Source organism: Vibrio sp. FF266 (genome assembly GCF_041439695.1).
Classification (GTDB): domain Bacteria; phylum Pseudomonadota; class Gammaproteobacteria; order Enterobacterales; family Vibrionaceae; genus Vibrio; species Vibrio tasmaniensis_A.
This window is the reverse complement of sequence record NZ_JBGOOO010000002.1, coordinates 304857-355323: the sequence shown is the minus strand read 5'-3', so window position 1 is coordinate 355323 and position 50467 is coordinate 304857. Positions and strand designations below refer to the sequence as shown.

Genomic DNA, 50467 nt, shown 5'->3' with positions numbered 1-50467 from the left:
TATCTCGTATCTCGTATCTCGTATCTCGTATCTCGTATCTCGTATCTCGTATCTCGTAGAAGCATAAAAAAGCCCCAACACGAATGTCGAGGCTCAAAGTATCTTTATCTATGTTGTAACTGGACGTCCCTAGCTCACTGATCTTCGTTGTTTTCAGCAAACTTAGATGGCGACATACCAAAGTGATGTTTAAACCTTTGACTGAAATAGGAAGGGTCATTGAAACCAGAATCAAACGCGACGTCTGAAATCCTCTCTCCCGCAAGTAGCCGCTCGCACGCATGCTCCAAACGTACTTCATTCAAATGCTCTTTAAAGGTCTTGTTGTAAGCAGATTTAAAACGTCTCTGTAAGCTTCTCTCAGACATAAACAAATACTTAGCAGCAGTTGCAGTACTGAACTCGGCATCAGCGTAGTTTTCACTCACAAGCTGCGACACTCTGTTCTTCCACTCTTGTTCCGCTGTCAGTTTTTGCTGCTCTGGCGTTGAAGCGGCAAGCTTAATGGTTTCAATCTGTTCAATTGTGCTGGCTTCAAGATTATCGAGCACTTGGTACTCAATTGGCCACGAAAGCTGAACCTTATTTTGAGAGTCCGAGACAAAAGCATTCAGTTCACCACCGCTCTGGTTCATCAATAATGGCAACTTTTCGATGTTTAGGTCGGTCGACTTTCCAGTATTGTCATTAATGCTTGAAGTCAATTTTGGGAAAGGCATTCCATGGTCTCGAATCGTCACAACAAGGTGCTCTTTAACCTCTTCAACCAATACCACCATACTCTGTGACTTAAAATTTCTCTTAATGATGCTAGCGACTAGACTGTTGAAAATAATATCAAGATTAAAATACAGCAAGGATACATGTCGTTGTTTAGTTTCAACTTTAATATCCAGTTCAATACCGGCTTTGGCTAAATCGTCCTGCCAAGCTTTGAGTACAGCTTCTAAGATTAAAATTATATCGTAACAAACCTTTCCCTTCCCTTGTGGCGTGTTACTCAACTGAGCCAAGCCATTTTTCAATGTCAATATTGGCGACTTACCTTGTTCATCATTCCAATTTGGGATCATAGCTGCGATATGATTAACTTCAGAAGAGAGTTCATTAGCAGTATGTGTGACAAGAGCACTCTTAACTGACAGCTGTTTTTTAAGCTGTTGATTAGTCGTTAGTAGTATTCGGCTTTGATGCCTCAGTTGATCTGTCTTTAATGCAACTTGCGCCTTTAAGTGCCTGTTGGCGAAAGTGACGTAACGCGATCGCCAAAAAACCAAAGCAGTCACTACACAGATAAGTAATACAAGAGAGCTTGCTGCTGCCCAATTACTCAGATACCAAGGTTCCGCAATAGAGAAGCTTTGGTTCGTTGACGTAAAGCGATAATGGGAGTCCTTAACGGGTTTCACTTCCAACGTATAGTCCCCAGGAAGAAGGTGATCGAGTGTTAGTAACCCCCCTTCAAACTCACTCCAAGGTTCATTGTCGCTTAGTCGATACTCCATTGCAGGTGTGTATGTCGCTGGTAAAATTCCAATCTTAAAACCGATTGATGAGCCATAAGGAATTTCATCTAAATCAGCTGTCTTGCCACCAAGTGATACTATCTGATGGTCGACACTTATCTTGCTTAGCAATGCACGGCTATGAGGTGTTGTTGATACCAATAGCTCATTAGCTAATGCACTCACCACGCCATATCTTGAGCCAAAGATAAGCCTAGTAGACTGGCTACCTGAGCTGTAAAACAGAGCACACGCACCTGCAGCCAATTCATTGGTGATCAAGCCAAATGGTGAGCCGATATGTTTATGCAGTTGCCCATCCAATCCGTAATAGCTAATACCTTTCGAAGAGCCTAACCACATTCCATTATCATCGCTAATTAAACATTTAGGACTGATATTTTCCTCAACAAGAGTAACCTCTTGAATAATAGAACTGTTATTAGGGATTCGATACACACCATAGCTACTCGCAAACCACTGGGATCCATCTTTCGCTTTTTCAATATCGACCACTTTGCCAAGCCGCTCGCTTGAACGACTAAAGCTAATTCTCTCATCAAGAAAAGAGTAGAATCCGTGCTCAGTACCAACATAAATACGACCTTGCAAACCTATATTGAGAGCGGTGATCTTTGCTGGCAAAAATTTATCAACTAACCAGTCGGTGCCATAACTTGTCAACTTATTGGTTTCGATAGATAACGAATAAAGGTTTTGTCCCGAGGTCATCCAAAGCATGTTATCCGCTTCAAGTGCAAAGTTTTCAACGGGTACACCTTCAATCGCTCTTGGTAGATCGACCTTTTCAGCCTCTAACGTATCAGTGTTGAAACTAATAATACCTTCTGCAGTCGCCAACCAAATTGAAGAATCAAAGATCTCAAAGTCCTGTACCGGGTTAGAGTAAACACGAACGGGGTTATCTTCACTTTGAGAATCAACTAAATAGAGACCTCTGGAAGAAGCAACCCAAGACAGTTGATCGCGAACAAGTTGTACTTTGTTTATCACCACACTACTCGAGTGCATCCCCATTCCCGTTAATGGCGTTCTTGAGAATGTCCTGCTGAACAGTGAAAAGTATCGAATTCCATTATTGGTCGCGACCCACATTCCACCAGCATGGTCGTTGATTAACGAATATATCTTTTCACCCGGTAACGAAAAGTCTTGATTATCGGCTTGTTCAAATCGTGTAATTTTCCCCGTAATAAAGTTGTAGCTGATAAGACCATGCTCAGTCCCAATCCAGTATTGATCGGTTGTTTCAGCGAGAGAAAGAACATGCGAACCACGCACCCACCTTTCTTTCTCAGGATTTGCAAGATCTATGATCACTGCACCATTCAATGTGCCAATGACTAACTCACGTCTTGCCATAGAAAAATACAGCGTCTCTATATGATTTTTTTCTGATGCACCGATATGAGTAAATTCTTGGCTATCAGAAAGGTACACTCCGGAACTGGTCGCAAGCACCCATTTTGACAATACCCGCTCAGCATCGTTAATCGTAATATCGCTGCTATTGTTGTACCGATACAATTTTAGAAGCGAGTAAGTGCTAAATTCTAAAGATTGAGTATTGTACGTATAGAAATTACTGCCATCTGTAACCCAAATATAATCACCGGAAGCACCGATATTCGCGATCTCAGCCCCCGGGCTTAGACTAAATGCAAGTGCATTGCCGATTCCTGGGCTATGTCGGTACACCTCATTATCAAAGAAAGTCCAAAACTCATCGTTAAGAAACGCGACTTTCTCTGAAGAAAATTGCAAAAGGCTACCTTTTCGAGGGAATAGGGTTCTGCCATCATAAAAAAGTATTTTTCCATGCACATCATGAACCCAGAGTCCGCCACCTTCACCTAAGTACAGGTTTTTTGCCGCAAGGAAGTTCCCTTGTGCTTGAACGGGCAAAGGGTAGAAAACGGAGGGTGATGTATTTACCGCAAGAACGCTAAATGAAATGCTCATTAAGATGAACATTTTGAAAATAATTCGATACAACTTTTAATCCTGAACAGCAACAACACATGAAATATTGGTTCTCACAACGCTTGTTGCTGATTAACCAAAAAGTGAGTTTTTTTGTGCTTATTATTATCTTTCTATTTTAGCTGAAATTGACAAAGGAGAAAGGAGGTTTGATATTTGTTGGAAGGTTTTATCTTAGCGGTCACGAAAATGCCGCAAAAAGCGGCATGATTCATCAATTAACGAGAGCAAAGTGTCGTAAAGAATACTCAATATTGATTACATTCCACTCAAGCAACTTGTGTAACTATCTGTAAGCTGCTGAAGAAAATCAAAATAGCTTCCACTCTTCACTTCAACCTGCGAACCGACAGGATCAAGTTGTCCTTGTTTAGCGTTACTTCCACGAGTCACCGATTCAATCACCGCTGGTGTAAATTGAGGCTCTGAAAATACGCATTGAACATTTTCACGTACCAAAGTCTTCTTGATAGCAATCAGACTTTTTGCGCCAGGTTTACGCTCAGGGCTAACCGTAAAGTGACCTAGATTATTCAACTTAAATTCTTGTTCGAAGTAGCCATACGCGTCATGGAATACGTAGTAGCCTTTGTCTTTCACTGGCGCGAGTTGTTCATGAATCGCCTGCTGTTTCTCTTTCAAAGCAATCAAGAATGAATCTAGATTCTCTTGATACGCCATGGCGTTATCAGAGTCTGACTCAATTAGCTTAGCTGAGATATATTTTGCCGCGACCTCGACTTGATCGATACCCAACCAAAAATGCGGGTCATGGCTACCATGGTTGTGCCCTTCATGAGCATCGTGGTCTTCATGTCCAAACTCTCTCAAGTTAATCCCCGGAATCTCACTGATCTTGATAACGTTTTCTTTAGAACCAATCACCTTGGTCAAAAAAGCTTCTAGGTCAGGGCCAAACCAGATCACCATATCGGCACTATGAACTTTTTTGACATCCGATGGCTTAAGCGCATAATCGTGCGGCGAAGCATTGCTGTTCATCAACACATCCGGTTCACTAACGCCCTGCGTTAATTCTGTCACAATCATTTGAATTGGTTTGAAGCTTGTTAGAATAGTATTGGCACTTGCAACACTTGGCGCTAAAAGCAAAGTAGCAAGTATAAAAGATGAACGTGACATAATTCCTCGTTAATAGAAAAGTAGCTTAGGCTTGAGGTAAATGTTACATTATAACATTAGCGAATTGCAAATGAGTTCTATTCATGGATAATTTAATCCAACTAGATTCTGTGAGCGTCGAATTTGACGGTCGAAAAGTTCTAGATAACATCTCTCTAAATTTAGAGCGCGGCAGAATCACCACCCTGATTGGGCCAAACGGTGCAGGAAAGTCGACATTAGTAAAAGTGGTATTAGGTTTACAGACCAAATTTTCAGGCACAATAACAAAAGCTAAAAAACTGAAAATTGGCTATGTACCACAAAAATTAAAGCTCAATGATTCACTACCGCTCAATGTAGAACGTTTTCTAAAGCTCACTGGTAAGTTCAGTCAGCAAGAGATCCTTGAAGCATTGAAGCTCGTTGGTGCTGAACATCTACAAAAGAGTAACATGCACCAACTATCTGGCGGTGAAAACCAACGTGTGCTAATTGCTCGTTCATTGCTAAGAAGACCCGATCTACTGGTTCTTGATGAACCCGCACAAGGTGTTGATGTACAAGGCCAAATAGACCTGTACGACCTGATCGATACCATTCGCCACCGTTTTGGTTGCGCCGTATTTATGGTTTCACACGATCTGCATTTAGTGATGGCAAAAACAGACGATGTTATCTGTTTGCATCACCATATCTGCTGTTCAGGCGCACCTGCAGACATCAAACACCACCCCTCTTATATCGCACTTTTTGGCACCGTGACCCAAGAGACCTTAGCCTTTTATCACCACCAACACGAACATCACCATCATGATCTCGCAGGACAGCCTGTCGAAGGCGACGTGCATGAATGTTCAAACCATAAACACGGACACCACTAATGCTTGAGTTTCTTCTTCCCTCTATTTTAGCTGGCTTGGGCATTGCTCTAATCGCGGGGCCACTAGGTTCATTCGTGGTGTGGCGCAAGATGGCTTACTTTGGTGACACGCTTGCTCACGCTTCTTTGATGGGCTTAGCACTTGGCTTTCTGTTCAACATTAACTTGTATTTCGCGCTGCTGATTTGTTGTTTGATGCTGGCTGTGTTGCTAGTGACTTTACAAAAACAAAAGCTGGTCGCGACCGATACCCTACTCGGTATTTTGGCGCACAGCGCTCTGTCTTTGGGTCTTGTCGCCGTGAGTTTCTTAGATAACGTTCGTGTTGACCTAATGAGCTACCTATTTGGTGACTTGCTTGCAGTATCTCCGACAGATTTGGTATTCATCTATGCGGGTGCTGCCGTGATTGGAGTGGTACTTGCTATTTTTTGGCGACCACTATTGTCGACGACCGTTAACGAAGATCTCGCAGCGGTTGATGGCATCAACATTGATTTAATGCGTCTTATTTTGATGCTATTGGTTGGGATCGTGATTGCGGTAGGTATGAAATTTGTTGGTGCGTTAATCATGACCTCACTACTTATCATTCCGGCAGCAACGGCAAGAAAGTTCGCCAATACCCCCGAACAAATGGCATTCCTTGCATCGGTAATTGGTTCTATCGCTGTGTTCGGAGGATTGAGCTTGTCTTGGTTCTATGACACACCAGCTGGCCCGTCTGTTGTGATTAGTGCTGCGGCAATGTTTATGCTGTCTCAAATGGTTAGAAGCCGAGCTTAGCACTTATCAGTACGATCTCGTATCTCGTATCTCGTATCTCGTATCATTGAAAACATACAAAAAAGGCTTGGTCAGTGACCAAGCCTTTTTAATATCATTCAGTTAACTTCTATCTCGTTAGATAAAAGCCAGCTGATTACCAACCCGTGATTTCACGTAGGCCTTTACCGATGTCAGCAAGAGACTTAACAGTCTTAACGCCTGCTGCTTCTAGTGCTGCGAATTTATCTTCAGCAGTACCTTTACCGCCAGAGATGATTGCGCCAGCGTGGCCCATACGTTTACCCGGAGGAGCAGTAACACCAGCGATGTAAGATACAACTGGCTTAGTTACGTTTGCTTTGATGAACTCAGCTGCTTCTTCTTCCGCAGTACCACCGATCTCACCAATCATTACGATTGCTTCAGTCTCTGGGTCTTCTTGGAAAAGTTTTAGGATATCAATGAAGTTTGAACCTGGAATAGGGTCACCACCGATACCAACACATGTAGACTGACCAAAGCCTTCATCTGTTGTTTGCTTAACTGCTTCGTACGTCAAAGTTCCTGAACGAGATACGATACCTACTTTACCCTTCTTGTGGATATGGCCAGGCATGATACCAATCTTACACTCGTCTGGAGTGATAAGACCTGGACAGTTAGGACCGATCATGCGAACGCCAGTTTCTTCTAGCTTCACTTTAACGTCGATCATGTCTGTAGTAGGGATACCTTCAGTGATTGTTACGATCAGTTCGATACCTGCATCAATCGCTTCTAGGATTGCATCTTTACAGAAAGGTGCTGGTACGTAGATAACTGTTGCTGTTGCGCCAGTCGCTTCTACGGCTTCACGTACTGTGTTGAATACTGGAAGGCCTAGGTGAGTTTGACCACCTTTACCAGGTGAAACACCACCAACCATTTGCGTACCGTATGCGATAGCTTGGTCTGAGTGGAATGTACCTTGACCGCCAGTGAAACCCTGACAGATTACTTTAGTGTCTTTGTTAATTAATACAGACATTATTTAGCCTCCGCAGCAGCAACAACTTTCTGAGCAGCATCTGTTAGAGATACAGCAGCAATGATATCAACATCAGAATTAGCAAGTACTTCGCGACCTAGGTCTGCGTTTGTACCTTCTAGACGAACAACTACTGGAACTGTTACGCCTACTTCTTTAACTGCACCGATAATACCTTCAGCGATCATGTCACAACGAACGATGCCACCGAAAATGTTTACGAGTACTGCTTTAACATTGTCATCAGAAAGGATGATCTTGAATGCTTCAGCTACACGCTCTTTTGTCGCGCCGCCGCCTACATCAAGGAAGTTTGCTGGCTTGCCGCCGTGTAGGTTTACGATATCCATCGTACCCATCGCAAGGCCTGCACCGTTAACCATACAGCCAACGTTGCCATCAAGTGCTACGTAGTTCAGTTCCCACTGAGCAGCGTGCGCTTCACGCTCGTCTTCTTGTGAAGGATCGTGCATTTCACGAAGCTTTGGCTGACGGTACATTGCGTTTGAGTCAATGTTGATCTTGCCGTCTAGACAAAGCAGGTTGCCTTCGCCAGTAATTACAAGCGGGTTGATTTCTAGTAGAGCTAGGTCGTACTGAGAGAACATTTGGCCAAGACCCATGAAGATCTTAACGAACTGTTTAATTTGATCGCCAACTAGACCAAGTTTGAACGCAAGTTCACGGCCTTGGTAAGCTTGAGGGCCCACTAGAGGATCGATCGCTGATTGGTGAATCAACTCTGGAGTTTCTTCAGCGATTTTCTCAATGTCCACGCCGCCTTCAGTTGACGCCATGAATACAATTTTGCGCGTTGCACGGTCAACAACAGCACCTAGGTAAAGTTCGTTAGCAATGTTCGATGCTTCTTCAACTAGGATCTTTGTTACAGGTTGACCATTAGCGTCTGTTTGGTAAGTCACTAGGTTTTTACCTAGCCACTTTTGTGCAAACTCTTTAACGCCTTCTTTGGTGTCATGTAGCTCTACGCCGCCCGCTTTACCGCGACCACCAGCGTGTACTTGACACTTAACGACTTTCTTGGCTGTACTGATACGACCTGCAGCTTCGAAAGCTTCTTGTGCAGTATCACATGCGAAACCTTCTGGTACAGGCAAACCGAATTCTGCAAACAGCTGTTTGGCTTGGTATTCATGCAAATTCATTTTGATATTCCGTTTATTTTCCCTTAAGGGATTATTATTTCCATAACGACACAGTTTCCTGTGGTACGTCTGTAGGGTCTTCTCAAATCAACTGCTGTCCATTTTCTAATGGCTTTACAGTTCAAGTGAAGGCCAGACGTTGAGCAGCCTAGCCTTTGAAACTTTTTACGTCTAGCTAACCGGGTTAACTAGACGTTTTAGAGATACTAAACGTCTAATAGCAGACGTGCAGGATCTTCTAGAAGCTCTTTGATGGTCACTAGGAAGCCAACTGATTCACGGCCGTCGATTAGGCGGTGATCGTAAGAAAGCGCTAGGTACATCATTGGTAAGATCTCAACCTTGCCATCAACAGCCATTGGACGATCTTGGATTTTGTGCATACCCAAAATTGCCGCTTGAGGCGGGTTGATGATTGGCGTAGACATTAGAGAGCCAAATACACCACCGTTCGTGATAGTAAAGTTACCGCCCATCAACTCATCAACAGTTAGCTTGCCGTCACGGCCTTTGATTGCTAGCTCTTTGATGCCTTTTTCAATATCTGCGAAACCTAGTGTGTCACAGTCTTTCAGTACTGGAGTCACTAAACCACGTGGCGTAGATACCGCCATGCTGATGTCGAAGTAGTTGTGGTAAACGATATCTGTACCATCGATAGAAGCGTTAACTTCTGGGAAACGCTTCAGTGCTTCTGTTACTGCTTTCACGTAGAAAGACATGAAACCAAGACGCGTATCGTGACGCTTCTCGAATTGGTCTTTGTACTGCTTACGAAGGTCCATGATTGGCTTCATGTTCACTTCGTTGAAAGTAGTCAGCATTGCAGTGCTGTTCTTCGCTTCTAGAAGACGGTTTGCAACTGTCTTACGTAGGCGAGTCATAGGCACGCGTTTTTGGCTGCGAGCCGCTGCTGGCGCTTCAACTGCTGGTGCAGATGCTGCTGCCGAAGCCGCTTTCGCTGCTGCTAGGTGTGCGTCAATGTCTTCACGAGTAATACGACCACCAACACCAGTGCCTTTAACGTCAGCTGGTTGTAGGTTGTGCTCTGCAAGAAGACGACGAACAGCAGGGCTTAGTGCATCGTTGCTTTCTTCTGTTAGCGCCGCTTTGTGGCGTTTGTCAGGAGAAGCTTCTGTATCTTCAGTGGTGTCTTTCGTTGGTTCACCAGCGACAGCACCAGGCTTAATTTTAGCCAGAAGCTGCTTAGAAAGTACCGTAGCACCCTCTTCTTCGATGATAGCTTCCAGAACACCCGCTTCAGGAGCCGGTACTTCTAGAACTACTTTATCTGTTTCGATGTCTACAATGACTTCATCACGTGCAACGGCTTCGCCTGGTTTTTTGTGCCAAGTCGCTACTGTTGCGTCAGCCACAGATTCAGGTAAATCTGGAACCAGAATTTCAATTGTCATGTCTGTATTTTCCTTTTACTTCTAGTTCTTAAGTAGGGTCAAAGCGTCGTCTACTAACGCTTTTTGTTGTTTCAAGTGTACCGACATATAGCCAACAGCTGGTGACGCTGATGCAGGACGACCTGCGTATTGAATATCAGCACCTACTGGGATAGCAGCTCGGAAATTATGTTGGCTACTGTACCAAGCACCTTGGTTTTGTGGCTCTTCTTGACACCAAACGTAATCGACTACATTTGTGTATTGTGCGATTGCAGCTCTCACGTCCTCATAAGGGAACGGGTAAAGTTGCTCAATACGTACAATAGCGACATCGTCTTGCTCATTCTTACGTCTTTGGTCAAGCAGGTCAAAGTAAACCTTACCTGAACAGAACACGACGCGTTTTACGTTCTCAGGAGCCAGATCATCAATTTCTGCGATAGCTGGTTGGAACGTGCCTTCTGCCAAATCTTCAAGAGAAGATGTACACAAAGGGTGACGAAGCAATGACTTAGGTGACATTACAATCAGTGGACGACGCATTGGTCGAACAACCTGACGGCGAATCATGTGATAAACCTGAGCTGGCGTTGAAGGAACAACAACCTGCATGTTTTGTTCAGCACACAACTGAAGGTAACGCTCAAGACGCGCAGAAGAGTGCTCAGGGCCTTGGCCTTCATAACCGTGAGGAAGCAACATAGTTAGACCACATAGACGTGCCCACTTTTGCTCACCTGATGAAATGAATTGGTCGATAACAACTTGTGCACCGTTTGCGAAATCACCAAATTGTGCTTCCCAAAGGGTGAGACCGCTTGGCTCTGCTGTCGCATAGCCATACTCAAATGCGAGTACCGCTTCTTCAGATAACACAGAGTCAAACACTTGGAATGGCCCTTGTTTATCATGAATGTTCGCAAGAGGAACATACGTGCTTGCATCTGATTGATTGTGCAGTACTGAGTGACGGTGGAAGAACGTACCACGACCTGAATCTTGGCCAGAGATACGAATACGCTTACCGTCGTCAACAAGTGTTGCGTAAGCCAGTGTTTCAGCCATACCCCAATCGACTTGTTTCTCACCATTCACCATGGCAGTTCGATCGTTGTACAGTTTATTTACTCGGCTTTGCAGCTTGTGGCTGTCTGGGTATTGGCAAAGTTTAGTACCAAGCTCTTTCAGGCGCTCGATATCAATCTTATTGTCCCACTCAATGTTCCAGTCGTGACCTAGGTAAGGAGACCAATCCACAGAGTGAAGTGCCATTGGGCGCCACTCTTTAACCACAACTTCACCGTGATCAAGTGCATCACGATATTCGTTAACCAGTTGAGTTGCCGTATCAATACCAAACTCACCGCGCTCCATTAACACATCAGCATAAAGCTTACGTGGTGTTGGATGCTTCTTGATTTTTTGGTACATCAAAGGCTGTGTTGCATTCGGCTCATCGGCTTCATTGTGACCGTGGCGACGGTAACAAACCAAATCAATAACAACATCACGCTTAAAGGTATTACGGTAATCCAATGCAAGACGCGCTACGAACGCAACCGCTTCTGGATCATCAGAATTAACGTGGAAAATCGGAGCCTGAACCATCTTTGCGATATCTGTACAGTACATCGTAGAACGTGTATCGCGAGGGTTAGACGTCGTAAAACCAACTTGGTTGTTTACAACGATACGAACCGTACCACCGACACAGAAACCACGCGCTTGAGACATGTTAAACGTCTCTTGCACTACACCCTGACCAGCGATAGCTGAATCACCGTGGATAGTAATTGGAAGTACACGGCTGCCGTCTTTATCGTCTAGACGATCTTGTCGAGCACGTACTGAACCGATAACTACCGGGTTTACGATTTCTAAGTGAGATGGGTTAAATGCAAGTGCTAAGTGAACGTTGCCGCCTGGGGTTGCGAAATCCGCAGAGAAACCTTGGTGATATTTCACATCACCAGTACCCCATGAATCATCGCTGTGCTTGCCCGCAAATTCGTCAAACAGGTCTTGTGGCTTTTTACCAAGCACATTGACCAGCATGTTTAGACGACCACGGTGAGCCATACCAACAACAACTTCACGCATGCCTTGTCCACCGGCATGACGAATGATTTCTTTCGTCATTGGGATAAGAGCATCACCACCTTCCAAAGAGAAGCGTTTTGCACCAGGGAATTTCGCACCAAGATAGCGCTCAAGACCTTCAGCAGCCGTTAGCTCTTCTAGGAAAGCTTGCTTTTCTTCTTTATTGAAAGACGGTTGACCAGATACAGACTCTAAACGTTGTTGGATCCAACGCTTTTGTTCTGTATTAGTCATGTGCATGTATTCAGCACCAATAGAACCACAATACGTTTGCTTTAGAGATTTGTAGAGATCTTTAAGCACCATCGTCTCTTGGCCAATGGCGTAAGAGCCGACGTTAAACGTCTCGTTGAGGTCTTCTTCGGTAAGAGTGTGGAAAGAAGGGTCCAGTTCAGCGACTGTATCTCTTTCCCATAAACCTAGGGGGTCTAGATTTGCTGATTGATGCCCTCGGAATCGATAGGCATTAATAAGTTGCAGAACCTTTACTTGTTTCGCATCGACATCTGGATCACTAACTTGGACACTGTAATGCTTTGTTTCTTGAGCGAGTCGACGGAAGTATTCACGAACACGAGAGTGTGGTTGTTCCACCGCTTCTGAAGCTTGCACAGGCAGTTCTTCAAAAACGCTTCTCCATTCGTCACTTACCGAATCGGGGTCACTAAGATACAGTTCATAGAGTTCTTCTACGTACGTTGCATTGGCGCCAGCCAAGTGTGAAGACTCGAGCCATGCCTTCATCACGCCGTTGTGCATATTTTCCCTTAACCAGTAGTTTTCACGTTTGCTGCGGTCTATGCCGAGCTATTAAAAGGCCGCCCCAAAACTTCTAGGGCGGCAATTTTTATATAACTTAAACCGAACGATTCACTAGCATGGTCTTAATGTGACCAATCGCTTTCGTCGGATTTAATCCCTTAGGACAAACACTTACACAATTCATGATGCCATGGCAACGAAAAACGCTAAATGCATCATCAAGATCGGACAGACGTTCGTCTGTCGCCGTATCTCGGCTATCTATTAGCCAACGGTATGCTGCAAGTAGGCCAGCTGGTCCGATGAACTTATCTGGATTCCACCAGAATGATGGGCATGAAGTCGTACAACATGCACACATAATACATTCATACAAACCATCTAAATGAGCACGCTCATCAGGGCTTTGTAGGTTTTCACGAGCCGGTGGCACATTGCCATCAGACACTAAGAACGGCTTAACTTTTTCGTAGTTATCGTAGAACTGAGTCATGTCTACGATTAAGTCACGCACAACAGGCAAACCTGGAAGTGGGCGAATTACGATCTTATCTTGGCCAGAAAGTGCAGACAGTGGCGTGATACACGCCAATCCATTTTTACCATTCATGTTCAAACCATCAGAACCACATACACCTTCACGGCATGAGCGACGGAATGAAATCGTTGGATCTTGCTCTTTCAAAAGAATAAGCGCGTCCAAAAGCATCATGTCAGAACCTTCTTCCACCTCTAGGGTGTACTCTTTCATGTAAGGTTTCTGGTCCACATCTGGGTTGTAACGGTATAAAGAGAAATTCAGTTTCATGGTCATATCTCCTTAGTACGTACGTGCTTTCGGCGGGAATGCTTCACGATGGATAGGTTCCATGTTCACGCCACGCTTAGTCATACTTTCTGATTCAGGGTTGTACAGAGAATGGCATAGCCATTGCTCATCATCACGATCTGGGAAGTCGAAACGAGCATGCGCTCCACGACTCTCTGTACGGAAGTTTGCTGCAACCGCGGTTGCGAATGCCGTTTCCATCAAGTTTTCAAGCTCTAAACACTCAATACGTTGCGTGTTGAACTCAGTCGACTTGTCTGAAAGGTGTGCATTTTTAAGACGCTCACGAATCACTTTCAGCTCTTCTAAGCCGTCAGCCATCGCTTTACCTTCACGGAATACAGAGAAGTTGTTCTGCATACATTGCTGAAGGTCTTTACGAATTACCGCAGGATCTTCACCGTCAGTACTGTTTTCCCAACGATTGTAGCGCTCTAGTGAACGTTCAATGTCAGCTTCAGTTGCAGGTTTTGCTTCAGCTTGTTTGTTCAAAGTCTCACCAAGGTGAAGACCTGTCGCACGACCGAACACAACCAAATCAAGTAGCGAGTTGCCACCTAGACGGTTTGCACCGTGTACTGATACTGAAGCGATTTCGCCACAAGCGAATAGACCTTGAATTTCAACGTCTGTACCGTCTTCAGTTTGTTTAATTGCTTGACCAGAAACCTGTGTAGGAACACCACCCATCATGTAGTGACACGTTGGGATTACAGGAATTGGTTCTTTAACAGGATCAACGTGAGCGAACGTACGAGAAAGCTCACATACACCCGGTAGACGAGATTCAAGCGTCTCTTTACCTAGGTGATCGAGTTTCAACTTGATGTGTGGACCCCATGGACCATCACAACCACGACCTTCACGAATCTCAACCATCATCGAACGAGCTACAACATCACGACCAGCTAAATCTTTAGCATTCGGAGCATAACGTTCCATGAAGCGCTCGCCGTCTTTATTGAGAAGGTAACCACCTTCACCACGACAACCTTCTGTTACCAAAACACCTGCGCCAGCGATACCCGTTGGGTGGAACTGCCACATTTCGATGTCTTGCATTGGAACGCCTGCACGAATCGCCATGCCAACACCGTCACCAGTGTTAATGTGAGCATTGGTTGTTGATGCGTAAATACGACCAGCACCACCAGTAGCAAGGATTGTTGCCTTCGCTTTGAAGTAGCAAACCTCACCCGTCTCCATACAAAGCGCGGTAGTACCTAAGATTGCACCATCTTCGTTTTTAACAAGATCCAGTGCATACCACTCAGAGAAAACCGTCGTTTTGTGTTTAATGTTTTGTTGGTAAAGCGTGTGTAGCAGTGCGTGACCAGTACGGTCAGCTGCCGCTGCGGTACGAGCCGCTTGCTCACCACCAAAATTCTTAGATTGGCCACCAAACGGACGTTGGTAAATGCTGCCGTTATCAAAACGAGAAAATGGAAGACCCATTTTTTCTAATTCGATAACCGACTCAGGGCCATTTTTACACATGTATTCGATAGCATCTTGGTCGCCGATGTAATCGGAACCTTTTACCGTATCGTACATGTGTTGTTCCCAGTGATCTTCATGCGCATTACCAAGAGCAACGGTGATACCGCCTTGCGCAGATACAGTATGAGAACGAGTTGGGAAAACTTTAGAAAGCAACGCACAAGATAGGCCTTGCTCAGAAATTTGTAGCGCGGCGCGCATACCAGCACCACCAGCGCCAATTACTACAGCATCAAACTCACGAACAGGAATAGTCACTTACGCACCCCACAAAATAAACAGACCAGAGAAGAAATATCCTAGAAGAACCGCAACAACACCGACTTGAAGACCAACGCGCAATTTTGCACATTTGATGTAGTCAGTTAGTACTTGCCACAAGCCGATCCACGCGTGAACCAAAATTGAAGTAAGCGCTAACATGGTGAAGACTTTAGTGAAAGTACCACCAAAGAATTGCGTCCAAGATGCGTAAGAAATATCACCTGAGAAAGCACAGAAGCTCACTAGGTAGATAGTGTAAAGCGTCATAATGATGGCTGTTGCACGAATCAATAGATAATCATGCACACCATTACGACCAAAAGTAGAAACGTTGTTTACCATACTAAGATCCCCGCTAGTAGAGACAATACCGCTGTTGCTGCGAATGCACCCTTCGCGCTCTTAGCGCCAGATTCCAGCTCTTCAAAGTGACCAAGGTCCATAAGAAGGTGACGAATACCACCAGCAATGTGGTAAGCCAAAGCGGTTAAAATGCCCCACAGAATAAACTTCACGAAGAAACCGTCGACAATGTCGCTAGCTTCCATAAAGCCTACAGGGGAAGAGAGGGAAATGGATAGTAACCAAAGCAGAATTCCGATCGCAACAAAAGTAATCACCCCAGACACACGGTGTAGGATGGAAGCTATTGCTGTGATAGGAAAGTGGATGGTCTGTAAATCTAAATTAACAGGTCTTGTCTTTCTTTCTTTCACGGGCTCGCTCACTCAGCTCCATTGAGCATGATGGTCATTAAATAACCTTATGTATTGTTATGGACAAAATTTGATTGCAAACCCTCAAAATTTAACATTAACTTAACAAATAACATAAGTTGAGCCTTAGATAATTGTAAAATAATTGTTAACAACCAGGTTTCCGAAGACACCTCACATTTCTTCTTAGCCTTGCATTTATAAGGTTTTAACCAAACTTTTCAGCGCCACTATACGGCTGGCAACATTCTAATACAATTGATGCAACAAATAATGCTACACAGCACAGACTTTTAACGAATTTAATGTAAAAAACACTAACAAGTGCACACAAAGCTGCAGAAAAATTGACTTTCTGACGTAAGACCAGTAAAAAAATGGCACATAAACATCCTGGACGGATTAATAATAACAAAGGAGATTGTTATGGCGGATAAGAAAGCTACCCTTCATATTGAAGGTCAAGCGCCGATCGAATTGCCGATTACAGAAGGTGTACTTGGTACTCCAGTCATCGACGTTCGTACACTGGGTTCTAATGGTTTTTTCACTTTTGATCCTGGTTTTCTTGCCACTGCATCTTGTGAATCGCAAATCACTTATATTGACGGTGGAAAAGGTATCCTTCTACACCGTGGTTATCCAATTGATCAACTGGCCAATAACGCTGATTACTTAGAAGTTTGTTACATTCTTTTATACGGCGAAGCTCCTTCTCGAGCTCAATACGAAGAGTTCAAGACGACTGTCACGCGTCACACCATGGTTCATGAGCAAATTGCTAGTTTCTTCCACGGCTTCCGCCGTGATGCTCACCCAATGGCTGTTATGTGTGGTGTGGTAGGTGCGCTTGCTGCGTTCTATCATGATTCATTAGATGTTAATAACGACACACACCGTGAAATTGCGGCATACCGCCTAATTTCAAAAATGCCAACACTGGCTGCAATGTGTTACAAATATTCTATCGGTCAACCGTTTATCTACCCACGCAATGACCTAGGCTACGCAGAAAACTTCCTGCACATGATGTATGCGAATCCATGTGAAGAATATGAAGTGAACCCTGTTGTTGCTCGCGCAATGGACAAAATCTTTACGTTACACGCAGATCACGAACAAAATGCTTCAACGTCAACAGTTCGTTTAGCTGGCTCTTCGGGCGCAAACCCATTTGCTTGTATTGCTGCTGGTATCGCTTCTTTGTGGGGTCCGGCTCACGGCGGTGCTAACGAAGCTTGTCTAATGATGCTTGAAGAGATCGGTAGCGTAGACAACATTGAAGAGTACGTAGCAAAAGCAAAAGACAAAGATGATCCATTCCGTTTAATGGGCTTCGGCCACCGTGTTTACAAGAACTACGATCCACGTGCAACGGTAATGCGCGAAGCGTGCCACGAAGTACTTAAAGAGCTGAACATTCAAGATCCACTACTTGACGTTGCAATGGAACTTGAGCGCATCGCTCTTTCTGATGAGTACTTTGTATCGAAGAAACTATACCCGAACGTAGATTTCTACTCAGGTATCATTCTGAAAGCGATCGGTATTCCGGTATCAATGTTCACAGTAATCTTCGCGATGTCTCGTACTATCGGTTGGATTGCACACTGGAACGAAATGCACAGCGATCCGACGAACCGCATCGGTCGTCCTCGTCAGTTGTACACTGGTGAAGAACAGCGTGATTTCCAAGCTCTACACGAGCGCGAATAGTAAAGTTTCGACTTTTCTAATCGATTAAAATCAAAAAGGGTTGATGTATTAACATCAACCCTTTTCTTTTATATGCTCTCAACTCCGTCATCCTCAAGAGTGAGGGACGAGCGAGTTGGGGATCTCACTAATTGTATCGACAAGCTTTTAGACATTCCCTACTCCTTCCTTCGTCAGTCTAGGGAATGACGAATTACTTGAGATCTCTCGAAATAAAATCCATTAGAGTTCTAACTAGCCAGTCTCATCGACGGGTACAAATTTATAGTGACTCGTATCCTACATCCCATATTTTCTTTTTATACCGGGTTGTCGATATCGATAAACTCAACATCTAAGCCATGTTCTTTCGCTAACCACTCACCTAATGCCTTCACACCATAACGTTCTGTTGCGTGGTGTCCTGCTGCAAAGTAATGAATATCTTGCTCACGCGCTGAGTACGTAGTGCGCTCTGAAATCTCTCCAGAGATAAACGCATCAATACCTTGAGACGCCGCTAACTCAATGTAGTCTTGACCACCACCAGTACACCAACCGACAGTCGTAATCATTTTGTCTTGGTTCTCTGGAGCAATGTGTAATGGCTTGCGGTTCAAAGCTTGGCCAATCTTTTCTGCGAACTCTGAACCGGTCATTGGCGCACTCAACTTGCCAAACATCGCAACAGATTGTGGGTGCCCTTCTAAACCGCCTTCGACTTCGATATCAAGCAACTCAGCAAGCTTGGCGTTGTTGCCTAACTCAGGGTGAATATCAAGAGGCAAGTGGTAACCCAAAAGGTTGATGTCGTTTTTAATCAGGGTACGAATGCGCTTGCCCTTCATGCCACGAATCGCTTCTGACTCGCCTTTCCAGAAAAAGCCATGATGCACTAATAACGCGTCTGCGTTCAGTTCTACCGCTTTATCAATCAAGGCTTGAGAAGCTGTCACACCAGTAACGATATGCTTTACTTCTGGCGCACCTTCAACCTGCAAACCATTCGGGCAGTAATCTTTAATCTGCTGTGGCTGCAGTTTTTCGTTAAGAAGCTTTTCTAATTGTAAGTTATTCATTTTTATTTCCAGCTTACCTTTATAATAACGTCGTTATATCAATTTACGGGTAGAATGTCGAAAGCCCCAGGGTTATGTTTATAAAGAGCTAGTTTATGAGGAACAGATGACAGCACTGCAACGTTTTTACCAATGGGTTATCGACTCGCCACCGTTACTGGAAATCAAACCACCGATTTCGGATCTCAGTGCATTCTCTAGCCGCCATGCCATCGACTCATCACATACTTATGATGGAAACCCTAGATTAGGTTTCCTCTACCAGCACCTATGTGAACAAGTCATCGATGCTTCGGATAATTACTTAATCAAGCATGATGAGATTCAGATCAATGTGGAAGGTAGAACTCTCGGTGCAATCGACTTTATTCTTGAAGAAGAGAGCAGCCAAAAGCTGCAACATTGGGAAGTGGCGATTAAGTTTTATCTGCTCCATGAACAGACATGGTTTGGGCCTAACTCTCATGATCAATTGGATAAGAAGCTCGATAGGATGCTAAGCCACCAGCTTGGTATGTCATCTTCAGCCGCCTTTATTGAACAGTATCCAGAGATCGATGTCGACTCAAAACATCTCCTCATGCAGGGGCGTCTATATACCAACCCCTTCTTAGATCAAAAAGTACCTACTGAATGTTTGGGCTACGAAATTAATTCAAGCCAAGTAAACGGTTTTTGGTGCTATCAAAACCAAGCTCATTTAATTACTGAAGTGCTCTACCCTCTCACCAAAGAGCAATGGGCAGCGGGCACTGATGATTTCACCTGCGAGCCTATCACCGAGTTTGGTGATCGCTTCGTTCATGGGCAAACCAAATCAGGGCAGTTTTGGTTTGTGATGCCGCAAAGTTGGCCACACGGATAATCTATTCAGTTATTCAACCACTTAGTCCTAGCCGCTTTATCCACAAACTGATAAAAAAGGGCTGATGCTTTCACATCAACCCTTTCACTATTTACCTTATGACTCTACTAATCTGTATTCGATTATAGGCCAGCAGCTGCAAATACTTGATTAACAATCTCTTGAGCTTCTGCTTCGATTGCTTTTAGGTGCTCTTCACCTTTAAAGCTTTCACAGTAGATCTTGTAGATGTCTTCAGTACCTGATGGGCGAGCGGCAAACCAACCGTTCTCAGTTGTCACTTTTAGGCCGCCAATCGCAGCGCCATTACCTGGAGCATGCGTTAGGCGTGCAGTAATTGCATCACCAGCAAGCGTCTCAGCTGAGACCATCTCTGGAGATAGCTTCTTAAGCACGTCTTTTTGTGCACCGTTAGCTACTGCTTGAATACGGTTGTACTTAGATTCGCCGTGTTTAGCGGCAAGTTCTTCGTAGTATTCTTGTGGGTTCTTACCCGTTACTGCTGTGATCTCGGCCGCAAGTAGGCAAAGAATCAGGCCATCTTTATCTGTTGACCAAGGCGTACCGTCTTTACGTAAGAAAGATGCACCCGCACTCTCTTCACCACCGAAACCAAACTGACCGTTATAAAGGCCATCAACGAACCATTTGAAACCAACTGGCACTTCGCAAAGCTCGCGACCTAAGTCAGCAACAACGCGGTCAATCAATGCACTTGATACCAGAGTTTTACCAACAGCAACGTCTTTACCCCAACCTTCACGGTTGCGGTACAGGTAATCAATACACACTGCTAGGAAGTGGTTTGGATTCATTAAGCCTTTTGGCGTAACAATACCGTGGCGATCGTAATCAGGGTCGTTACCAAACGCTAATTGATAGTCGTCTTTAAGAGCCAGTAAACCTGCCATCGCGTATGGAGAAGAGCAGTCCATACGAACCACACCATCTTTGTCTAGAGACATAAATTGGAACGAAGGATCAACCGCTTCACTGACCAGAGTAAGGTCTAGGTTGTACGCTTTGCCAATTTGACGCCAGTAATCAATACCGCTACCACCCAGTGGATCAACACCAATCTTGATGTTTGCTTTCTGGATTGCTTCCATATCAACCACGTTAACCAAGTCAGCAACGTAAGGAGCAACTAAATCAACTTCTTTCACTAGCTCAGACTGTTTAGCCTGTGCGATAGGAGTGCGCTTAACGCCTTGCATTTGCTCAGCAATGATCACATTCGCACGATCTTCAATCGCTTGAGTCAGTTCAGCTTCAGCAGGGCCACCGTGTGTCGGGTTGTATTTAATGCCCCCGTCTTGAGGTGGGTTATGTGAAGGCGTGATAACAATGCCGTCAGCTTTTTTATCATTCACTAGATTGTGCGTAAGAATCGCGTGCGAGATACCTGGAGTTGGAGTAAAGCCATTGTTTTCTTGAACGATAACTTCAACGCCGTTTGCAACTAGCACTTCAATAACCGTAGAAAAAGCAGGCTCAGATAGAGCGTGAGTATCTTTGCCTAAGAAAAGTGGGCCTGTTGTACCTTGATCGGCACGAACCTCAGCAACCGCTTGTGCGATCGCTAGAATGTGGTTTTCATTAAATGTTGATTTGTCTGCTGTACCGCGGTGACCTGAAGTACCGAACAGTACTTTATGATCTGGGTTAGTAGCATCCGGTTGCTGTAAGAAATAGTTTGCAACTAAAGCCGGGATATTATGAAGATCTTCCTGCAGAGCTTTCTGCCCGGCACGAGGGTGCATAGCCATTATCGACATCCTTATATAAAATTTAAAAAACAAAAAAACCTCATAATATCTTCTTAGCCATGGATATTATGAGGTTTAAATCAGATTTCGTTAAATTGAACCTGTTACTTTTTCTATCAATTCTGCTTGGAAACTCATGCGGCTCATAAGCTGTTCAACCATCTGTCTTTTTCGGCTTGTATTGTTATTCGTAATAACCCAAAAAGGACTTTGTGGAATAGCTTTAGGCTTAGTTGTGTTGCCGTTTGCTAACAACGTCGCTTCGTTGTCTGCAAAGTAAACACGCTTACGGCCTTTTACTTGAGTTGCTTCTGAAAAGCTTAAAGGGTCGATTTTATGCAGTGTTGATAACACAAGCATGAAACGATCAATGGCTTTCTTTAGTGATGCAAACTCATCTGATATTAGTAGTGAGCGCATTTCTTTAACGCCATCGAACTTCTCTGGAGTAAAGCCTACCTCTTTGCTAACAACGATACCTTTTGGCTCAACGATCTCTTCGATCGGAACCGTGCCTTGGTTATCAACCAGTAACAAGCGGCGCAGAATATCTGAAGCGCTTTCGCCAATACGTTCTGTCTGACCCGCAATAAAACGGTATAGGTCCTCATCAACCTCAATTGTTTTCATTCGCTTTTCACAATCTCAATGTTTAAACTCTGAGGGATTATAGCGAGATCCGCGCGGATACTCTACGTCAAACCCACCATGAATAAGATAAAAATGTCAGTACAGCTCAACTATAAAATTGAAGGTGAGGGTCACACCATTGTTTTGATCCATGGATTATTCGGAAATTTGGACAACCTTGGCTTGCTCGCTAGGGATCTAAAAGCCGATCATCAGGTACTTAGCATCGATCTACGTAACCACGGTCAATCTTTCCATAATGACACTCATAATTATCAAGCTATGGCACAAGATGTGGCTCAACTGCTGAATGTTCTAGAGCTAGAAGATGTCACTGTGATTGGTCACTCGATGGGTGGCAAGGTAGCGATGGCACTGACACAGCACCTGACGCTGCGTAAATTGATTGTCTTAGATATGGCACCAGTCGCGTACACCCAAAGTCGTCACGACAACGTATTCGCAGGCCTACAAGCTGTGATAGAAGAAAAACCGACATCACGCTCAGAGGCGCTTAAGGTCCTCGCAAAACATATCGAAATTGATGGGGTTCGCCAGTTCTTAACGAAATCTTTGTTCAAATCAGAACAAGGCATCATGGAATGGCGTTTCAATGTTGCCTCGCTATTAAACAACTACCCACAGATTATTGGTTGGGAACCGATTGACAAAACCTCGGTCAAAACCTTGCTAATCAAGGGTGGTGACTCAGATTACCTGACGGCTGAACATCAAACCGCCGTTCAACAGCAGTTTTCCAACGCAAAGGCACATGTTATCGCCAATACTGGACATTGGCTACACGCGGAAAAGCCCGCTGAAGTGCTCCGTGCAATAAGGAAATTCATCAATTAGATAGGTTGATTAGTCGATATAAATGAGAGCTGTGTAATCACAGCAGATTAACTTTATCTCACAACAGTGATATAGTGCGCCCAAGCAAATTTGGTATATAAGGTTCCCATGCTTTACGACTACATGAACATCATTGAATCTGTTGGTTTAGATCTTCTGTTTGCCGCGATTTTCTTTCTAATCGGAATGGCAATTAAAGACGTTCTAAAGCAGGGAAATGTTCCTGCATTTGGTCGTCGTATCGTATGGTTAGTACTTTTCCTTGGCTGCGCAGGCTTTATCGCAAAAGGGATAATCCAACTAAGCTGGGAAGGAACTGGAATCTAACGATTTCCTCCGAACTTTATTACACCGACAACAGACAAAATGAAAGGTAATGATTCTATGGCAAGTGTAGGTCTCTTCTTTGGTAGCGATACAGGTAACACTGAAGCTGTTGCTAAGATGATTCAAAAGCAATTGGGCAAGCAGCTCGTTCAAGTTCAAGACATTGCAAAAAGCAGCAAAGAAGATATCGATAACTTCGATCTGCTGCTGCTTGGTATCCCTACGTGGTACTACGGCGAAGCACAATGTGATTGGGATGACTTTTTCCCTGAGCTAGAAGCTATTGATTTCTCAACTAAGCTTGTTGCTATTTTTGGTTGTGGCGACCAAGAAGATTACGCAGAATACTTCTGCGATGCTATGGGTACTATCCGTGATATCGTTGAAGCAAAAGGCGGTACTATCCTAGGTCACACGTCAACTGAAGGCTACGAATTCGAAGCATCGAAAGGTTTAGTTGAAGGCGATGACAGCCAGTTCGTTGGTCTATGTATCGATGAAGACCGTCAACCTGAGCTGACTGATGAGCGTGTATCTAACTGGGTTAAACAAGTCCACGAAGAGATGTGCCTGGCAGAGCTTGAAGACTAATTCATTAGCGGTCATTAATTGTTACAATTAATGACCGTTATGTAGATATGAAAAAACCTCCTTATAGGAGGTTTTTTTCTATCCAATATTTATCAATCAACACTCAGCTTCTAATGCTTCGTCATCCTCTCTAAATTGTGGCTTCTTTCTCACATAGAGAGTTCGCTGAATTTCCGAAACCACACTTCCCTGCTTATCTTTAACGTGGATGATAAATTCGGGGAAACACTTCTCACCAAGTTGTGTCTGACGATAGATATCCTCAAGTTGTCCTTGGCTTATCTCAAAGTCTGCATACAAGTCGGATTGACCAGGCTTGATAAAGTTAATACTCGCCTCTTTATCCCAAACATAATATCGCTCACCTAAAATCCCCATTAACATTAACGAGTAAACGGGATCGGTAAGAGAAAAGATACTGCCTCCATATTGAGTCCGATTAGCGTTCTTATTCCACCACCGCAACTTGAGCACAGTCTTAACAACCCTAAAGTCAGCGCTAATGTGGGCTATTCTAATTCCCGAGCCCCAAAAGGGAGGCCAAATATTGAGTGCAAATTTTACAATATTAGGTTTATATATTTTTGCGAGTTGCTTATTCATAACAACAATCCATGTTCATATCAAAAAACACCGTCACCTGACTGGTCGTACCTCCACTATAAGTGAGATACTTCCAATTTACAAAACAGATTGTGATGTCAGTGAGTAACCCTTTGAAGTTCGTGGTTTATTGTTATGCCTGACTAAACTATAATGGTATTAATATTGAATTCTGTTAATTGCTGCAGATCATCAACAGGAAAGTATATGTCAGACAATAATCAAGCGCTAAAAGATGCTGGTCTTAAAGTGACCCTCCCACGGCTCAAAATTTTAGAAGTATTACAACAACCAGACTGCCAACATATTAGTGCTGAAGATTTATATAAAAAGCTGATCGACTTAGGTGAAGAGATTGGTCTTGCGACCGTTTATCGCGTACTAAACCAATTCGATGATGCAGGCATTGTAACTCGTCACCACTTTGAAGGTGGTAAGTCTGTATTCGAACTTTCAACACAGCATCACCACGATCACCTAGTATGTTTAGACTGCGGTGAAGTTATCGAGTTCTCTGATGATCTTATCGAAGAAAGACAAAAAGAAATCGCTCAACGCTACAATGTACAGCTAACTAACCACAGTTTGTATCTGTATGGTAAAAGCATCACTGGGGATTGCAAAGGCAACCCAGACGCACATAAAGCGAAGAAGTAACACAGAACGCTGGCTTAGGCCGGCGTTTTTATTTGGGCTGATATTGTATTAAGAATCACAGTAGCTTGGCCCACAATTTGGTTATTTCTCAGATACAAAAAAACCGGCTCTAAGCCGGTTTTTTATTAAGCGTCTCTTGAGAAACTAAGCTCCGAGAAACAGAGCTTGGAAAAATAGAGTAGAGAAAAACAAAGCCATTAAGCCTCAGTTTTACCCCAAGTGTCACGTAGACCAACCGTGCGGTTGAATACTAGCGCGTCTGCTTTAGAGTCTTTCGAATCTACACAGAAATAACCTGTACGTTCAAACTGATACGCTTGCTCTGCCACACCTTCTGCTAGGCTAGGTTCAACAAAACCGTTTAGCGTAACAAGTGATTCAGGGTTTAGCGTTGCAGCGAAATCATCTGCAGCAGCAGGGTTTGGCACTGTGAATAGACGATCGTACAAACGAATCTCAGCAGGCAACGCTTTATCAGCAGATACCCAGTGAATAACGCCTTTCACTTTACGCCCATCTGCAGGGTTCTTACCCAATGTTTCATTGTCGTAAGAACAGAAGATAGTCGTAATGTTGCCTTCTGCATCTTTTTCGATACGTTCAGCTTTGATCACGTAAGCACCACGTAGACGAACTTCTTTACCTAGAACCAAACGCTTGTACTTTTTGTTTGCTTCTTCACGGAAGTCATCACGCTCAATCCAAACTTCTCGTGTAAATGGTACTTCACGAGTACCCATTTCTGGCTTGTTCGGGTGGTTTGCTACCGTTAATGTTTCTACTGTATCAGCGTCGTAGTTTTCAATCACGACCTTGATCGGATCAAGAACAGCCATTGCACGAGGTGCATTTTCGTTCAGGTCATCACGGATACAAGATTCAAGTGAACCGAACTCAATCATGTTCTCTTGCTTAGTCACACCAATACGTTTACAGAATTCACGAATCGAGCTTGAAGTGAAGCCACGACGACGCAAACCAGAAATAGTTGGCATACGTGGATCGTCCCAACCTTCAACTAGGTTTTCAACCACAAGTTGGTTCAGCTTACGCTTCGACATTACCGTGTATTCAAGATTCAGACGACTAAACTCGTACTGACGAGGTTGGCAATCAATCGTGATGTTGTCTAAAACCCAGTCATACAAACGACGGTTATCTTGGAATTCAAGCGTACAGATAGAGTGCGTAATGCCCTCTAGCGCATCAGAGATACAGTGAGTAAAGTCGTACATTGGGTAAATGCACCACTTATCAGCAGTTTGATGGTGGTGAGCAAAACGAACACGGTAGATAACAGGATCGCGCATAACCATGAATGAAGAGCTCATGTCGATCTTAGCACGTAGACACACTTTACCTTCTTCAAAGCCACCGTCACGCATTTTTTCGAACAACGCTAAGTTCTCTTCAGGGCTGCGATCACGGTATGGGCTCGCTTTACCTGGCTCTTTTAGCGTGCCACGGTACTCACGGATTTGATCAGGACTTAGCTCGTCAACGTACGCTAAGCCTTTATTAATTAATTCCACAGCATAAGCGTAAAGCGTATCGAAGTAGTTTGATGAGTAACAAATATCACCAGACCATTCAAAGCCTAACCAGCTTACATCATTCTTAATTGACTCAACGTATTCAACGTCTTCTTTTTCAGGGTTTGTATCATCGAAACGAAGATTACATTGTCCCTGGTAGTCCTGAGCAATACCAAAGTTCAAGCAAATAGATTTAGCGTGACCAATGTGCAGGTAGCCATTTGGCTCCGGCGGGAAACGAGTATGCACGCTACTGTGTGTACCATCCGCTAAATCTTTATCGATAATTTGGCGAATGAAATTCGATGGACGAGCCTCAGCTTCACTCATCTATAGCACCTCTATGTATTTAGTATTGTCAGAGAAAGTTATCTTTTGTACCAATGAAAATGGTCGCTTACAGCGCCTGTCAAAGATAGAAAGATCATTGTTGCTAATCATCCACAATTCTTCGCCTTTGCACAATAAGAACCGTCCGTTAATTGCGATTATTTCTGCTATTCGATGAAGAATAGAACGAACCGGGTTCATTGACCTTAAACAGTAGGCACAAAAAAGCCTCCCGTTTGGGAGGCTTTCAATTTGAAACTTACTTAAGAGTAACTTTACTTCTTAATTAAGTACTTCCGTCACTATGGAAGTTTTACATCAGATAGGTCTTCACCTGCACCGATAGCTTTCATTTCGCCAGCTACGATTTCAGCTAGTGGGCCTAGGATAACCTGTAGGTTGTTTTCACCTAGTTTAACCACACCTTTAGCGCCAAGCTTCTTAAGAACAGCTTCATCTGCGATAGAGCGGTCTTTAAGAGTTAGACGTAGACGAGTGATACAAGCGTCAATTGAAGTTAGGTTGTCGTGACCACCTAGTGCTTTCAGGTATTGACGTGCAACTTCACCTTTTGGTGCGTCGCCAGCAGGAGCGGCTACAGCTTCGTCATCATCTTCACGACCTGGCGATTTCAAGTTGAAAGCGCGGATTGCGAAAGAGAAAGTGAAGAAGTATAGAGCACCGAAACCAAGACCGATTAGTAGTAGTACGAATGGTTTAGTTGCTAGACCCCAGTTCAATACGAAGTCGATAAGACCAGCAGAGAAACCGAAACCGTGTAGAGTACCAAACATGTTTGCAACTACTAGAGACAGACCTGTAAATACAGCGTGCATTGCGTATAGAGCAGGAGCTAGGAATACGAACATGAATTCTAGCGGCTCTGTGATACCTGTTAGGAATGAACAGAATGCAACTGAGAACAGTGCACCACCAACTTGGCTGCGTTTTTCAGCAGGAGCAGCTAGGTACATTGCAAGTGCAGCACCTGGTAGACCGAACATCATTACAGGGAAGAAACCGTTCATGAATACGCCAGCGCCTTTATCGCCACCGAAGAAACGGTGTAGGTCGCCAGATTTAACAGTTTCAGTCACTTCTTTAACTACAGTAGTGATTTCTGGAGTTACAGAGTTAGCGAATGTGAATGTGTGCTCTTGGCCAACAACTAGAGTTTTAGCTAGTGATGGGTCAACACAAAGTTGAGTGATGTTAGCAAATACGCCTTGACCAGCAACGATGATTTCTTGACATGTACCCATACCGAACCAGAAGTATGAGTTCAATACGTGGTGTAGACCTACAGGGATAAGTGCACGGTTAAGAGTACCGTAAACGAATTGACCAATAGCGCCAGATGTTGATACTGCGTGAGCCAGTGCGTCTAGACCAGATTGAACACCAGGCCAAACCACACCAGACACAGCACCTGCAACAAGTGCAAATAGACCAGCCATGATAGGTACTAAACGTTTACCCGCAAAGAAAGCCAGCCACTCAGGAAGACGTGTTGCATGGAAAGCGTTGTAAGAGTGACCTGCGATGATACCAGCGAAGATACCGCCGAAGAATGACATGTTTACGTCAGCGTTAATTGTTGTTGCTGTCGCTGTTAGTACGAAGTAAGCAACTGCACCAGCAAGACCTGCTGCGCCGTTACCGTCTTTAGAAAGACCAATCGCGATACCTAGACCAAATAGCAATGGTAGGTTACCGAAGATAGCTCCACCAGCTTCTGCCATGAATGGAATATCAAGTAGATCGCCTTGACCTAAACGTAGTAGAAGCGCCGCAATCGGAAGTGTTGCGATAGGTAGCATTAATGCCTTACCTAGCTTCTGTGCATATCCTAGAATATTCACCAGTTGTTTCCCCCTATAGGATTTTTTAGAATTCATTTGAGAAACTTATTTTAGTCGCTCAATTTAGTCCTATTCAGTGTATTCAATTAATTTTGCCCCGCAAATTAAAACCTTACCATTTGTGATCCTAATCACCAGTTTTTACCAAATCCAGAGGTTTTTGCTAGCGAGATCATAAAACTTATTTTATCATTCAAAAAAATGAGTGTTTATAGATAAAATTCAAATCTAATCATTAGGCAAAAACATGATATTCCTAACTTTAGATTACCCTATGAATAATCATTACCAATGAACCTAAATGTATAATACAGATCAATTGTTCATATGTTTTTCAACAACTTAAATAGCTTCCCATTTTGAAGCCGTTCGCCCATAAAAGATAAATCGTTACGTAAATGATGCTCGCAAACTAAGTCCACATTTAGGTAACGAACAAATTTAAAAGATCTCACGAAATAAGGATTAGCTGACTATGTACGCGCTAAGTAACTGTAAAATTTACACTGGTAGTGATGTTCTAACCGATCATGCCGTCGTAATAGAAAATGAACTGATCAAAAAAGTCTGTCCTATCTCTGAATTGCCAGAAGGAATCGAGGTTCGCGATCTAAACGGAGCAAACCTAAGCCCAGGTTTCATTGACTTACAGCTGAATGGTTGTGGCGGTGTAATGCTTAACGATGAGATCACGGCAGAAACAATGCAGATCATGCACGAAGCAAACCTTAAATCAGGCTGTACTAGCTTCTTGCCTACGCTCATCACCTCTTCAGACGAAGATATGCGTGCAGTTATTACTGCAGCTCGTGAATATCACAACCAGTACCAAAACCAATCACTAGGTCTGCACCTTGAAGGTCCATACCTAAACGTTGCAAAAAAAGGCATTCATAGCGTCGATCACATTCGTAAATCAGACAGCGAAATGATTGAACTGATTTGTGAGAACAGCGACCTAGTTGCAAAAGTAACATTGGCACCAGAGCTTAATGATCCCGAACATATCGAGCGCCTACACAAAGCTGGCGTTGTCGTTTCAATCGGCCATACAAACGCGACTTACGCAGAAGCTCGACAAAGTTTCGAATCTGGTATCACTTTCGCTACTCACCTATTCAATGCGATGACCCCTATGGTCGGTCGTGAACCTGGCGTTGTTGGCGCGATTTACGACACGCCAGAAGTTTATGCTGGTATCATCGCCGACGGCTTCCACGTTGATTACGCAAACATCAGAATTGCGCACAAAATCAAGGGAGAAAAGCTAGTATTAGTGACGGATGCCACAGCTCCTGCAGGTGCTGACATGGAATACTTTATTTTTGTCGGTAAGAAAGTATATTACCGAGATGGTAAGTGTGTTGATGAAAACGGCACACTGGGCGGCTCAGCTCTGACTATGATTGAAGCAGTTCAGAATACAGTTGAGCACGCTGGTATCGCTTTAGACGAAGCTCTTCGCATGGCTACGCTATACCCAGCTACGGCTATCGGTGTAGAAAGCAAGCTAGGTCGAATCAAAAAAGGCATGGTTGCAAACCTAGCTGTATTTGACCGAGACTTTAACGTTAAAGCGACTGTTGTTAATGGACAATACGAGCACAATTAAGTATGAATGGCGGACAAATAGGTAACGTAGACTTAGTTAAACAACTAAACAGTGCGGCGGTATACCGACTAATAGACCAGCAAGGGCCTATCAGTCGTATACAAGTGGCTGATGTAAGCCAACTCGCACCGGCAAGTGTTACAAAAATTACCCGCCAACTTTTGGAGCGCGGCCTCATTAAAGAGGTTGCGCAACAAGCGTCTACTGGCGGTAGACGCGCGATCTCCCTAACCACAGAAGTCGACCCTTTTCATTCTGTCGCTGTACGCTTAGGTAGAGACTATATTCAAATAAGCCTTCATGACCTTGGTGGTCGTGAATTGGCTTTCCAACAACAAGACCTAGATTATTCAGACCAATCAGACCTTACACAAGGCTTGGTCAATAACCTCAAGGCTTTCATTGCTGAGCATCAGCCAAAGATCGACCAACTGATTGCCATTGGTGTCACCCTTCCAGGCTTGGTCAACCCAACGACCGGTGTTGTTGAGTACATGCCAAACACGGACATCGATAACCTCGCATTGAGCGATATTATTCGCGATACTTTCCATGTGGCTTGTTTTGTTGGTAATGACGTTAGAGGAATGGCGCTTGCTGAGCACTACTTCGGTGCAAGTAAAGACAGTCAAGATTCTATTTTGGTCAGTGTGCACCGTGGTACGGGTGCTGGTATTATCGTTAATGGACAGGTTTTCTTAGGCCATAACCGTAACGTGGGTGAAATTGGTCATATCCAAATTGATCCGCTAGGGGAACAATGCCAGTGTGGTAACTTCGGTTGTCTTGAAACCGTAGCGGCAAACCCTGCCATCGTTGATCGAGTGCAGAAGCTCATTAAGCAAGGCTATGAATCTTCTTTAACGGAACTTGAACATATTACGATTCAAGATGTTTGTGACCACGCAATCAATGGCGATGAACTCGCGAAGCAAAGCTTAGTCCGAGTAGGAAACCAGTTAGGTAAGGCTATCGCGATGACGATTAACCTGTTTAACCCTCAGAAAGTAATCATTGCTGGTGATATTACTAAGGCACAAGAGATTGTTTTCCCTGCAATTAAGCGCAATGTAGAGAATCAGTCGTTAACGACTTTCCATAGCGGCCTGCCTATTGTAGCATCACAGATCGATAAACATCCTACGATGGGAGCCTTTGCCATGATTAAGCGCGCCATGCTCAACGGTGTGTTACTGCAAAAGCTTCTTGAAGACTAAAGAAAACAATTCTGATTTTCCGCGGGCCGTGTTTGTATAAACACGGCCCGTTTTTTTAAGCTAGGGAACTACAACAACAAGTTATGGAACTTATATTAATATCCACTGCGTTTATCGCAGGATTTATTGCTTTAAAATGCCACCTCCCCCCATTAGTTGGTTTTTTGGTTGCAGGTTTCGGGCTTTATGCCCTTGGCTTTGAAACCAATGACACCATCATTACTTTGGCTGACCTTGGTGTCACCCTTCTCTTATTTACTATTGGCTTAAAGCTGGACATCAAAACCCTACTCTCTAAAGAGATCTGGGCTGGCGCAACAATCCACAATCTTTTATCCACTCTGTTTTTTGCAGCCGCTCTATTTGGTTTTAAGTTTCTAGGTATTTCATCTCTAGCAGCCATGTCAATAGAACAGATCGTTCTACTCGGTTTTGCTCTTTCATTTTCTAGTACTGTATTTGCGGTCAAGTCTCTACAAGAGAAAGGGGAAATGAATGCTACCTATGGCACACTAGCGATTGGCATTCTGGTCATGCAAGATATCTTTGCTGTCGTATTCTTGACTGCATCGACTGGCAAAATTCCAGAGTGGTATGCGATCGCACTGTTCGCTTTGCCTTTCTTTCGCCCATTGTTCTACAAAGTCCTCGATTGGGTTGGGCACGGTGAAATGTTGGTGCTATTCGGTATCTTCTTCGCATTAGTTGTTGGTGCTGGCTTGTTCCAGTTTGTAGGAGTAAAACCAGACTTAGGTGCCCTTATCCTAGGTATGCTATTAGCCGGTCACCCAAAAGCTTCAGAGCTATCGAAGTCGCTGTTTAACCTCAAAGAGCTTTTCCTCGTCTGCTTCTTCTTGAATATTGGCTTGTCAGAACAGCCAACTATTCAGGGTTTTATGCTTGCAGTCTTGTTCTTATTGTTACTGCCAGTGAAAGGCGTTCTGTACTTCTTGGTACTAAACCGATTCAAGTTCCGTGTTCGAACCTCCCTACTCACTTCTTTGTCACTATTTAACTACAGTGAATTTGGCCTCATCGTCGGTGGCCTTGCTTTTAAGATGGGCTGGATGTCTGGCGACATCTTGGTGGCAGTGGCTATAGCCGTTTCATTGTCGTTCTTAATCGCTGCACCTCTCAACAAAGCGGGTCACAAACTTTATCAACAATCAGGTCGCTGGTTAAAAGAGCACGCTGCTGAGAAGCTCCACCAACGTGACAAACGAATTGACCCAGGTCGGGCTCAAGTTCTAATTCTTGGTATGGGACGCATTGGTACTGGTGCCTACGACGAATTACGCTCACGCTACGGCAAAGTGAGTTTAGGTGTAGAAGTTCGTGAAGACGCGGCACATAACCACAGAAGCCATGGCAGAAACGTTATTTCTGGTGACGCAACTGACCCGGATTTCTGGGAACGAATCTTAGACACAGCAAACGTAAAACTGGTGATCTTGGCTATGCCTCACCACCAAGGTAATCAAACCGCCTTAGAACAATTAAAATCACGAAACTTTAAAGGTCAAATAGCGGCAATTGCCGAATATCCAGATCAGCTCGAAACACTGAAAGAGAATGGCGTCGATGCGGCATTTAACATTTACAGCGAAGCTGGTAGCGGTTTTGCCCGACATGTTTGTGAACAATTGAATCCGAACATCAATAAAATATGATATTCAACACGTTCCATTTAACCTCTCAAAATTGCGATTTTTTTGCACTTTTGAGAGGTTTTTGTTTAAAAAACCAACCGCAATTAGACGCCACTCACCAAAACCACTTTAAAATTAGATAATTTCTAACATAAACCCCTTTATATTATTTTTTTGCTCACATTCGGTTGCTTTTTTTAGCCAGAATGGCAAATTGAATACAGTTGATTTAGAAATTATTTAAAAGGAAGTTCTATGTGTTCAGTATTTGGCATTCTCGACATTAAAAGTGATGCCGCAGCACTTCGCCCTATTGCTTTAGAAATGTCTAAAAAGCTTCGTCACCGTGGCCCAGATTGGTCTGGTATCTATGCTGGTGAAAAAGCCATTCTTGCTCACGAGCGTTTGGCTATCGTCGGCTTAAACAGTGGTGCACAACCACTATACAGCCAAGATAAAAAGCACATTCTTGCAGTGAACGGCGAAATTTATAACCACAAAGAACTTCGCGCACGCTATGAAGATAAGTACCAGTTCCAGACTGATTCAGACTGTGAAGTTATCCTAGCGTTATACCAAGAAATGGGCGCGGACCTTTTAGAAGAACTTAACGGTATTTTCGCATTCGTTTTATATGACGAAGAGAAAGACGAGTACCTAGTGGGCCGTGATCACATCGGTATCATCCCACTTTACCAAGGCTACGATGAGCACGGCAACTATTACGTTGCTTCAGAGATGAAAGCACTGGTTCCAGTTTGTAAGACGATCAGTGAGTTCCCTCCTGGTAGCTTCTACTCTTCTAAAGATGCAGAACCTCAACGCTACTACATCCGCGATTGGAACGAATACGCAGCCGTTCAAGGTAACAGCACAAGCAAAGAAGAGCTAACTGAAGCGCTAGAAGCTGCTGTTAAGCGTCAACTAATGACTGACGTTCCTTACGGTGTACTTCTATCTGGTGGCCTTGATTCATCAATCACTTCTGCAGTCGCTAAACGTTTTGCAGCAATGCGTATCGAAGATGACGAGCAATCAGAAGCTTGGTGGCCACAACTACACTCATTTGCTGTTGGCCTAGAAAATGCTCCCGATCTGATTGCTGCACGTGAAGTTGCGGACAAAATCGGTACTGTACACCATGAGATGACTTACACCATTCAGGAAGGCTTAGATGCAATCCGTGATGTTATCTACCACATCGAAACTTACGATGTAACGACCATTCGTGCATCGACGCCAATGTACTTGCTTGCTCGTAAGATCAAAGCAATGGGTATCAAAATGGTACTTTCTGGTGAAGGTGCTGATGAAATCTTTGGTGGCTACCTGTACTTCCATAAAGCGCCAAACGCAAAAGAGTTCCACGAAGAGACGGTACGTAAACTTCTTGCTCTAAGCATGTTTGACTGTGCTCGTGCAAACAAATCACTTGCAGCATGGGGAGTCGAAGGTCGTGTACCATTCTTGGATAAAGAGTTCATCGATGTGGCTATGCGTTTAAACCCTGAAGACAAAATGTGCGGTAACGGTAAAATGGAGAAACACATCCTACGTGAGTGTTTTGAAGACTACTTACCAGATTCAATCGCATGGCGCCAAAAAGAACAGTTCTCTGATGGTGTTGGCTACGACTGGATTGATACATTGAAAGTAACGGCTGAAGAAAAAGTAACGGATCAACAAATGGAAGCTGCTCAGTTCCGTTTCCCTTACAACACACCAACAACCAAAGAAGGTTATGCTTACCGTGAAATCTTTGAGGAGCTATTCCCTCTAGAATCGGCGGCAGAGTGTGTACCTGGCGGCCCTTCAGTTGCCTGTTCATCAGCAAAAGCGATCGAGTGGGATGAGTCATTCAAAAACTGTGTAGACCCATCAGGCCGTGCGGTACAAGCCGTTCACAACGACGCCTATAACGCTTAAGCGTTTGAAAAATCAAATACTAAAAAAGGCGCATTATGCGCCTTTTTGTTTTAAGCCTAGTTTTTACTTTTTAATATTTCACTTATACGTGAGCTTGTAGTGCTTCGTTTTCAATACTGATCGGAACCACTTGGCTGATCATTTTTACGAGCATAATGGATCGAGCTTCGCCATCTTTCTGATGGTAAATAGCTTCAACACCCGCAAACTGGCCACTATTAATTTTGACAACTTGCCCTGTCTCAAATTCAACACAGCAATCTTCAACTTCGCTACTGCAACACTTCTCGAACTCTTTTAGCTCAAAAACCAAATCACCTTGGACTTCATACGGCCTTGCACCGAACTTAATAAAGTCGACAACACCACGAGTCGAACGAACTGTCGTAAAACTAGGGCCTTGCTCATAATCAAAGCGAACAAAGATATAAGACGGGAACAGCGGTTCTTTGACCTGCTTCTCTTTCCCTCTCACGACCTTCTTGACATCGATTTGAGGGTAAAAGCACTCTACCCCCTGATTTTCTAGGTGCTGTTGAGCGCGTTTTTGATCACCACGCTTACAGTAAAGTAAATACCAACGTTTCATTTAACTCGCCATCTTCGTTCTTTGGACATTTAACCACAGCCTAAAACAGTTTAGTCGCCGTTGATAAATGAGTCCTGATAAGCGAGAAATTACGCGCAACAGACAGACTTATCAACCAAAAAGTCATAGGTAAAAAATTTGGTCAGTCATTGTACAAGGAACATTTAGAGATCAAAAGACTCATTGCTGTAAGCATATGTATATCGCAGATAATATGAATAACATTCCCTATAAGATCATAACGATAGGCTAGGGCAATAGATCTAAACATTTTTATTGGATAGGATCTTAAAAAAGGTTACTAACCAACCAGGTCAAATATGGAAAATTAGTTTGCAGCACAAGCAGAATGGGCCACATTAAAAGTAAATTTATTTAATATCAACACTTTAGCAAAACCAAGTTATCGTGACCACAAAACATGCCTATTGCAGACTTTTACCCTACTGTGTATACATGAATGACTATAAAATCTTTTAATACCTAAAATTAGTAAAACTTATGCCAAGCAATCACAACATCTTTGGCCACCCTAGAGGCCTATTTTTATTATTTAGCACAGAGCTATGGGAACGTTTCTCCTACTACGCGATGCGTGCCATCCTTGTTTTATTTTTGACTGACACGACCCTCAACGGTGGACTTGGTTGGTCAACGAAAGACGCACTTGATCTCTACGGTATTTACACTGGCTTAGTCTACATCACGCCATTGATCGGTGGCTGGATTGCCGATAACTACTTAGGACAACGTAAATCGATCCTAGTGGGTGGTGTATTAATGGCACTCGGCCAGTTTACACTCGCTCTTCCTAACGGCGCTATTGGCTTAGACCAAGTAAATGCTCTTTATCTAGGTTTAGCACTACTTATCAGTGGTAACGGTATGTTTAAGCCAAACATCTCGACCATGGTTGGTGACCTATACCAAGAAGGCGATAACCGCCGTGACGGTGCATTCACCATTTTCTACATGGGCATCAACTTAGGTGCATTATTAGGTGGCTTGATTTCAGGCGCTGCTGTCGACTCTTTCGGCTGGAAAGCAGGTTTCTTAGCCGCTGGTATTGGTATGGTTATTAGCTTAATCATGCAAATGACAATGGCTCAATCTTGGTTAGGTAACATTGGTTCAGTGCCCGCAGCTGCGCGAGCAAAAGCACTGAACAAATCAAAAGAAAAAACGCCACTAACCAAAGAAGAGTTCGATCGATTAAAAGTTATTCTGGTTATGGGTCTATTCGTCATAGTTTTCTGGGCGGGCTTTGAACAAGCTGGCGGTCTGATGAATATCTATACTCAACAATATACTGACCGCATGATTGGTGGCTTTGAAGTCCCAGCGGCGTGGTTCCAATCTCTGAACCCATTCTTCATCATTACACTTGCACCAATCATTGCTGCATTTTGGGTTAAGCTTGGTAAGCGTGAACCAAATTCTCCAGTGAAATTTGCAATGGCTTTGTTCTTCCTAGCTCTTGGTTTTGTGTGCATGATGGGCGCTGTAATGGAGCAAGGTGGCGACCTAACAGTGAAAACATCAATGCTGTGGCTAGTCGGTGCTTTCTTCTTCCATACCCTTGGCGAACTTTGTCTATCTCCTATTGGCCTGTCGTTGGTCACTAAGTTAGCTCCGCTTCGTCTCGCATCGCTAATGATGGGTGCATGGTTTGGCTTCAACGCTGTCGCAAACTACGTAGCTGGCCTTGTGGGTTCTCACGTTGGTGAGCTTGGCGCAATGTCTATCTTCGGTGGTATCGCAATTACAGCGACAATAAGTGGCGTCTTACTTCTTCTTTGTGCTGGCAAGCTTGTATCATGGATGCATGGCGTAGAAAGCAACATGATGCTTGAAGCAGAGCCAAAAGCAGAAACTTCGGTTGCTTAATATCTAGACCTATTTCAAGAAGAAACATCCAGATCAAAAAGGGCTGCTCAATGAGCAGCCCTTTTGTTATTTTTAGATGTGCATGACAGTTTAGGCGAAGTCGTATTTAACGATACAGCGCCACTAACTCCGCCATCATATCGATGTGCGAGTCTCTATCATTCAAACACGTAATGTAGCTAAAGTCTGAGCCACCAGCGTCAATGAAGGTCTCTTTACACTGATCCGAAATCTCTTCCAACGTTTCTAAACAATCCACAGAAAATGCAGGCGCCATAATATCGATTTTTTTGATGCCTTTGCTTGGCAATGATTCAAGTGTCTCGTCAGTGTATGGCTTCAACCACTCTTCTCGACCAAATCGAGATTGGTATGTCATGGTGATATCGTCCGCTGATAAGCCTAACTCAGCAGCAAGGAGCTCTGTTGTCGCTTCACAATGCTGTGGGTAGATGTCGCCTTCATCAGCCAATCGTTTCGGAATACCGTGGAAAGAACAAACTAAATGATCGGCTCTACCATTTTTATCCCAATGGCTACGCACGCTTTCAGCCAATGCTTTTGCGTAGCTTGGGTGCGCGTAGTAGTCGCGAATAAAGCGATAGCTCGGAATCACTGGCATCTGCTTAAAGGCCTTGGTTAAGCCATCAGATACGGCCGCTGTGGTTGTGCCTGAGTATTGAGGATATAAAGGCAATACGATGATGTCTTCAACGCCCTGATCCATTAATTGCTCAACGCCCGTTTTAAGGCTTGGGTTACCATAGGTCATACCCAGCGCTACGGGTATCTGTAATTTTTTCTGGAGCTTTTCGGCTTGTCTTTGAGAGTACACAAGCAGTGGTGAGCCTTCATCCATCCAAACAGACTGATACAGCTTAGCCACTTTCGGCGCTCTAATCGGTAAGATCACCCCATGTAAAATAGGACACCACAACCAACGCGTTAAGTTTACGACTCGCTTGTCGTGTAAGAATTCACTCAAAAATCGACGAACGCCAGCTGGGGTCGCTGAGTCTGGTGTTCCTAAGTTCACCAGTAAAACGCCCTGCTTTTTATTATTTTCCATAGATACCTGAGACCAATATGTGATTTTCTGGAACGTAATATACTAATCTACATAAGTTTAAGATCATTGTTGTGCTACTAAATTTAAGAATAATCGTTCTTAACCTAGGTGATCACAACATCACATTAATCGTTAGCCGCGCGAATCTAAGCCGTACCACGGAAACAGTGCACAATCGAGTTTATCTAGATTGGTATATGACTAAAAATTGAAACAAAAAAAGCGACCTTAAGGTCGCTTCCAATATATCAAATTCTAAAACTGGCTGTTAGCCAATTATGCTAGTGCTTTCTCAAGTTCTGCACTAACTTCAGCAACTTGCTTAGTACCGTCGAACTTAAGGTACTTAGTGTTACCTGCTTCAGCTTCTTTACCGTAGTAAGAGATAAGCGGAGCTGTTTGATCGTGGTATACACCTAGACGTGCACGAACTGTTTCTTCTTTGTCGTCATCACGAACCACTAGCTCTTCGCCAGTGATGTCATCTTTACCTTCTTCTTTAGGCGGGTTGTACACATTGTGGTATGTACGGCCAGAAGGAAGGTGAGCACGACGACCAGCCATACGCTCAACAATCACATCGTCAGCTACGTCGAATTCAACAACGTAGTCTACTGCGATACCCATTTCTTTTAGGCCATCAGCTTGAGGGATTGTGCGTGGGAAACCGTCTAGTAGGAAACCTTTCTCACAGTCATCTTGAGCGATACGCTCTTTGATTAGACCAAGGATAATTTCATCAGAAACTAGCTGACCAGCGTCGATTACTGATTTTGCTTGCTTACCAAGCTCAGTACCCGCTTTGATAGCAGCACGTAGCATGTCACCAGTTGAAATTTGAGGGATACCAAATTTGTTCATGATGAAGTTAGCTTGAGTACCTTTACCCGCGCCAGGAGCACCTAGAAGAATGATGCGCATGTTTAATCCTCTTATAAAAATTATGATTTATACCGAAGCTCACTATCCCGCCTTTCTGGTTCAATTTAAGTCGAACAAGAGAGGTTAGGTAACAACTGAGGCTAAGCACAACTGTAAACAGAAGCAAAACGGTAAGTTTCGGTATAACGTTTAAAAATCATACAACTGGAGATGATAGGTTCATAGTACCAGCTGATTAGGTCGAGCATTCTATCACATTAATATTCAATTTTGCTTAAATTAAGACTAAAGAATGTATCGACAGCGTTTTCGTTCGTCTCACTGGCAATTTTAGCGACATTTCGATGAAGTTAAGCGACGTTCACAAAAAAAGCCCGCATTAGCGAGCTTTTATTTATAATTATGAGCTTAGCCCAAAGTCGAAAGACTAACGTTTTGTCAGTAGTTCGTTGATTGCACCTAAGAATTGTGACGGATCTTCCATTGAGCCCTTTTCAGCCAGCATAGCTTGACCAAGTAGTAGCTCAACCCAACGGCCAAACGCTTGTTCGTCCGCTTCATCAGCCATCTGTTTCACAAGTGCGTGCTCAGGGTTAATCTCAAAGATGTACTTAACTTCAGGTGCAGCTTGACCCGCAGCTTCAAGAAGCTTAGCCATTTGAGTGCCCATCTCGAAATCATCGGTCACAACAACAGCAGGTGTAGTTGCTAACTTGAATGTCGTGCGAACCTCTTTAACACGATCACCAAGGTAAGCTTGAGTGCGATCAACAACAGACTTGAACTCTTCTTCCGTCTCTTTTTGCTTCTCTTTCTCTTCTTCACCTTCAAACTTGCTTAGATCTAAGCCTGCTTTTGTGATCGACTGGAACTGCTTACCGTCGAAGTCAGTTAGGTAATTCATCACATACTCATCGATACGATCGTACATGAGAACAACTTCGATGCCTTTCGCTTTGAACTGCTCTAAGTGAGGGCTGTTCTTAGCCGCGGCATAGCTGTCTGCCGTTAGGTAATAGATCTTGTCTTGACCTTCCTTCATACGTTCTACGTAAGAAGCTAGGCTGATGGTTTGCTCAACAGAATCCACTTCCGTTGATGAGAAACGAAGTAGACCAGCGATTTTTTCTTTGTTCGCCATGTCTTCTGCTGGGCCTTCTTTCAGTACTAGGCCGAACTCTTTCCAAAACTCCAAGTACTTATCGTTGTCATTCTTCGCCATGCGCTCAAGCATAGTGAGTACACGCTTAGTACATGCGCCACGAAGAGACTGAGTCACTTTGTTATCTTGAAGGATTTCACGAGACACGTTCAATGGTAAATCGTTTGAATCAATCAAGCCACGAACGAAGCGCATGTAAGATGGCATAAACTGCTCTGCGTCATCCATAATAAACACACGTTGCACGTATAGTTTCAAGCCGCTCTTATGATCACGGTTCATCATATCCCAAGGTGCTTTCGCAGGAATATAAAGCAGGCTTGTGTAGTCGTTCTTGCCTTCAACTTTGTTGTGGCTCCAGGTTAGTGGATCAGCAAAGTCGTGAGATACGTGCTTGTAAAACTCTTGGTATTCTTCTTTCTCGATATCAGACTTGTTACGAGTCCAAAGCGCTTGAGCCTTGTTAATTTGCTCCCAATGCTTCTCTTCGGTGTCTTTACCTTCGTCATCTTTCACTGCAGTGAAGATAGAAACAGGGATACCGATGTGATCAGAATACTTACCAATCACTTCACGTAGACGCCATTCATTTAAGAACTCTTTGCCGTCTTCACGCATATGAAGAATGATGTCTGTACCACGAGATTCTTTCGTGATGTCTTCGATAGTGTAATCACCTTCACCCGCAGAGTGCCATTGCACGGCTTGGTCATTAGCAAGTCCAGCTGCTCGAGTGCGAACAGTCACTGCGTCTGCAACGATAAATGCAGAATAGAAACCCACACCAAATTGGCCAATAAGCTGAGAGTCTTTGCTTTGGTCTTCAGACAGCTTTGAGAAAAAGTCAGCTGTGCCTGACTTAGCAATAGTACCTAAATGCTCAATAACGTTGTCGCGGCTCATACCGATGCCGTTATCAGAGATCGTTAAAGTATTTGCTTCAGCGTTGAACGAAAGTTTCACACCTAAATCAGCATCGCCTTGGTAAAGGTCGCCATTTGATAGCGCTTGAAAACGAAGCTTATCAGCCGCGTCAGATGCGTTAGAGATCAGCTCACGTAGGAAGATTTCTTTATTTGAATACAGTGAGTGAATCATTAGGTGAAGTAGTTGTTTTACTTCAGATTGAAAGCCACGAGTCTCTTTATTTTGCGTTGCCGTTTCGCTCATTTTTACTCCAAAACATCTATACTTTATGTTGAATAATCATAGGGGCGTTGCACATTATGCCTCTCTTATGTTCATTAACATGAGGATGACAAATGTAAATTCAAGGTCAAAAAGCATAAAAACACTGTTTTTTTGATCTGTTTTTATTATCCTTGAGTGTTATAAATATAAAAGAACATAAAAGAAGCCATGATTTGGTGAAGAATTAACAGAACTTCACCTGAGATTTGTCTATTTCGCACCCCAAATCATCTAAAATAGAAGAGTTCAATGAGCAATATCGGCACAAAGTTTATTCTCGCACAGCGGTTCGTATTTGACCCAAATAGCAACTCACTTGTTGATCAGATGAGCGACGGTGAAGTCGTACGCCTTGGCAGCAATGAAAGCCGCATTCTCCTAATGCTGTCAGAAAGACCCAATGAAGTTATCACTCGTAACGAATTACACGAATATGTTTGGCGAGACCAAGGCTTTGAGGTGGACGACTCCAGCTTAACGCAAGCGGTATCAACACTCAGAAAAATGCTAAAAGACTCAACCAAGTCTCCTGCATTTGTTAAGACAGTTCCTAAACGCGGTTACCAATTTATTGCGACTGTTGAACGCTCAGCACCACTGTCATCAAACGATCAGCCAACAACAGCTGAAATTGCAGAAAATGACGTAGAACCTATCTTAACGTTTGCCAATACCACATTAGCTGATGAGGTCATCACTGAAACTATCGACCCAGAGCCAATTGCAAAGGCTCAAGAGCCCCATGTCGAATCGGAACAGGCGACCAATCAGGCTGAACCTAAAACTGAAAGCCCAAATAAAATGTTAACGTTTGGAATATTGCTTGTCGCTTTCATCATGCCAGTACTCGTTTTAACGTTAACGAACCCAGCAGAGTCAGAGTTTCGAACATTAGCAGAGGTTAATGGTGTCAAAGTTCAAACACCAATTAACCACCCAACTCTGACTAGTTGGCTACCAGCGATAGAGAAATGTGTATTGCGTTACAACACCAACCACACAGGCATGCTAAAGCCAACTGAGGTGATTGCAACAGGCGGGCAAGGTAACAATCTAGCTCTAAACTATATTCACCCTCAAGATTACTCGAGCGAGAATGTAACTCTAAGAATTTACGCAAACCAGTCGGATGTAAACGACATTTGTAACGGTGGTCAGTAACATGAAATTAAAAGTATCCATTATTTTACTGGTTATCTCTGCTTTCTTTAGCGGTTGGTTGTACTGGGGTAGCGATGCAAAAGTAGAGCGTTTGCTGACACAACACGAATGGCAATCGAAAATGGTGACGCTGATTAGCGATCTCAAGCAAGAGGATTCAATCGGACCACTGCGTAAAGTTGAGTTGTCATCGAATGCAAAATACCTACCAAATGGTACGTATTTGAGAATGTCAGTGGTTAGGTTGTATAGCACTCAGACTGCACCCGCAAACGTCATCAATATCTCCGAAACAGGTCAGTGGGATATCAACGATAACTATTTACTGATTTCGCCAACGGAGTTTAAAGATGTGACTTCTGCTGAGCGCCAAGATTTTTCGGAAGAGCAGCTAGAACTGATAACTCAAGTGATTAAGATGGATGCAGAGCAAAGCCGACGCATTGATATTATTAATCAGAAAGCACTGCTGCTCACTAGCTTAAATCATGGTTCTACTGTGTTATTCTCAAACTAATATTGTCTCAAACTAAAATCAGATTAAGCTAAAACTCAACAGTGATTTACTGTATATCATTAAACGATATACCAATAGAAAGGGGCATGATGCCCCTTTTTTATTAACTGTTGACATCAAACTACTGTTTTAGAATTTTTAGGGGTATCTATGAATACAGAACCAAGCTCGGTAAGTGCATCAATCACCAAGGCAACCATCGCAATACACTATTGTCGTCAATGCAATTGGATGCTTCGTTCTAGTTGGTTATGCCAAGAGTTACTGCATACTTTCAGTGAAGAGATAGAGCAAGTGAGTTTACACCCTGATACCGGAGGTCGATTTGAGGTTTTTTGTAATGGAATACAGATTTGGGAAAGAAAAGCGGACGACGGTTTTCCTGAGGCTAAAGTTCTGAAGCAAAGAGTGCGAAACATCATTGCTCCAGACAGGGACCTCGGCCACGTAGACTCAAAGTAAGCCTTTTCTAACGCCGCCGATTGAGTTTATTTAAAGCTCGCCACTCACAATTACGTCACCCTCAAGGCTAATAACTTTGAACGTTTTATTTTCATATACACCGTAGCTAGCTGCGTGGCCATCTCGTGGGAATGTCACCGAGCTAGGATTAAAGATAAAGATGTCATCTTGGTATTCAGCAACAGGAATATGGGTATGACCATGGGCAATAATATCACCCGCCTTCAGCGCGGGGCGTTTATTAGTGTTGTACAAATGACCATGAGTTAGAAAAATACGTTGGCCTGATTCTAATAGTACCCACGAGTAATCCATCATCATTGGAAAAGACAACAACATCTGATCCACTTCGCTATCGCAGTTACCACGAACAGCAATGATCTCTTGAGAAAACGCATTCAACTTCTCTGCAACCGTCGGCGGGTTGTATCCTTCAGGGATCGGGTTTCTTGGACCATGATTCAGAATGTCACCCAATAGCACTAAATATTGCGCACCAGACGCTTGGTAGAGTTCTAATACCTTTTCTGTTGCTGGCAGCGAACCGTGTAGGTCTGAAGCAAAAAATAATTTCACACGTACTTCTCCATAAAATTTATGAGCCTATTGTACGTATCTAACAGCTACACGTCATCTCTCGCCATACCGTTGATCACGATATTATTGTAACTAACCATACCAACTATTTTATGGTCACTGACCACAGGGGCACGACTGATACCAAAGCGTTCAAACAGGCGAGCACAATACTTCACATTCATATCGGCAGACACGCTTAGCGCTGGCTTGGTCATGATCTCATAAACATTGGTTCGCTTTGGAGATCGGTTCTTAGCCAGTACTTTCTTGGCAATATCATTCATCAATACGATGCCGTATTCGTCATCTTCGTGGCGCTTATCGACAATGATAGCTTTCACTTTGTGCTTCTTAGCCATCTCTATCGCTTCCAACACAGTGGTTAGCCCATCGATAATCACATATGTATTAGCCATTACATCGCTTACTCGGATTTTTTCACTGCCACTCATAACTCGTCCTCCACAACCTTGGTTAACGTCTCAACTTGGTGCGCAACGCCTACAGCATCTTCAACATCGATCTGCACTGCTATCCCTTGCCCTGACTCTTGGTCAAACTCCCCGACTTCACCGATAGTTTCTAGAATATGCCTAGCTAGGTGCTCCTCGACGACAAACAGCAGCACATCTTTTTGCACCTCTAACGTTAACCCAAAGAAGGTGCGCTTTTGGTTTAGCCCCTGCCCTCTGGCATTGTTAATCACGGTTGCCCCTGTTGCACCCGCATCACGCGCGGCGTCGAGCACGATATCGGTCTTGCTCTCTTCTACAAACGCTAAGATAAGTTTAAAGCGCATCTTTGCTCTCCTTAGAGGATTGTGATCGGTTTAGCCATTGCGTTATTTGTGCATACCCCATCACGGATATAATTGGAAATAAGCTCGCGAAAGCAATCAACCCAAAGCCATCAATTAGCGGATTTCTTCCTGGCACCGTTGACGCGAGTCCCAACCCAAGTGCCGTCACTAAAGGAACCGTCACCGTTGATGTCGTAACCCCACCAGAATCGTAAGCCAATGGAATAATCAATTTGGGAGCATAAAAGGTCTGAATCACCACAATGACATAACCAACAATGATGTAGTAATGGATAGGGTCGCCAGCCACGATGCGATAACTACCTAGCGATATGCCAATCGCTACGCCTAACGCCACGGAGATCCTCAGCCCGTTAACACTGATACTGCCACCGGAAACTTGGTTTGCCTTAATAGCAACGGCGATCAAAGAAGGCTCGGCTATCGTGGTACTGAAACCAATACAAAACGCGAAAAGGTAAACCCAGTAATAATCAAACCAAACTAAGGCAAGGCCTGAACTGACCTTGAACTCAGTCAAAAAACTTGGTTCGGTGAGTTGCATTGCCATAGTCTCCCCTAAAGGAAACAGCGCGAGCTCTAACCCCATCAAAAAGAGCGACAACCCAAGAATGACGTAAAAGAAACCTATCAGCACTTTGCCTAAGTTATTAACTGGCTTGCGCAGCACCGCTAATTGGAAACCGAAGATGATCACCGCAATCGGAATCACATCCATGACAGTACCAAGAAAGGTGTCGATAAATTGCTGAGCACTGATCATGTCACCACCATCCCGTAGACCATGACAAACATCATCGGCAGCAGTGAAGCAAAGGCGATCAATCCAAAGCCATCAATCATCGGATTTCTCCCTTTAATCGCAGAGGCTAAACCCACTCCCAATGCGGTCACTAACGGAACGGTAATGGTCGATGTAGTCACTCCGCCAGAGTCGTACGCAATCCCAATGATGTTTTCAGGGGCAAATGCAGTGAGCACCACCACTCCAATATAACCTCCGATGATCATGTACTGAATTGGCCAACCTTTTAAGATTCGCAGCACCCCAAGTAAGATGGCGATCCCCACCGACAATGCTACGGTGAAACGCAAGCCATCGGCGTACTGTTCCATTTCGTCTAGAGAGTTAGGAATAACACCACCTTCAGCGGCCACTTCTGCTGCTTCGGCGGCCACTGCGGTTAATGCGGGTTCCGCAATGGTGGTACCAAACCCTAAACAGAAAGCGAAGGTCAATAACCAAAACACGCTCCCCTTACGAGCAAAAGCTTGAGCCATCGACTCGCCGATTGGGAACAGACCCATTTCAAGGCCAAAGATAAAAAAAGTCAGTCCAAAAACCACCAGCACTAAGCCAGTTAGAATAGACAACAGATGAGGGAGTGGTTCTTGCAAAACAACAAGCTGGAAGAAAGCAATCACAGCCACGATCGGCAAGAGATCCCTTAGGCTACCTAACATGGCTCGAAACAAAGCAAGCACTGCCGTCATCGCAACTCCTAGTCATTGAAATTGTGTCTGGTTATTAATTACTAATAATCATGGCAAATCCTTATCATTCCTTATGTGACAAATATTACGCAGTTGGTAACATATCGGAGTAAAGTGCATAAGTGTGATAGCGGTATACATCCTAACCTGATGAATTTAATTTCATTCTTTCGTAAATTGATACGGCGTAATTTGGGTATCACACGATTGAAACCTTATGATCGTTATAGTGATTTTTTCGTATTGATTGGCGTTCAAAAACAAGCCATGTCTATAATTATGTTTAATAGGGAGATTGGTATGAAGATATTGTTAACTGGTGGTACGGGATTTATTGGTTCTGAATTGGTCAAAAGTTGGAATACTGACGATGTGACATTGTTGACACGGAGCCCCGAAAAAGCGAAGCAAAACCTAAATCACCTGAACCAGAATAACCTTCATTACATTCAATCTCTTGATGAGCTCAGTGATCTCAATGACTTTGATGTGGTGGTCAACCTCGCGGGTGAACCGATTGCCGATAAGCGTTGGAGTACAGAGCAAAAAGAGAGGATCTGTAACAGCCGCTGGCACATCACTGAAAAGCTGGTCGAATTAATTCATGCCAGTAGCAACCCACCACACGCTTTTATTAGCGGCTCAGCCGTCGGTTACTATGGCGATCAACAACAACACCCATTTGATGAATCACTACAAGTAGAAGACGAAAGTTTTCCTCACAAAGTCTGCGCGCACTGGGAAGATATAGCCAAGAGAGCCCAATCCGATGAGACGCGTGTGATACTACTAAGAACGGGGATTGTGTTAGGTAAAAATGGCGGTGCGTTGAAGAAGATGCTAATGCCCTACAAACTCGGAGTAGGCGGACCACTTGGTTCAGGCGAACAGTACATGCCTTGGATTCACATGCTTGATATGGTGAGAGCCATCAACCACTTATTGTCAACTCCTCACGCTCAAGGGGAATTTAATATGTGTGCCCCGCACCCTGTCACCAACAAACTGTTCAGCAGTACACTCGCCAAGCAACTACGCCGACCTCATTTCTTATTCACTCCGAAATGGGCAATGTCGCTTCTGATGGGTGAATCTTCTTGTCTGCTCTTTGACAGCATTCGTTCCAAACCAAAGAAACTCACTGAAATAGGATTTATCTTTAGTTACTCAAGAATAGAACCAGCCTTAAAAAACTTGTTACAACATCAAGATTAATTCTTTACCCTTGAGCGATAAAGACTCTAATGAAGGATTAAGCGTGAACAAGTCGATTCTGATCACCGGTTGCTCAACGGGTATTGGCTATACATGTGCGCATGCACTACAAAAGCGTGGTTTCCACGTCATTGCATCGTGTCGTCATCCGCAAGATGTACAGCGTCTGCAAGATGAGGGACTGACCTGCATACAGCTCGACCTTTCTAACCAAGAAAGCATTGAACAAGCTGCACAACTTGCTATTGAGCTAGCGCCTAACGGATTATATGGTTTATTCAATAACGGCGCTTATGGTCAAGCTGGCGCGCTAGAAGACTTACCAACCCAAGGTCTCAGAGAGCAATTCGAAACCAACTTCTTTGGCTGGCATCATCTTGTTTGTCAGATACTTCCGCACATGCGCGAACGCGGCGAAGGTCGAATCGTACAAAACAGTTCCGTATTAGGCTTTGCAGCCATGAAATATCGTGGTGCTTACAACGCTTCAAAGTTCGCGCTAGAAGGCTGGACAGATACGTTACGTTTAGAACTGCATGGCAGTGGTATTAATATCTCGTTATTGCAGCCAGGTCCAATAGAAACCCAATTTAGAAATAATGCCCTGAAAGCTTTCAATAAATGGATCACCATTGCTGGCAGCGCTCATCAAGAAGCTTATCAACAACAAAAAGACCGACTCGAAAAAGAATCATCGAACAACGCTTTTGTTCTCCCGCCTGAAAGTTGTATTGAACCGGTTTATCACGCACTCACCGCCGATAAGCCCAAACTCAGATACCGAGTGACGACCCCAACTAAAGTGTTCGCGGTATTGAAAAGAATTCTACCGAGTCGCTTGCTAGACCCTATTTTGAGAAAAGCAGCATAAATTACTAACTTTGCATCAACAGTCGCAAACTTTAATGTAACGATGTAATTTTTCCGTAACAATAAGATGTCATGATTGTCCTATCTCATCAATTATTCCCAATTGATGAACCTAATCTGGATATTTCATGACTTTAAACCGCCTTAATTGGGTCGGTGTGAGTCTGGCGATTACGTTGTTTATTCTGTTTTGAGTATCTTACGCTATGCCTCACTGACCACCTCAATGATAACGCTATGCCTTCCCTGTTGAGATCACCACTCTATCAACATAGAAGCATAGCGTTTTTCTATTTTGGCTCTTTTTATTTGAGATAACCAAGTTAGATCTTGAAGTTACCAACATCTCCCCCCATATTTGCAACGTACCCACAAAACACACCTCAAGGAACGTAAATGCAATCTCCGCATATTGTTGAACTTAATGAGCAGAACTTTCGTCAAGTATTAGAAACCTCAATGCAGACGCCTGTACTCATCCACTTTTGGGCACCAATGAGCCAAGAAAGTGCTCAGGTGATCCCTGAACTGCAAACATTAACTCAGCAATACAACGGCGCTTTTACTTTAGCTCTGTTGAATTGTGAACAAGAGCAGGCAATTGCTAGCCAATTTGGCGTACAAGCACTCCCTACTATTGCACTGTTTGTTAACGGTCAGCCTGTTGATGGTTTGGGTGGCCCACAAAGCATAGAAGCGATTGTTGAAATGTTAGGAAAACATCTTCCTAGCCAAGACGAGCTCGCACTGCGTCAGGCTCTCGAGCAAATGCAAGCAGGCGAGCACGCACAAGCGCTCGCAGCAATGCAACAATTGCCAATAGAGCTGACGAGCAAAGGCGAGGTAAAACTGGCAATCGCAGAATGTTTACTAGAAACGCAACAGTTTGATCTAGCTGAAACTCAGCTAGCCACCATTCCTCTAGAGTACCAAGATAATTACTATAAAGGCTTAGTCGCAAAGCTTGAGCTTCACAAGCAAGCAGCAGACAGCCCTGAAATACAAGCATTAGAAACCACTCTTCAGCAAGACCCAAATGACGCTAAGACAGCATCTGAATTAGCATTGCAATATCACCAAGTGAATCGCAACGAAGAAGCGATGGAACTGTTGTGGTCTTTCCTTGCAAAAGATCTAAATGCTTGCGATGGCGATATGAAAAAAGAGTTCATGGATATCTTAAGTGCGCTTGGACAAGGTAACCCAGTTGCCAGTAAGTACCGCCGACAGCTGTACTCTCTGCTCTACTAGCTAAACCCTAAAAGCACTAAAGATAAGCATCGTATATCTCATCGAAAACTGACAATTCAATCAATTAGTTTAT

The 50467-nt window shown here is 43.8% G+C and carries 44 protein-coding genes; 19 read left to right on the top strand and 25 right to left on the bottom strand.

The annotated features are described in order from the left end of the window. Positions 1-134: 134 nt before the first annotated feature. Together ACED59_RS03400 and znuA are read right to left on the bottom strand one after the other, a co-directional pair. Positions 135-3521 (bottom strand): helix-turn-helix domain-containing protein, encoded by a 3387-nt coding sequence (locus ACED59_RS03400; RefSeq protein ID WP_371704749.1) that lies wholly within the window; start codon positions 3519-3521, stop codon positions 135-137. 246 nt (positions 3522-3767) lie between these two features. After that, entirely contained in the window at positions 3768-4652 is an 885-nt protein-coding gene (gene znuA, locus ACED59_RS03395; RefSeq protein ID WP_009847313.1) for a zinc ABC transporter substrate-binding protein ZnuA, read from the bottom strand. A gap of 83 nt (positions 4653-4735) precedes the next feature. Here znuA and znuC point away from each other — a divergent pair, with 83 nt between their 5' ends. After that, on the top strand, positions 4736-5515 hold the full coding sequence (gene znuC / locus ACED59_RS03390; RefSeq protein ID WP_017096768.1) for a zinc ABC transporter ATP-binding protein ZnuC: 780 nt from the start codon (positions 4736-4738) through the stop codon (positions 5513-5515). Further along, the gene (gene znuB / locus ACED59_RS03385; protein WP_009847315.1) at positions 5515-6300 is read left to right on the top strand and encodes a zinc ABC transporter permease subunit ZnuB; all 786 of its coding nucleotides are present in this window, start codon (positions 5515-5517) and stop codon (positions 6298-6300) included. Before znuC ends, znuB begins: the two co-directional genes overlap by 1 nt. 136 nt (positions 6301-6436) lie before the next feature. On the opposite strand, the gene sucD is transcribed toward znuB, so the two are convergent. The 8 genes from sucD to sdhC form a co-directional block, all read right to left on the bottom strand. Next, on the bottom strand, positions 6437-7309 hold the full coding sequence (gene sucD / locus ACED59_RS03380; RefSeq protein ID WP_017096870.1) for a succinate--CoA ligase subunit alpha: 873 nt from the start codon (positions 7307-7309) through the stop codon (positions 6437-6439). Continuing rightward, positions 7309-8475 carry an ADP-forming succinate--CoA ligase subunit beta gene (gene sucC / locus ACED59_RS03375; RefSeq protein ID WP_009847317.1) on the bottom strand — a complete coding sequence of 389 codons (1167 nt, stop codon included), beginning with the start codon at positions 8473-8475 and terminating at the stop codon, positions 7309-7311. Before sucC ends, sucD begins: the two co-directional genes overlap by 1 nt. Before the next feature lie 206 nt (positions 8476-8681). Continuing rightward, the gene (gene odhB, locus ACED59_RS03370) at positions 8682-9890 is read right to left on the bottom strand and encodes a 2-oxoglutarate dehydrogenase complex dihydrolipoyllysine-residue succinyltransferase (protein ID WP_017096869.1); all 1209 of its coding nucleotides are present in this window, start codon (positions 9888-9890) and stop codon (positions 8682-8684) included. A 21-nt stretch (positions 9891-9911) separates the two neighbouring features. Next, positions 9912-12731, bottom strand: a complete 2820-nt coding sequence (gene sucA / locus ACED59_RS03365) for a 2-oxoglutarate dehydrogenase E1 component (protein ID WP_012604529.1) — start codon at positions 12729-12731, stop codon at positions 9912-9914. Between the two features lie 97 nt (positions 12732-12828). Continuing rightward, positions 12829-13542, bottom strand: a complete 714-nt coding sequence (locus ACED59_RS03360; protein WP_009847320.1) for a succinate dehydrogenase iron-sulfur subunit — start codon at positions 13540-13542, stop codon at positions 12829-12831. Positions 13543-13554: 12 nt separating this feature from the next. Further along, positions 13555-15321: a succinate dehydrogenase flavoprotein subunit gene (gene sdhA / locus ACED59_RS03355; RefSeq protein ID WP_009847321.1), complete on the bottom strand. Its 1767-nt coding sequence runs from the start codon at positions 15319-15321 to the stop codon at positions 13555-13557. Next, positions 15322-15669: a succinate dehydrogenase, hydrophobic membrane anchor protein gene (gene sdhD / locus ACED59_RS03350; RefSeq protein WP_004734215.1), complete on the bottom strand. Its 348-nt coding sequence runs from the start codon at positions 15667-15669 to the stop codon at positions 15322-15324. Next, positions 15663-16055 (bottom strand): succinate dehydrogenase cytochrome b556 subunit, encoded by a 393-nt coding sequence (gene sdhC, locus ACED59_RS03345; protein ID WP_017096867.1) that lies wholly within the window; start codon positions 16053-16055, stop codon positions 15663-15665. The genes sdhD and sdhC overlap by 7 nt, the downstream gene beginning before the upstream one ends. A gap of 414 nt (positions 16056-16469) precedes the next feature. Here sdhC and ACED59_RS03340 point away from each other — a divergent pair, with 414 nt between their 5' ends. Beyond that, positions 16470-17759, top strand: a complete 1290-nt coding sequence (locus ACED59_RS03340; RefSeq protein WP_004734217.1) for a citrate synthase — start codon at positions 16470-16472, stop codon at positions 17757-17759. A 299-nt stretch (positions 17760-18058) separates the two neighbouring features. Here ACED59_RS03340 and ACED59_RS03335 read toward each other — a convergent pair whose 3' ends face one another. Next, complete coding sequence (locus tag ACED59_RS03335) at positions 18059-18817, bottom strand: Nif3-like dinuclear metal center hexameric protein (protein ID WP_017096866.1); 759 nt, start codon at positions 18815-18817, stop codon at positions 18059-18061. Between the two features lie 106 nt (positions 18818-18923). On the opposite strand from ACED59_RS03335, the gene ACED59_RS03330 reads away from it, so the two are divergent. After that, positions 18924-19682 carry a DUF1853 family protein gene (locus ACED59_RS03330; protein ID WP_017096865.1) on the top strand — a complete coding sequence of 253 codons (759 nt, stop codon included), beginning with the start codon at positions 18924-18926 and terminating at the stop codon, positions 19680-19682. A gap of 122 nt (positions 19683-19804) precedes the next feature. Here ACED59_RS03330 and pgm read toward each other — a convergent pair whose 3' ends face one another. Together pgm and seqA are read right to left on the bottom strand one after the other, a co-directional pair. Next, a complete protein-coding gene (pgm, locus tag ACED59_RS03325) occupies positions 19805-21451 on the bottom strand; it encodes a phosphoglucomutase (alpha-D-glucose-1,6-bisphosphate-dependent) (RefSeq protein ID WP_009847325.1) in 1647 nt (548 codons plus the stop codon). A gap of 90 nt (positions 21452-21541) precedes the next feature. Beyond that, complete coding sequence (seqA, locus tag ACED59_RS03320; RefSeq protein WP_009847326.1) at positions 21542-22081, bottom strand: replication initiation negative regulator SeqA; 540 nt, start codon at positions 22079-22081, stop codon at positions 21542-21544. Between the two features lie 93 nt (positions 22082-22174). On the opposite strand from seqA, the gene ACED59_RS03315 reads away from it, so the two are divergent. From ACED59_RS03315 to fldA, 3 genes are all read left to right on the top strand, one after another. Next, positions 22175-22936 (top strand): alpha/beta fold hydrolase, encoded by a 762-nt coding sequence (locus ACED59_RS03315; RefSeq protein WP_017096864.1) that lies wholly within the window; start codon positions 22175-22177, stop codon positions 22934-22936. 108 nt (positions 22937-23044) lie between these two features. After that, positions 23045-23263, top strand: a complete 219-nt coding sequence (locus tag ACED59_RS03310; RefSeq protein ID WP_009847328.1) for a DUF2788 domain-containing protein — start codon at positions 23045-23047, stop codon at positions 23261-23263. 57 nt (positions 23264-23320) lie between these two features. Next, positions 23321-23854 carry a flavodoxin FldA gene (fldA, locus tag ACED59_RS03305; protein WP_017096863.1) on the top strand — a complete coding sequence of 178 codons (534 nt, stop codon included), beginning with the start codon at positions 23321-23323 and terminating at the stop codon, positions 23852-23854. A gap of 96 nt (positions 23855-23950) precedes the next feature. Here fldA and ACED59_RS03300 read toward each other — a convergent pair whose 3' ends face one another. Beyond that, complete coding sequence (locus ACED59_RS03300; RefSeq protein ID WP_009847330.1) at positions 23951-24457, bottom strand: DUF4442 domain-containing protein; 507 nt, start codon at positions 24455-24457, stop codon at positions 23951-23953. A gap of 207 nt (positions 24458-24664) precedes the next feature. Here ACED59_RS03300 and fcrX point away from each other — a divergent pair, with 207 nt between their 5' ends. Beyond that, the gene (fcrX, locus tag ACED59_RS03295) at positions 24665-25114 is read left to right on the top strand and encodes a ferric iron uptake transcriptional regulator FcrX (protein WP_004734226.1); all 450 of its coding nucleotides are present in this window, start codon (positions 24665-24667) and stop codon (positions 25112-25114) included. 197 nt (positions 25115-25311) lie between these two features. Here the strand turns inward: fcrX and glnS are convergent, their stop codons facing one another. Further along, positions 25312-26979 (bottom strand): glutamine--tRNA ligase, encoded by a 1668-nt coding sequence (gene glnS / locus ACED59_RS03290; RefSeq protein ID WP_017096862.1) that lies wholly within the window; start codon positions 26977-26979, stop codon positions 25312-25314. 302 nt (positions 26980-27281) lie between these two features. After that, positions 27282-28841: an N-acetylglucosamine-specific PTS transporter subunit IIBC gene (gene nagE, locus ACED59_RS03285; RefSeq protein WP_029223804.1), complete on the bottom strand. Its 1560-nt coding sequence runs from the start codon at positions 28839-28841 to the stop codon at positions 27282-27284. Positions 28842-29316: 475 nt separating this feature from the next. Here nagE and nagA point away from each other — a divergent pair, with 475 nt between their 5' ends. The 4 genes from nagA (at position 29317) to asnB (ending at position 35245) form a co-directional block, all read left to right on the top strand. After that, a complete protein-coding gene (gene nagA / locus ACED59_RS03280; RefSeq protein WP_012604541.1) occupies positions 29317-30453 on the top strand; it encodes an N-acetylglucosamine-6-phosphate deacetylase in 1137 nt (378 codons plus the stop codon). Between the two features lie 2 nt (positions 30454-30455). Further along, positions 30456-31670 (top strand): ROK family protein, encoded by a 1215-nt coding sequence (locus ACED59_RS03275; RefSeq protein ID WP_009847335.1) that lies wholly within the window; start codon positions 30456-30458, stop codon positions 31668-31670. An 83-nt stretch (positions 31671-31753) separates the two neighbouring features. Continuing rightward, positions 31754-33340 (top strand): cation:proton antiporter family protein, encoded by a 1587-nt coding sequence (locus ACED59_RS03270; RefSeq protein ID WP_009847336.1) that lies wholly within the window; start codon positions 31754-31756, stop codon positions 33338-33340. Between the two features lie 234 nt (positions 33341-33574). Further along, positions 33575-35245: an asparagine synthase B gene (gene asnB, locus ACED59_RS03265; RefSeq protein WP_017096860.1), complete on the top strand. Its 1671-nt coding sequence runs from the start codon at positions 33575-33577 to the stop codon at positions 35243-35245. A gap of 82 nt (positions 35246-35327) precedes the next feature. On the opposite strand, the gene rfaH is transcribed toward asnB, so the two are convergent. After that, the gene (gene rfaH / locus ACED59_RS03260; RefSeq protein WP_017096859.1) at positions 35328-35834 is read right to left on the bottom strand and encodes a transcription/translation regulatory transformer protein RfaH; all 507 of its coding nucleotides are present in this window, start codon (positions 35832-35834) and stop codon (positions 35328-35330) included. 501 nt (positions 35835-36335) lie between these two features. Between rfaH and ACED59_RS03255 the strand changes: the two genes are divergently transcribed. Further along, positions 36336-37721: a peptide MFS transporter gene (locus tag ACED59_RS03255; RefSeq protein ID WP_012604544.1), complete on the top strand. Its 1386-nt coding sequence runs from the start codon at positions 36336-36338 to the stop codon at positions 37719-37721. A gap of 106 nt (positions 37722-37827) precedes the next feature. Here the strand turns inward: ACED59_RS03255 and hemH are convergent, their stop codons facing one another. The 3 genes from hemH to htpG all read right to left on the bottom strand — a co-directional run bounded on the left by hemH (position 37828) and on the right by htpG (position 42004). Continuing rightward, positions 37828-38790, bottom strand: a complete 963-nt coding sequence (gene hemH, locus ACED59_RS03250) for a ferrochelatase (protein WP_012604545.1) — start codon at positions 38788-38790, stop codon at positions 37828-37830. Between the two features lie 276 nt (positions 38791-39066). After that, entirely contained in the window at positions 39067-39711 is a 645-nt protein-coding gene (gene adk, locus ACED59_RS03245) for an adenylate kinase (protein ID WP_009847341.1), read from the bottom strand. Positions 39712-40099: 388 nt separating this feature from the next. Next, positions 40100-42004 (bottom strand): molecular chaperone HtpG, encoded by a 1905-nt coding sequence (gene htpG, locus ACED59_RS03240; RefSeq protein WP_017096858.1) that lies wholly within the window; start codon positions 42002-42004, stop codon positions 40100-40102. 270 nt (positions 42005-42274) lie between these two features. On the opposite strand from htpG, the gene ACED59_RS03235 reads away from it, so the two are divergent. The 3 genes from ACED59_RS03235 (at position 42275) to ACED59_RS03225 (ending at position 44165) form a co-directional block, all read left to right on the top strand. Beyond that, on the top strand, positions 42275-43186 hold the full coding sequence (locus ACED59_RS03235; protein WP_017096857.1) for a transcriptional regulator: 912 nt from the start codon (positions 42275-42277) through the stop codon (positions 43184-43186). A 1-nt stretch (position 43187) separates the two neighbouring features. Beyond that, positions 43188-43703, top strand: a complete 516-nt coding sequence (locus tag ACED59_RS03230) for a regulatory protein ToxS (protein WP_029223803.1) — start codon at positions 43188-43190, stop codon at positions 43701-43703. A 150-nt stretch (positions 43704-43853) separates the two neighbouring features. After that, positions 43854-44165 carry a SelT/SelW/SelH family protein gene (locus tag ACED59_RS03225; RefSeq protein WP_017096855.1) on the top strand — a complete coding sequence of 104 codons (312 nt, stop codon included), beginning with the start codon at positions 43854-43856 and terminating at the stop codon, positions 44163-44165. Positions 44166-44195: 30 nt separating this feature from the next. Here ACED59_RS03225 and yfcE read toward each other — a convergent pair whose 3' ends face one another. Genes yfcE through ACED59_RS03200 form a run of 5 tightly spaced genes read right to left on the bottom strand, consistent with a single transcriptional unit; the run spans position 44196 to position 47058 of the window. After that, positions 44196-44741, bottom strand: coding sequence for a phosphodiesterase (gene yfcE / locus ACED59_RS03220; RefSeq protein ID WP_017096854.1), 546 nt, complete (start codon positions 44739-44741; stop codon positions 44196-44198). Between the two features lie 47 nt (positions 44742-44788). After that, on the bottom strand, positions 44789-45196 hold the full coding sequence (locus tag ACED59_RS03215; protein WP_009847347.1) for a CBS domain-containing protein: 408 nt from the start codon (positions 45194-45196) through the stop codon (positions 44789-44791). Beyond that, positions 45193-45543, bottom strand: coding sequence for a P-II family nitrogen regulator (locus tag ACED59_RS03210; protein WP_009847348.1), 351 nt, complete (start codon positions 45541-45543; stop codon positions 45193-45195). Before ACED59_RS03210 ends, ACED59_RS03215 begins: the two co-directional genes overlap by 4 nt. Next, on the bottom strand, positions 45533-46327 hold the full coding sequence (locus tag ACED59_RS03205; protein ID WP_017096853.1) for a DUF1538 domain-containing protein: 795 nt from the start codon (positions 46325-46327) through the stop codon (positions 45533-45535). Before ACED59_RS03205 ends, ACED59_RS03210 begins: the two co-directional genes overlap by 11 nt. Beyond that, entirely contained in the window at positions 46324-47058 is a 735-nt protein-coding gene (locus tag ACED59_RS03200; protein ID WP_017096852.1) for a DUF1538 domain-containing protein, read from the bottom strand. The genes ACED59_RS03205 and ACED59_RS03200 overlap by 4 nt, the downstream gene beginning before the upstream one ends. Before the next feature lie 300 nt (positions 47059-47358). Here ACED59_RS03200 and ACED59_RS03195 point away from each other — a divergent pair, with 300 nt between their 5' ends. From ACED59_RS03195 to ACED59_RS03185, 3 genes are all read left to right on the top strand, one after another. Next, complete coding sequence (locus tag ACED59_RS03195; protein ID WP_017096851.1) at positions 47359-48273, top strand: TIGR01777 family oxidoreductase; 915 nt, start codon at positions 47359-47361, stop codon at positions 48271-48273. A 43-nt stretch (positions 48274-48316) separates the two neighbouring features. Then, positions 48317-49144: an SDR family oxidoreductase gene (locus ACED59_RS03190; RefSeq protein ID WP_012604555.1), complete on the top strand. Its 828-nt coding sequence runs from the start codon at positions 48317-48319 to the stop codon at positions 49142-49144. Between the two features lie 395 nt (positions 49145-49539). Next, the gene (locus ACED59_RS03185; protein WP_017096850.1) at positions 49540-50394 is read left to right on the top strand and encodes a co-chaperone YbbN; all 855 of its coding nucleotides are present in this window, start codon (positions 49540-49542) and stop codon (positions 50392-50394) included. Positions 50395-50467: the final 73 nt, after the last annotated feature.

Bases quoted from the DNA above. Each gene is read 5' to 3' on its own strand.
- znuA (WP_009847313.1), bottom strand. From the start codon at position 4,652: ATGTCACGTTCATCTTTTATACTTGCTACTTTGCTTTTAGCGCCAAGT.
- znuC (WP_017096768.1), top strand. From the start codon at position 4,736: ATGGATAATTTAATCCAACTAGATTCTGTGAGCGTCGAATTTGACGGT.
- znuB (WP_009847315.1), top strand. From the start codon at position 5,515: ATGCTTGAGTTTCTTCTTCCCTCTATTTTAGCTGGCTTGGGCATTGCT.
- sucD (WP_017096870.1), bottom strand. From the start codon at position 7,309: ATGTCTGTATTAATTAACAAAGACACTAAAGTAATCTGTCAGGGTTTC.
- sucC (WP_009847317.1), bottom strand. From the start codon at position 8,475: ATGAATTTGCATGAATACCAAGCCAAACAGCTGTTTGCAGAATTCGGT.
- odhB (WP_017096869.1), bottom strand. From the start codon at position 9,890: ATGACAATTGAAATTCTGGTTCCAGATTTACCTGAATCTGTGGCTGAC.
- sucA (WP_012604529.1), bottom strand. From the start codon at position 12,731: ATGCACAACGGCGTGATGAAGGCATGGCTCGAGTCTTCACACTTGGCT.
- ACED59_RS03360 (WP_009847320.1), bottom strand. From the start codon at position 13,542: ATGAAACTGAATTTCTCTTTATACCGTTACAACCCAGATGTGGACCAG.
- sdhD (WP_004734215.1), bottom strand. From the start codon at position 15,669: ATGGTAAACAACGTTTCTACTTTTGGTCGTAATGGTGTGCATGATTAT.
- ACED59_RS03340 (WP_004734217.1), top strand. From the start codon at position 16,470: ATGGCGGATAAGAAAGCTACCCTTCATATTGAAGGTCAAGCGCCGATC.
- ACED59_RS03335 (WP_017096866.1), bottom strand. From the start codon at position 18,817: ATGAATAACTTACAATTAGAAAAGCTTCTTAACGAAAAACTGCAGCCA.
- ACED59_RS03330 (WP_017096865.1), top strand. From the start codon at position 18,924: ATGACAGCACTGCAACGTTTTTACCAATGGGTTATCGACTCGCCACCG.
- pgm (WP_009847325.1), bottom strand. From the start codon at position 21,451: ATGGCTATGCACCCTCGTGCCGGGCAGAAAGCTCTGCAGGAAGATCTT.
- seqA (WP_009847326.1), bottom strand. From the start codon at position 22,081: ATGAAAACAATTGAGGTTGATGAGGACCTATACCGTTTTATTGCGGGT.
- ACED59_RS03315 (WP_017096864.1), top strand. From the start codon at position 22,175: ATGTCAGTACAGCTCAACTATAAAATTGAAGGTGAGGGTCACACCATT.
- ACED59_RS03310 (WP_009847328.1), top strand. From the start codon at position 23,045: ATGCTTTACGACTACATGAACATCATTGAATCTGTTGGTTTAGATCTT.
- fldA (WP_017096863.1), top strand. From the start codon at position 23,321: ATGGCAAGTGTAGGTCTCTTCTTTGGTAGCGATACAGGTAACACTGAA.
- ACED59_RS03300 (WP_009847330.1), bottom strand. From the start codon at position 24,457: ATGAATAAGCAACTCGCAAAAATATATAAACCTAATATTGTAAAATTT.
- fcrX (WP_004734226.1), top strand. From the start codon at position 24,665: ATGTCAGACAATAATCAAGCGCTAAAAGATGCTGGTCTTAAAGTGACC.
- glnS (WP_017096862.1), bottom strand. From the start codon at position 26,979: ATGAGTGAAGCTGAGGCTCGTCCATCGAATTTCATTCGCCAAATTATC.
- nagA (WP_012604541.1), top strand. From the start codon at position 29,317: ATGTACGCGCTAAGTAACTGTAAAATTTACACTGGTAGTGATGTTCTA.
- ACED59_RS03275 (WP_009847335.1), top strand. From the start codon at position 30,456: ATGAATGGCGGACAAATAGGTAACGTAGACTTAGTTAAACAACTAAAC.
- ACED59_RS03270 (WP_009847336.1), top strand. From the start codon at position 31,754: ATGGAACTTATATTAATATCCACTGCGTTTATCGCAGGATTTATTGCT.
- asnB (WP_017096860.1), top strand. From the start codon at position 33,575: ATGTGTTCAGTATTTGGCATTCTCGACATTAAAAGTGATGCCGCAGCA.
- rfaH (WP_017096859.1), bottom strand. From the start codon at position 35,834: ATGAAACGTTGGTATTTACTTTACTGTAAGCGTGGTGATCAAAAACGC.
- ACED59_RS03255 (WP_012604544.1), top strand. From the start codon at position 36,336: ATGCCAAGCAATCACAACATCTTTGGCCACCCTAGAGGCCTATTTTTA.
- hemH (WP_012604545.1), bottom strand. From the start codon at position 38,790: ATGGAAAATAATAAAAAGCAGGGCGTTTTACTGGTGAACTTAGGAACA.
- adk (WP_009847341.1), bottom strand. From the start codon at position 39,711: ATGCGCATCATTCTTCTAGGTGCTCCTGGCGCGGGTAAAGGTACTCAA.
- htpG (WP_017096858.1), bottom strand. From the start codon at position 42,004: ATGAGCGAAACGGCAACGCAAAATAAAGAGACTCGTGGCTTTCAATCT.
- ACED59_RS03235 (WP_017096857.1), top strand. From the start codon at position 42,275: ATGAGCAATATCGGCACAAAGTTTATTCTCGCACAGCGGTTCGTATTT.
- ACED59_RS03230 (WP_029223803.1), top strand. From the start codon at position 43,188: ATGAAATTAAAAGTATCCATTATTTTACTGGTTATCTCTGCTTTCTTT.
- ACED59_RS03225 (WP_017096855.1), top strand. From the start codon at position 43,854: ATGAATACAGAACCAAGCTCGGTAAGTGCATCAATCACCAAGGCAACC.
- ACED59_RS03215 (WP_009847347.1), bottom strand. From the start codon at position 45,196: ATGAGTGGCAGTGAAAAAATCCGAGTAAGCGATGTAATGGCTAATACA.
- ACED59_RS03210 (WP_009847348.1), bottom strand. From the start codon at position 45,543: ATGCGCTTTAAACTTATCTTAGCGTTTGTAGAAGAGAGCAAGACCGAT.
- ACED59_RS03205 (WP_017096853.1), bottom strand. From the start codon at position 46,327: ATGATCAGTGCTCAGCAATTTATCGACACCTTTCTTGGTACTGTCATG.
- ACED59_RS03200 (WP_017096852.1), bottom strand. From the start codon at position 47,058: ATGACGGCAGTGCTTGCTTTGTTTCGAGCCATGTTAGGTAGCCTAAGG.
- ACED59_RS03195 (WP_017096851.1), top strand. From the start codon at position 47,359: ATGAAGATATTGTTAACTGGTGGTACGGGATTTATTGGTTCTGAATTG.
- ACED59_RS03185 (WP_017096850.1), top strand. From the start codon at position 49,540: ATGCAATCTCCGCATATTGTTGAACTTAATGAGCAGAACTTTCGTCAA.